At 45.7% G+C, this 57671-nt stretch carries 52 protein-coding genes, 1 other RNA gene and 1 pseudogene (1 of these 54 running past the window's edge); 35 read left to right on the plus strand and 19 right to left on the minus strand.

The window, feature by feature from the left end:
• Positions 1-313: 313 nt before the first annotated feature.
• Positions 314-577 carry a hypothetical protein gene (locus QUA54_RS20320; RefSeq protein ID WP_333416045.1) on the minus strand — a complete coding sequence of 88 codons (264 nt, stop codon included), beginning with the start codon at positions 575-577 and terminating at the stop codon, positions 314-316.
• Positions 578-941: 364 nt separating this feature from the next.
• On the opposite strand from QUA54_RS20320, the gene QUA54_RS20325 reads away from it, so the two are divergent.
• From QUA54_RS20325 to QUA54_RS20340, 4 genes are all read left to right on the plus strand, one after another.
• Positions 942-2894, plus strand: a complete 1953-nt coding sequence (locus QUA54_RS20325) for an FAD-dependent oxidoreductase (RefSeq protein WP_333416102.1) — start codon at positions 942-944, stop codon at positions 2892-2894.
• 300 nt (positions 2895-3194) lie between these two features.
• Positions 3195-3881 carry a class I SAM-dependent methyltransferase gene (locus QUA54_RS20330; protein ID WP_333416046.1) on the plus strand — a complete coding sequence of 229 codons (687 nt, stop codon included), beginning with the start codon at positions 3195-3197 and terminating at the stop codon, positions 3879-3881.
• Entirely contained in the window at positions 3881-4951 is a 1071-nt protein-coding gene (locus QUA54_RS20335) for an aromatic ring-hydroxylating dioxygenase subunit alpha (protein ID WP_333416047.1), read from the plus strand. The genes QUA54_RS20330 and QUA54_RS20335 overlap by 1 nt, the downstream gene beginning before the upstream one ends.
• 159 nt (positions 4952-5110) lie before the next feature.
• Positions 5111-6793, plus strand: a complete 1683-nt coding sequence (locus QUA54_RS20340) for a DUF262 domain-containing HNH endonuclease family protein (RefSeq protein ID WP_333416048.1) — start codon at positions 5111-5113, stop codon at positions 6791-6793.
• A 102-nt stretch (positions 6794-6895) separates the two neighbouring features.
• Here the strand turns inward: QUA54_RS20340 and QUA54_RS20345 are convergent, their stop codons facing one another.
• Positions 6896-7369, minus strand: a complete 474-nt coding sequence (locus tag QUA54_RS20345; RefSeq protein ID WP_333416049.1) for a hypothetical protein — start codon at positions 7367-7369, stop codon at positions 6896-6898.
• 150 nt (positions 7370-7519) lie between these two features.
• Between QUA54_RS20345 and QUA54_RS20350 the strand changes: the two are divergent.
• Both QUA54_RS20350 and QUA54_RS20355 read left to right on the plus strand, forming a co-directional pair.
• Positions 7520-7865: pseudogene (locus QUA54_RS20350) on the plus strand (type II toxin-antitoxin system RelE/ParE family toxin).
• Entirely contained in the window at positions 7837-8232 is a 396-nt protein-coding gene (locus QUA54_RS20355) for a transcriptional regulator (protein WP_333416050.1), read from the plus strand. Before QUA54_RS20350 ends, QUA54_RS20355 begins: the two are co-directional and overlap by 29 nt.
• Before the next feature lie 16 nt (positions 8233-8248).
• On the opposite strand, the gene coaBC is transcribed toward QUA54_RS20355, so the two are convergent.
• The 5 genes from coaBC to QUA54_RS20380 form a co-directional block, all read right to left on the minus strand.
• Positions 8249-9448 carry a bifunctional phosphopantothenoylcysteine decarboxylase/phosphopantothenate--cysteine ligase CoaBC gene (gene coaBC, locus QUA54_RS20360; protein WP_333416051.1) on the minus strand — a complete coding sequence of 400 codons (1200 nt, stop codon included), beginning with the start codon at positions 9446-9448 and terminating at the stop codon, positions 8249-8251.
• A 248-nt stretch (positions 9449-9696) separates the two neighbouring features.
• A complete protein-coding gene (isiD, locus tag QUA54_RS20365) occupies positions 9697-9909 on the minus strand; it encodes a protein IsiD (RefSeq protein ID WP_190743522.1) in 213 nt (70 codons plus the stop codon).
• Between the two features lie 45 nt (positions 9910-9954).
• Entirely contained in the window at positions 9955-10581 is a 627-nt protein-coding gene (locus tag QUA54_RS20370) for an alpha/beta hydrolase (protein ID WP_333416052.1), read from the minus strand.
• Between the two features lie 354 nt (positions 10582-10935).
• The gene (locus tag QUA54_RS20375) at positions 10936-12978 is read right to left on the minus strand and encodes a CHASE domain-containing protein (RefSeq protein ID WP_333416053.1); all 2043 of its coding nucleotides are present in this window, start codon (positions 12976-12978) and stop codon (positions 10936-10938) included.
• Positions 12979-13353: 375 nt separating this feature from the next.
• Positions 13354-15264 (minus strand): ATP-binding protein, encoded by a 1911-nt coding sequence (locus QUA54_RS20380; protein WP_333416054.1) that lies wholly within the window; start codon positions 15262-15264, stop codon positions 13354-13356.
• A 383-nt stretch (positions 15265-15647) separates the two neighbouring features.
• Here QUA54_RS20380 and QUA54_RS20385 point away from each other — a divergent pair, with 383 nt between their 5' ends.
• A complete protein-coding gene (locus QUA54_RS20385) occupies positions 15648-15845 on the plus strand; it encodes a hypothetical protein (RefSeq protein WP_333191021.1) in 198 nt (65 codons plus the stop codon).
• 359 nt (positions 15846-16204) lie between these two features.
• Positions 16205-17050 (plus strand): cyanophycinase, encoded by an 846-nt coding sequence (locus QUA54_RS20390; protein ID WP_333416055.1) that lies wholly within the window; start codon positions 16205-16207, stop codon positions 17048-17050.
• 167 nt (positions 17051-17217) lie between these two features.
• On the opposite strand, the gene QUA54_RS20395 is transcribed toward QUA54_RS20390, so the two are convergent.
• The gene (locus tag QUA54_RS20395) at positions 17218-17466 is read right to left on the minus strand and encodes a hypothetical protein (protein ID WP_333198006.1); all 249 of its coding nucleotides are present in this window, start codon (positions 17464-17466) and stop codon (positions 17218-17220) included.
• Positions 17467-18256: 790 nt separating this feature from the next.
• Between QUA54_RS20395 and QUA54_RS34510 the strand changes: the two genes are divergently transcribed.
• Genes QUA54_RS34510 through QUA54_RS20410 form a run of 3 tightly spaced genes read left to right on the plus strand, consistent with a single transcriptional unit; the run spans position 18257 to position 19844 of the window.
• Positions 18257-19297: an alpha-amylase family glycosyl hydrolase gene (locus QUA54_RS34510; protein ID WP_445301571.1), complete on the plus strand. Its 1041-nt coding sequence runs from the start codon at positions 18257-18259 to the stop codon at positions 19295-19297.
• The gene (locus QUA54_RS34515; RefSeq protein ID WP_445301572.1) at positions 19260-19655 is read left to right on the plus strand and encodes a hypothetical protein; all 396 of its coding nucleotides are present in this window, start codon (positions 19260-19262) and stop codon (positions 19653-19655) included. The genes QUA54_RS34510 and QUA54_RS34515 overlap by 38 nt, the downstream gene beginning before the upstream one ends.
• Positions 19656-19685: 30 nt before the next feature.
• Positions 19686-19844, plus strand: a complete 159-nt coding sequence (locus QUA54_RS20410; RefSeq protein ID WP_333416057.1) for a hypothetical protein — start codon at positions 19686-19688, stop codon at positions 19842-19844.
• Between the two features lie 62 nt (positions 19845-19906).
• On the opposite strand, the gene QUA54_RS20415 is transcribed toward QUA54_RS20410, so the two are convergent.
• Entirely contained in the window at positions 19907-20059 is a 153-nt protein-coding gene (locus tag QUA54_RS20415; RefSeq protein ID WP_333416058.1) for a hypothetical protein, read from the minus strand.
• 50 nt (positions 20060-20109) lie between these two features.
• On the opposite strand from QUA54_RS20415, the gene QUA54_RS20420 reads away from it, so the two are divergent.
• Both QUA54_RS20420 and QUA54_RS20425 read left to right on the plus strand, forming a co-directional pair.
• Positions 20110-20487, plus strand: a complete 378-nt coding sequence (locus QUA54_RS20420) for a BON domain-containing protein (protein WP_172190371.1) — start codon at positions 20110-20112, stop codon at positions 20485-20487.
• A 315-nt stretch (positions 20488-20802) separates the two neighbouring features.
• A complete protein-coding gene (locus QUA54_RS20425) occupies positions 20803-21243 on the plus strand; it encodes a DUF2294 domain-containing protein (protein ID WP_333416059.1) in 441 nt (146 codons plus the stop codon).
• On the opposite strand, the gene QUA54_RS20430 is transcribed toward QUA54_RS20425, so the two are convergent.
• Complete coding sequence (locus QUA54_RS20430; RefSeq protein ID WP_333416060.1) at positions 21212-21763, minus strand: response regulator; 552 nt, start codon at positions 21761-21763, stop codon at positions 21212-21214. The genes QUA54_RS20425 and QUA54_RS20430 overlap by 32 nt on opposite strands.
• Positions 21764-22274: 511 nt before the next feature.
• Here QUA54_RS20430 and QUA54_RS20435 point away from each other — a divergent pair.
• A complete protein-coding gene (locus QUA54_RS20435; protein WP_333416061.1) occupies positions 22275-23078 on the plus strand; it encodes a DUF2267 domain-containing protein in 804 nt (267 codons plus the stop codon).
• 404 nt (positions 23079-23482) lie between these two features.
• Entirely contained in the window at positions 23483-26131 is a 2649-nt protein-coding gene (locus QUA54_RS20440) for an EAL domain-containing protein (protein ID WP_333416062.1), read from the plus strand.
• Between the two features lie 331 nt (positions 26132-26462).
• Here QUA54_RS20440 and QUA54_RS20445 read toward each other — a convergent pair whose 3' ends face one another.
• On the minus strand, positions 26463-28115 hold the full coding sequence (locus QUA54_RS20445; RefSeq protein ID WP_333416063.1) for an alpha-amylase family glycosyl hydrolase: 1653 nt from the start codon (positions 28113-28115) through the stop codon (positions 26463-26465).
• Between the two features lie 485 nt (positions 28116-28600).
• Positions 28601-29320 carry a response regulator gene (locus tag QUA54_RS20450; RefSeq protein ID WP_172190274.1) on the minus strand — a complete coding sequence of 240 codons (720 nt, stop codon included), beginning with the start codon at positions 29318-29320 and terminating at the stop codon, positions 28601-28603.
• A 398-nt stretch (positions 29321-29718) separates the two neighbouring features.
• Between QUA54_RS20450 and QUA54_RS20455 the strand changes: the two genes are divergently transcribed.
• Together QUA54_RS20455 and QUA54_RS20460 are read left to right on the plus strand one after the other, a co-directional pair.
• Positions 29719-31587, plus strand: coding sequence for an ATP-binding protein (locus QUA54_RS20455; protein ID WP_333416064.1), 1869 nt, complete (start codon positions 29719-29721; stop codon positions 31585-31587).
• Positions 31588-31918: 331 nt separating this feature from the next.
• Positions 31919-32056 carry a hypothetical protein gene (locus QUA54_RS20460; protein ID WP_333416065.1) on the plus strand — a complete coding sequence of 46 codons (138 nt, stop codon included), beginning with the start codon at positions 31919-31921 and terminating at the stop codon, positions 32054-32056.
• On the opposite strand, the gene QUA54_RS20465 is transcribed toward QUA54_RS20460, so the two are convergent.
• A complete protein-coding gene (locus QUA54_RS20465) occupies positions 32053-32580 on the minus strand; it encodes an orange carotenoid protein N-terminal domain-containing protein (protein ID WP_333192870.1) in 528 nt (175 codons plus the stop codon). The genes QUA54_RS20460 and QUA54_RS20465 overlap by 4 nt on opposite strands.
• Positions 32581-32907: 327 nt before the next feature.
• On the opposite strand from QUA54_RS20465, the gene QUA54_RS20470 reads away from it, so the two are divergent.
• Positions 32908-33273: a hypothetical protein gene (locus QUA54_RS20470; RefSeq protein WP_333416066.1), complete on the plus strand. Its 366-nt coding sequence runs from the start codon at positions 32908-32910 to the stop codon at positions 33271-33273.
• Between the two features lie 231 nt (positions 33274-33504).
• Here the strand turns inward: QUA54_RS20470 and QUA54_RS20475 are convergent, their stop codons facing one another.
• Both QUA54_RS20475 and QUA54_RS20480 read right to left on the minus strand, forming a co-directional pair.
• The gene (locus QUA54_RS20475; protein WP_333416067.1) at positions 33505-34728 is read right to left on the minus strand and encodes a glycerate kinase; all 1224 of its coding nucleotides are present in this window, start codon (positions 34726-34728) and stop codon (positions 33505-33507) included.
• A gap of 97 nt (positions 34729-34825) precedes the next feature.
• Positions 34826-35158 carry a DUF565 domain-containing protein gene (locus tag QUA54_RS20480; protein ID WP_333192867.1) on the minus strand — a complete coding sequence of 111 codons (333 nt, stop codon included), beginning with the start codon at positions 35156-35158 and terminating at the stop codon, positions 34826-34828.
• Positions 35159-35519: 361 nt separating this feature from the next.
• Between QUA54_RS20480 and QUA54_RS20485 the strand changes: the two genes are divergently transcribed.
• The 14 genes from QUA54_RS20485 to nuoK all read left to right on the plus strand — a co-directional run bounded on the left by QUA54_RS20485 (position 35520) and on the right by nuoK (position 47655).
• Positions 35520-36098, plus strand: a complete 579-nt coding sequence (locus QUA54_RS20485) for a hypothetical protein (protein ID WP_333416068.1) — start codon at positions 35520-35522, stop codon at positions 36096-36098.
• Between the two features lie 271 nt (positions 36099-36369).
• Positions 36370-38379 carry a glycosyltransferase family 39 protein gene (locus tag QUA54_RS20490; RefSeq protein ID WP_333416069.1) on the plus strand — a complete coding sequence of 670 codons (2010 nt, stop codon included), beginning with the start codon at positions 36370-36372 and terminating at the stop codon, positions 38377-38379.
• A gap of 43 nt (positions 38380-38422) precedes the next feature.
• On the plus strand, positions 38423-38950 hold the full coding sequence (locus QUA54_RS20495) for a GNAT family N-acetyltransferase (protein ID WP_333416070.1): 528 nt from the start codon (positions 38423-38425) through the stop codon (positions 38948-38950).
• Between the two features lie 345 nt (positions 38951-39295).
• Positions 39296-39541, plus strand: coding sequence for a hypothetical protein (locus QUA54_RS20500; RefSeq protein ID WP_333416071.1), 246 nt, complete (start codon positions 39296-39298; stop codon positions 39539-39541).
• A 46-nt stretch (positions 39542-39587) separates the two neighbouring features.
• The gene (locus QUA54_RS20505; RefSeq protein WP_333416072.1) at positions 39588-40229 is read left to right on the plus strand and encodes a hypothetical protein; all 642 of its coding nucleotides are present in this window, start codon (positions 39588-39590) and stop codon (positions 40227-40229) included.
• Between the two features lie 181 nt (positions 40230-40410).
• Positions 40411-41367: a nucleotidyl transferase AbiEii/AbiGii toxin family protein gene (locus tag QUA54_RS20510; RefSeq protein ID WP_333416073.1), complete on the plus strand. Its 957-nt coding sequence runs from the start codon at positions 40411-40413 to the stop codon at positions 41365-41367.
• 117 nt (positions 41368-41484) lie between these two features.
• Positions 41485-41703, plus strand: coding sequence for a hypothetical protein (locus QUA54_RS20515; RefSeq protein WP_333416074.1), 219 nt, complete (start codon positions 41485-41487; stop codon positions 41701-41703).
• Complete coding sequence (locus QUA54_RS20520) at positions 41663-41956, plus strand: type II toxin-antitoxin system Phd/YefM family antitoxin (protein WP_333416075.1); 294 nt, start codon at positions 41663-41665, stop codon at positions 41954-41956. The genes QUA54_RS20515 and QUA54_RS20520 overlap by 41 nt, the downstream gene beginning before the upstream one ends.
• A gap of 60 nt (positions 41957-42016) precedes the next feature.
• Positions 42017-43804: a serine/threonine-protein kinase gene (locus tag QUA54_RS20525; RefSeq protein WP_333416076.1), complete on the plus strand. Its 1788-nt coding sequence runs from the start codon at positions 42017-42019 to the stop codon at positions 43802-43804.
• A gap of 168 nt (positions 43805-43972) precedes the next feature.
• Positions 43973-44364: a transfer-messenger RNA gene (ssrA, locus tag QUA54_RS20530) on the plus strand.
• Positions 44365-44733: 369 nt separating this feature from the next.
• Positions 44734-45852 (plus strand): NADH-quinone oxidoreductase subunit NuoH, encoded by a 1119-nt coding sequence (gene nuoH / locus QUA54_RS20535; protein WP_333416077.1) that lies wholly within the window; start codon positions 44734-44736, stop codon positions 45850-45852.
• Positions 45853-45953: 101 nt separating this feature from the next.
• A complete protein-coding gene (gene ndhI / locus QUA54_RS20540; RefSeq protein WP_333192843.1) occupies positions 45954-46529 on the plus strand; it encodes an NAD(P)H-quinone oxidoreductase subunit I in 576 nt (191 codons plus the stop codon).
• Positions 46530-46644: 115 nt separating this feature from the next.
• Positions 46645-47271: an NADH-quinone oxidoreductase subunit J gene (locus QUA54_RS20545; RefSeq protein ID WP_172190259.1), complete on the plus strand. Its 627-nt coding sequence runs from the start codon at positions 46645-46647 to the stop codon at positions 47269-47271.
• A 78-nt stretch (positions 47272-47349) separates the two neighbouring features.
• Complete coding sequence (gene nuoK, locus QUA54_RS20550) at positions 47350-47655, plus strand: NADH-quinone oxidoreductase subunit NuoK (RefSeq protein WP_216670614.1); 306 nt, start codon at positions 47350-47352, stop codon at positions 47653-47655.
• A 98-nt stretch (positions 47656-47753) separates the two neighbouring features.
• On the opposite strand, the gene folB is transcribed toward nuoK, so the two are convergent.
• The 4 genes from folB to QUA54_RS20570 form a co-directional block, all read right to left on the minus strand.
• Positions 47754-48110 carry a dihydroneopterin aldolase gene (gene folB / locus QUA54_RS20555; RefSeq protein ID WP_172190257.1) on the minus strand — a complete coding sequence of 119 codons (357 nt, stop codon included), beginning with the start codon at positions 48108-48110 and terminating at the stop codon, positions 47754-47756.
• 154 nt (positions 48111-48264) lie between these two features.
• Positions 48265-49629 carry a serine/threonine-protein kinase gene (locus tag QUA54_RS20560; protein WP_333416078.1) on the minus strand — a complete coding sequence of 455 codons (1365 nt, stop codon included), beginning with the start codon at positions 49627-49629 and terminating at the stop codon, positions 48265-48267.
• Positions 49630-50042: 413 nt separating this feature from the next.
• Positions 50043-51152, minus strand: coding sequence for a formylglycine-generating enzyme family protein (locus QUA54_RS20565; RefSeq protein WP_333416079.1), 1110 nt, complete (start codon positions 51150-51152; stop codon positions 50043-50045).
• A gap of 130 nt (positions 51153-51282) precedes the next feature.
• Positions 51283-52566: a glutamate-5-semialdehyde dehydrogenase gene (locus QUA54_RS20570; protein WP_333416080.1), complete on the minus strand. Its 1284-nt coding sequence runs from the start codon at positions 52564-52566 to the stop codon at positions 51283-51285.
• Between the two features lie 227 nt (positions 52567-52793).
• Here QUA54_RS20570 and QUA54_RS20575 point away from each other — a divergent pair, with 227 nt between their 5' ends.
• From QUA54_RS20575 to QUA54_RS20585, 3 genes are all read left to right on the plus strand, one after another.
• The gene (locus tag QUA54_RS20575; protein WP_333416081.1) at positions 52794-54518 is read left to right on the plus strand and encodes a zinc metalloprotease HtpX; all 1725 of its coding nucleotides are present in this window, start codon (positions 52794-52796) and stop codon (positions 54516-54518) included.
• A 279-nt stretch (positions 54519-54797) separates the two neighbouring features.
• The gene (locus tag QUA54_RS20580; protein WP_333416082.1) at positions 54798-55778 is read left to right on the plus strand and encodes an SMP-30/gluconolactonase/LRE family protein; all 981 of its coding nucleotides are present in this window, start codon (positions 54798-54800) and stop codon (positions 55776-55778) included.
• Between the two features lie 252 nt (positions 55779-56030).
• Positions 56031-57671, plus strand: partial view of a hypothetical protein gene (locus QUA54_RS20585; protein ID WP_333416083.1) — the 5' portion only. 105 nt of this gene lie beyond the right edge of the window; 1641 of the gene's 1746 nt are visible here — the first part of the coding sequence; its start codon is at positions 56031-56033; its stop codon lies beyond the right edge, outside the window.

Consider the following 57671-nt stretch of genomic DNA (forward strand, 5'->3'; position numbering starts at 1 on the left):
ATTTAACAGGCTTCTCAATTCACATATCATTTTCAGTCTTTTTTGTCAACTCCTAATACTGAACCGACGCCCTAGTGGCGTCTTTGACTTTTTGCGGCACATCCGCAGTTCTCAGGTTGAATCTAGTTTGGTCTTGGTCTTGAGTGAGGAATATCATGAATCGAGCGCCCATATATTGAGTGATTGCAGTAGATATATTCTCTGTATTTACTTATTTTTAAATAGTTAGTTTTTTCGCGCCAACTTATATCGTTTCTGGTTGCACTCCTTACGATCAAGAGGACACGGCAGTGCCGTGTCCCTACCCGGCGGATTAATTGTAGGGAAACGGCACTGCCGTGTCCTGGCTGTCGGTAATATTAATTCCGATGCTACCGGATTTGATATTACTTAAAGCTGGACTGATTAATTGTTTTGCCTCGGATATCTGCCCGGTTATTTCGTACAATTCGCCGAGACAGTTTTTGGCATAAGATTTTGCCCGCAAATCTCCTAATTTTTTAGCATCATTAACGGCGGTTGCCAAGAGTTGAGTAACATAAATTAATGCCGTTTCTTCGATATTTGCGCGTGGCACGGGCGGGAAGCCCGCGATCGTTCTGCGCTTAAAAACTCTAAACTTTATCGCACTTTTCCCGATCTATCCAATAAGTGTGGCATAGATCGCCCACACTCCTAACTTATAAATAAAAACACTTAATTATTTAGAGAATTTTACGCTATGCAGTCGATCGCTTTTTCCTTCTTTTTTCTTGCTTCTCTCCTAGGTAACTAAAGCCTTCTTCCTTCTGCTATAGATTGTGTGCGATCGAACCGTGTCAAGTGCGATCGCGATCGGACTGGGGAACGTGTCTTAGTATTTCTTCACATATCCCGATTTCGGTCTATGATATATGCCTTATGGCGTATTTGTGTTTAAAGCCCGTTACCGCGTACCGCTGATGAGTCAATCAACCAATCCACCGCTATCCCAACCAGTTTCTCGAAGAACCGCCCTCAAATTCCTCGGAGTCGGTGCCGCAGGCGGGCTGCTTGGCTACTCTCGATTTTCCAAGCCAGAGCCCACCGTTTTTGTGCAAGATTCTATTGACTTGCCGCGAATGCTGAATCAGCGCAAAACCGTTGCAGTTGTAGGGGCAGGCTTGGCCGGGCTCGCCTGTGCTTACGAACTGTCCCAGCGGGGTTTCGCCGTAACATTGCTCGACAAATCGCCCCAACTCGGCGGTAAAATTGCTAGTTGGCCGATACAAGTCGGGAACGAAACTTTTATGATGGAACACGGTTTCCACGGTTTTTTTCCGCAATACTACAACCTCAAAAGTGTGGTTGAAGAACTAGAAATTACCGATAACTTTGTATCTTTAGAGTCCTACGCCGTTGTGTTTCGAGACGGCAAATACAAACCCGAAGTTTTCCGTCCCAACCATTCAGCTTTTCCCTGGAATATAGTTGACTTGGGGATATCTTCTCCCAATCGGCTCAAGTGGGGAATCAATCTGACAAAACCCGCTCACTGGGAAGTATTTCGGGAAATCGGCGGTTTTCAAACTCAAAAAACTTTCGATCGCCTCGACAATATATCAGTTGCCGACTGGGTAAAAGGTGAATTCCCGCGCGGACTTTATGACTTGTATTTTCTGCCTTTTGCTAAGTCCAGCCTTAACGCTCCTGACGAATTGAGCGCGGGAGAATTAATGCAATTCTTCCACTTTTACTTTTTCGGAAATCCAGAGGGTTTGGCCTTCAACGGCACGCGGCAAGATATGGGCACGAGTTTGGTGCAGCCTATTGCCAGAGCGATTGAAAGCAAAGGTGGCAAAGTATTGACAGATGTCGCAGTCAGTGAAATTCGCTGGGACAACGGCAAGATTGATTCTCTGAGTTACCAGTCGGGAGATGTACAGAGTAAAATACCTTTTTGGGTGAAGCGAAACGCGCTGTTAACTGACAGCAACTCTACGGAATATTTCGGGGCTGGGGACAGCGTATTTGCCGCCGCACCGTCGGGAAAAGAGGCAATTTCTCTGAGCTGCACTCACCAAGGCTGCACAGTTCAGAAACAGAACGACGGTCAATTTCACTGTCCTTGTCACGGGGCAGTTTTTGATGCCGAAGGGCGAGTTGTCAGCGGGCCTGCTCAGCGGGATTTGCCTCGATTTAAGGTAGTCGATGAAAAAGCAGATGAGGTACAGTTGGCCGCAGCAGCTAACCAATCGCAGCCGCAGAATGGGGGAGAAACATTGAAGGCTGATTACTATGTTTTGGCGGCAGATGTTCCGGGGATGCAGCATTTATTTAGTTTGGCCAGCGGTGAGGTGAATTCCCAGGTGCAGAAGCGGATCGAGAGCTTGAACATAGCCGATCCGTTTGCGGTGTGCCGTTTTTGGTTCGATCGCGAATTTCCCTGGGAACACAGCAATTTCAGTTCGCTTTCCGGCTACAAACTGACTGACAGCATTACGCTTTACCACAAAATTCAGGATCAGTTTATCGAGTGGAATCAGAAAACTGGCGGTAGTGTTGTGGAACTGCACGCTTATTGTTACAAGGAGAAGGAATTCCCGAACCAGCAAGTTTTGCTGGCGACTTTTGAGCAAGAATTGTACGAAATTGTACCGGAATTAAAAGAGGCAAATATGCTGCACCGGGAATTGGTAAATCAAAAGAATTTCTCTGGATATCCGCCCGGTAGCTATGCAGAACGACCAGAAACTTGCTGCGCTGTTCCAAATCTTTTGTTTGCGGGAGATTGGGTAAAAATGCCGTTTCCTTGCGGTTTAATGGAAAGGGCAGTGAGCAGCGGTTTGTTGGCCGCTAATGCTATTTTATATCAGGAAGGTTTGCAGAGGCGATCGCTCTTGACGGTAAATCCCCAAGGCGTGTTAAAAATCTAAGGTTAGCAGGGGGGCGGGTTTTATAAATCGTCAATTATCGGCTGCTATTCTCGGTGAAACCCGCCCCCAGCCATACCATTTTAAATTTTAAATTAAAGAATTAAATAATTGGGAATGACTGATTATATAAGGGTTTGGAGCTTTACTACAGTTGCATTCTTTTTTTTTAGATGAGTTACGGTTTGTGGGTGCGGTTTCGCTGAGGAGAAAAGGCAGAGCTTGCGAACAAAAAAAATATCTCCGTTGAGCGGGGTGAATATGCGGTTAAAATATTATTGAATCAGTATAAAGCAATAATAGATGCTGAAGAGTAACTGCACAATTCGCAATAAACCTGTAATGTTTGATGCTTTTGCAACAGAATACGATTTCGCCGCCACCTTGCAAAATCAGAACGATTTCTTTACTAAAAACCTATCGACCACTAAAGGTGCAGCATTAGATATTGGATGCGGTTCGGGAATTCTTGCTTTTGAATTAGCCCAGTATTACGATCGTGTAGTCGCCGTAGATTTTTCAGCAAAAATGCTGGCGATCGCCCGTCAAAAACGCTCAGCCCCCAATATCGAATACATTCAAATGGATGCCAGTCAATTAACGTTAGATCGCAAATTTGATTTAATAGTTAGTGCCGCCACTTTTCACCACTTGCCCAACCTCCCCGCCGCCCTCTCAGTAATTAAAAAATTGTTAAATCGGCACGGAAAAATCGTCTTTTTAGATAATATATCGGAAGTCGAAAGACCTGCTACAATAGGCTACATAGTAGGTGCAGCGAGAGATTTTATTCCCGACTGTTCTACCTACGGATTTCGTACAGCTTCAAGATTATTAAGGTTTAGACTGTCGCCAAGCTGGTTGAAACATTTAGCTAGCGACAGGTATTTGTCAGAACGGCAATTTAAAAAGATTTACGGTCGTTGCTTTCCCGGCTGTTATTTTGTAAAATTGGGTTGTTTTATGGGCGTAATCTGGGAACATTTCTAATGCAAAACAACGCGATACAATCGGTATCTGGAAGGGAACAAAAAACTCACATCCGCGAGTTGGGCATTAATCTGGATCGGTGGTATGCAATCGCCCGCAGCACCGAGGTGCAAACTCAGCCGCTAGCTGCAAAAATCTGGAATCGGGCGATCGTACTTTTCCGCGACAGTGCAGGCAAAATCAACGCTTTAGAAGATAGATGTCCGCACCGACAAGTTAAACTCAGCCACGGTCAAGTTAAAGGCGATTTAATCGAATGCGCTTACCACGGATGGCGGTTAAATGCAAGGGGAGAATGCGCCGAAGTCGATTATTTAGCAGAAAATCAAAAGCTGCCTAACTGCAAAATTCGCTCCTATCCAGCCAAGGAACAAAACGGTTTTATATGGCTGTTTCCCGGCGACGAAACGCAAGCCGAAAAAATAGATTTATTGGATTTGCCCGAGTGGGAACATCTCAATTATATTGCCACAGTTTCAGTCATCGACTGTCAGGCACACTATTCATTTTTAATTGAAAATTTGATGGATATGTACCACGGACACTTGCACGATGATTGGCAAGCTTGGGCAAATCCGGTGTTAGATACTTTAGAAGAAAACGAGCATCAAGTAACTGCTCGCTATCAGGCACAAAGTTATTACAAAATAGATAAAATTTGGTCAATTTCTCAGTTATTTTTTAAATCTCTGCGCCGACTGCACCCGGAACCGCTGGAGGTGAGTTATGTTTACCCGCACTGGGTTTCAACTTTGGGGAGCGACTTTAAGATTTACTGCTTGGTTTGTCCGGTCAGCGAGACAGCAACTCGTGCTTATTTAATTCACTTTACCTCATTAAATGCGTTTTGGCGGCTGCACAAATTGCCGGTTTGGTTTCGCAGGTTTATCAAAGATAGTTTGTTCGGTGCGGCTCAAAAGTTATTAGATGGTTTGGTGCGGCAGGATGTGTTAATGATTGAGGAAGAACAGCAGGCTTTTTTGCAGAATTCAGAAAGAAAAAGTTATGAATTAAATCGGGCTTTAGCCAGCGTGCAAAAGTTGATGAGAAGTCAGGCGGAAAATGGGTAATTCAGCCGCAGATTGAAGCCTACAGCGGGACGAATGAAACCAGCCTGCACAGGCTAAGATGAGAGTTCGCCTTTCCAAGCTTGAGCATGGTATTCTAGCAACAGGGAAAATTGACTTTCGGGAAGCAATTACCAACCACACCTAACACAGGAACCAAGCATGAACCGTGTCAGCATCAAGGGTGAGGAACACCCCATTAGGAAAATCTTTAGCGATGACTTTATGTTTACCATTCCCCTCTACCAGCGTCCCTATGCTTGGACAAATGAGCAAGCTGGGGAACTGCTGGAAGACCTCCTAACATCATTGGGAGATGGTAACGACACGATTGATCAACTCAACCCGTACTTTCTAGGCAGCATTGTTTTGATCAAATCTGGGCCGCCAGATGCTGAAGTTGTAGATGGTCAGCAACGTCTAACAACTCTCACCATACTACTAGCTGCTCTCCGAGCATCATTGCCAACAGAACACGCCAATGACTTGACCACTTATCTATACCAAAGAGGCAGCTTAATTGCGGGTATAGATAATCGTTACCGTCTGACTTTGCGCGAGCGAGATGCAGAATTTTTCAAGGAATATATTCAAAATGAAGGTGGTATTAACAAGCTCCAAAAATTGAACAATGCTGAGCTGATGGATACTCAGAAGCTTATTAAAGAAAATGCACATTTATTCTTGCAACGTTTGCAGACTATCGCGGAATCCCACCGTATACGTCTTGCCCAGTTCCTGATTACCCAGTGCTTCTTGGTAGTGGTTTCTACGCCTGACTTTGACTCTGCATATCGGATATTTTCTGTGTTGAACAACAGGGGATTGGATCTCTCCCTAACTGATATCTTGAAAGCGGACATTATTGGAAAAATACCAGAAGGGCAAAAAGAAAAATATACTAAAAAGTGGGAAGATACCGAGGAGAATCTGGGACGCGAGTTATTCAAAGACTTGTTTTCTCATATTCGGATGATTAAGGAAAAGAAAAAACTTAGCAAGAGTATCCTTAAAGAGTTTCAGGAAAACATCAATCCTGCTGCTGGGTCTCAGCAATTCATTGATGAAATTTTAGATCCTTATGCTAAGGCTTTTTCCGAAATTCAAAACTTAACTTATGAAAGCGAGCGGCGTGCCGAGCAAATAAATCAACTATTTAAATGGTTAAACAAGATTGATAATTTCGACTGGATACCGCCTGCGATTCTCTACCTATCTCGCAACCGTAATAGCCCCGATAATTTGGTGCGTTTCTTTATAGATTTAGACCGCCTTGCCGCAGGTTTAATGATTGTCCGCGCCAATATCAATGAGCGCATTGAACGTTACAGTAGATTGCTTACTGCTATTGAGCAAGAGGAAGATTTATTCAATTCCTATTCACCGCTCCAGTTTACTCCGGAAGAGTCAAACAATATCCTTAGAGTCCTCGATAGTGACCTTTACCTAATTCAAAAAATTCGTCGTTATGTTTTGCTGCGCTTAGATGCTGCTCTGTCAGAAGGTGAAGCATCTTACAACTTCTCCAACATGACTGTCGAACACGTACTTCCCCAAAATCCAGGGGCTAATAGTGAGTGGATGAAGTGGTTTCCTAGTCAGGAAGAGCGCGATCAATATGTACATCGTCTTGGCAACTTAGTTTTGCTATCTTCTGCGAAAAACACTCTGGCACAAAATTATGATTTTGATGTGAAAAAACAAAAGTATTTCACTACTAAGACAGGTGTTTCACCCTTTGCACTTACTACCCAAGTGCTGCGGGAACAGGAATGGACGCCAGAAGTAATGGCTCGACGACAGAAAGAGCTGATTAATGTTCTCAAGAATCTTTGGCGCTTATAGGATAATTGAATTTGATATCAAATCGCTATTATCTGTCAATCAGCACAAAACCATTTGCGTCCATCTGCAGTCAAAAAAATCTAAATTCCGCCAGCACAAACTTTACTTTTTAGGTCGCTGCTGCTGGTAAACGCTGATAACTTTATCGGCATAAGTAGCAGTTGCGCCACTTTTACAAGCTGCGGAGTCCCCTGTCATCCACCAGCAAGCGGCGCGGCGTACTGCGGTTAATTCATTGTTGCTGCTAGCTTTGTATTCGTCGCGCAGCAAATCGCCCACGATACAGGTAACAATTGATTTGGCTTTTGTAGCGTCGGCCTCAAATTGTTGGGGTGTTAAATCTTGTTTGGTACAGAATTTTGCCCAGCGGGAAATATTGTTCGGTAAAACTTGCCACTGACTGTACATTCCGTCATTTGCTGCTTGTGGCGGGGCGGCTTGTCGCAGCGCTTCTACGAGGGCGGAAACTTGCGCGCCGGTGACTGATTGCGCTGCCACTGGAAGTGATTGCAATCCGAGGCTAATTATCAGGCTGCCGAATAGTAGATTGGTTTTTGCGATCGATTTAAAATTCATTCACAAGGCCCTGTTTGATTTAAACTTTGTTTCCTCAAACAAGGTTTACTATTTTGTCGCTCGAATGCCTCTGTCTTAAGTATGATTTGCCTACTTAATGCACTGTCGATCGCACTTACGATAGAAATTGTTAATCTGTACGATAAAATCATAGAAGTACAACCCAGGGAAGTTCGACGTTACGCTACAGCAGAGGGTAGAGTACCATTCGGCGAGTGGCTTGATTCGCTCTGCGATCGGAATGTTAGAGTTAGAATCAAATCTAGGCTTGACCGAAGTTGAGCAAGGTAATCTCGGAGATTTCAAGTCAGTGGGACAAGGAGTTTTTGAACTCAGAATTAATTATGGCCCGGGCTACCGCCTCTACTTCGGACAAGTCGGCTTGACAATTGTGGTAATCCTCATAGCTGGGGATAAAAGCACCCAAGGACAGAACATTCGACAAGCTATAGAATACTGGACAGATTATGAAAAACGTGAAAGCACCGACAAGTGATAGCTACCGCGAGTACCTAATTGAATCTCTCCACGAGCCGGAAGAAGCTGCTGGTTTTATCGGGGCTATCTTGGAAGAAAAAGACCCTGAACCCGCACTTTTGAGAAATGCCATCAGAAAGGTAATTGAGGCTAAAATCAGGATGAATGCTCTTTCGGAGTCAGCAAAAAAACATCACGAAAAACTCGACAAGATGCTGACTGAAAGCGGCGGTTCGGAAATTTACAGTTTGGTAGCACTGCTCGAAGCATTAGGATTTAAACTAGAAATTACTGTCGCAGATACTGAATTGCCCGCTGACTCGGAATCAACGGATTTTGGGGAATCAGAATTATCGCCCGAACCAGTAGTAATTAATCCCAGTTAATGAGTAAATCGCGCCCTTACCCTTCCCTCACAAAATCAAACAATCGGTGAGCCATTTCTAGCTTGCTGCAAGGTGCTATTTCTACTTGCTTGCCGGCGGCATTAATTAATATTGCTTGATTGGTATTGCTGCCGAAACCTGCACCTATTCGATCGATCGGGTTTGCGGCAATTACATCCAATTTCTTCGCCCGCAATTTCTCCAAAGCTGGCTTGACAATATCCCCAGTTTGTGCTGCAAACCCGATTAATTTTTGGTGCCCCTGTTTCAATTTTCCCAACTCTGCCACAATATCCGCTACCGGTGTCAAAGGCAAACAATTCGGGAGCGATCGCTTTGGCAATTTCTCACTACTGTACTCAGCCGGCTTCACATCCGCTACCGCCGCCGCCATCACCGTCAAATCCGCATCGTGAAAGCATTGCAGCATCGCCTGCCGCATTTCTTCTGCACTCGCAACTGCGATCGCCCGCACACCTGAGAGCGGCAATTCGCCAGTTATACTGTGTACCAGCGTCACTGTCGCGCCCCGGTGCTGTGCAGCTTGCGCCAAAGCTATGCCCATTTTGCCGCTGGAAGGATTGCCGATAAACCGCACCGGATCGAGGTGTTCCCGCGTTCCTCCCGCACCGATCAACACCCGAAGCCCCGCTAAATCTCGATCGCCCTTCGCATACAACAGCGATTCAATATGAGGCAAAATCTCACCAGGTTCTGCCATGCGGCCGACACCCGCGCGATCGCACGCCAGCATTCCCGCCCCCGGATTCGCAGCATGATAGCGCCGATAAGTCAACACTTCCCGCCAATTCCGCTGCACCGCAGGCTGTTCCCACATATCCGTATTCATCGCCGGTGCCAGCAAAATTGGGCAAGTAGAAGCTAAGACAGTATTAGTCAGCAAATTATCAGCAAAACCCCCCGCCAACTTAGCCAAAGTATTAGCTGTCAGGGGAGCAATAACAAAAACTTCGGCCCATTCTCCCAGTTGAATGTGCAGGGGGCGGCCGTGACTTGCTTGCCAAAAATCTTTGTCCGTAAAAGCAGGATGGCGGCAAAGAGTAGCAAAAGTCAAAGGCGTTACAAACTCCCCGGCCGCATCAGTAAGAATAGCTTTAACTTCAGATCCAGCTTTCGCTAAAGTTGAAACTACTTCGCAAACTTTGTAAGCCGCAATTCCGCCGCTAACGCCGATTAAAATTCGTCTGCCTTTCATGTCATACCATTTTATATTTTAGATTTTAGATTTTAAATTGGGAATGACTGATGAATATCAGGGTTGAGAGCTGGCATACATTCACATTCTTTTTTGAAACGGGTGTCATTTTTTCATAAAAAAGAATCAAGAAAGAAATTAAGATGAAAATAGACAAAAATCCATAACTCATCTGTTCAATTCACAACAAAATATGCTGCTAACTTCTTCCTCAATTCCGTCGAAAATTTTAAGCTAGATTTTTTAGGCTATGCTTCGTCGTAGGCTTCCATATCCAGAAGGTGGAGATAAGGTTCAACCAGCTCCGGCCGCTGAAAGGCAAGCGATCGCAACAAATGCCAATCATTCAATCCCTCAAAAGGATCTGCATAATCGTCCACTTCCAAACGGACAGCCAATTCTGCCACGTCCTGAGAAGTAAGTACAGCAATATCGCGCGATGCTTTGGTTAAAGTTTTCATTTTTTTCCCCTGCCCGAGACTTCCGCCATACTATATCCTAAGCCTTTAATCTGATTTCGACACAGTTTCTACAACAAAACTTCGCATTACATCTATAACTTCGGGCAGAATCTCGTGTCCCATGATAAATTCTCGATACTGCACCGCAGTTCCCCAAGCAGTCAAACTGTCGCGCGATCGCACAGCAGCACTAACGGGCACAATAGTATCTTGAGTACCGTGCACGATTAAAACAGGTGGCAAAGCACTCCCAGCAACTGGCGAAATCGACGGGTGTAAATAACCGCTCAGACAAATTAAACCGGCTACAGGCAAAGTCAATCCCACATCTAGAGTCATCGCTCCCCCTTGAGAAAAACCGCCTAAAATAGTGCGAGACAAAGGCACGCCCGTGCTGCTTTCCAAAGACAGCAAAAATTCCCTCAGCAATTGCCGGCTTTTTACCAATCCCTGAGCGTCTTTACCTTGAAGGTCATACCACGCTTTGCCGCCCATTGCCTGGGGATGGGGAAAGGGGGCGTCGGGAAACACAAACTGATAATCCGGTAAATTGAAAGCCGGTGCTAAGGAAGTCAAATCCCGAGCATTAGCACCCCATCCGTGCAAAGCGACAATCACAGCGACAGGTTTGCGATCGGTTTTTGGCGGAATGCTAATAAATTGTAAAGACATCGTAATTAGTAATTGGTAATCTGGCATTGCTACAATTATAAATTGTTGCGGTGAGTAAAACCCAAGATATTTGTTTTGGGCAAGATTTGACTCGAAATTAGCACGCAGTTGCCAAGAACTCTAACTGTTAACTGTTGACTGTTAGCTGTTAACTGTAGGGTGCGCAATCCGCACCTTTCCCAAGTATGGTGCGCACCTTTCCTAAAGAAATAAAAAAAAGAGAGAACGGCGACGCTCTTGCGTTCCCATTAGAAAGGGAGATGCCAGGGGGAGCGAGGCTATACTCAGCTATAAGCGAGATTTCTCCCGCTAATTTCAACTAACACCTACCGCAGATAAAACCTGAGAAACAGATTACTGGGACTGTTGCCGCACCGGCACCTCAATTGAGAATTCAGTTCCCTCTCCCGGAGCCGATACGCACCTGAGCGAACCTTGATGTTTGTCCACTATTTGATAGCCGAGCGACAATCCCAAGCCAGTACCTTTGCCTACAGGCTTGGTAGTGAAAAACGGCTCAAACAAACGTTTTTTGACATTATCGGTCATGCCCGTTCCATTGTCAGAGATTCGCACGCATACACAATTAGAATTTAAAAGTTCAGTGCGAATCCGAATTGTAGGTAAAAATGGCGAATTTGAGAAATTTTGCCCGAGCAGCTTTTTTTGATTTTGTGCGTCATATAAAACATCAATAGCATTTATCAAAATATTCATAAATACCTGATTTAATTGTCCCGCAAAACACTCCACTAATGGCAAATCTCCGTATTCTTTGATGACTTGAATACCCGGAAAATCAGCTTGGGGTTTCAGCCTACTCTCCAAAATCATCAAGGTGCTGTCAATGCCTTCGTGAATGTCAACAGACTTCATTTCAGATTCATCCAGGCGCGAAAAATTCCGCAGAGAAAGCACGATATGGCGGATGCGTTCAGCTCCCAAATTCATAGATTTTAGGATTTTAGGTAAGTCTTCAATAATAAACTCCAATTCGATCTCTTTTTGTTTGTCTTGCACTTCTGGCGTTGGGTTCGGATATTGCTGCTGGTATATTTCCACAAGTTCCAGCAAGTTTCGAGTATATTCGCCTGTATGGATCAGGTTCCCAGAGATGAAGTTGACAGGATTGTTAATTTCGTGGGCAACTCCAGCTACCAACTGCCCCAAGCTGGACATTTTTTCAGTTTGGATTAGTTTAAATTGAGTTTCCTGCTTTTTTAGTGCTGTTTCTAGTTCAGCGGTGCGCTCTTTTAGTTGAATTGTGCGATCGTACACTTGCTGTTCTACTTTGGCGGTACGTTCTAGAGACATCAACAGGTAAATCGTCAAGCTGCCAGTCATCAATAGCCCGATCGCACAAATAGCCAGCGAACCCTGATGCGTCCTCAGACCGTTGTACCCGTTCCCGGGCAAAACTAGCAGCATCCACTGGCGGTCTGCTACGTTCAATAAGCGAGTGCAAGCACTAGGATTTTGACAGATTTTCCCCCGAACCTTAGTTAACTCTGGCTTTTCTAGTTTTGGGTTATCTATCAACTGCTTAGCTTGTGAGTCGTAGCGCACCAGAAAGCGTTCTTTCCCTGTAGCCGAGTTGTCGTATAGGTAAAAATTAATGCTGTCTAAATTTAGGGATTCTAAAGAGAAATCGACCATATGGGTGATCTGAAACAGACCCGCAATAACTCCCATGAGATTTTCGCGGTTCTTGACCGAGTTATCTAGAGAAGTTGTGCGACGGGGTACTGGCAGAAATACTTGCAATCCCGGTTGATTGTTGCTGACTAATTTAATCTGCGCGGAAGCCGCTATTTTCCCCGTATTCACCGACTTCTCTAAAGCTGCTTTGCGCTCGGGGCTGGAGGCAAGATCAAAACCGATCACTTTGTTATCTTCTTCTAGTGCTTCTCTGTAAATAATTGGAAAGTATTCCGATCGCACTTTTGCTTCGATCGGCTTTTTGTCAGGAGTTCGCTCGTAAATTTGAAATGCCGGAAAACCTTCGGCTCGAATTGCGGCTTCGTAAGCTGCTTTTTGGGCAGCAGGCACGCGCACACTCCAGTTAACAGAATAGATGGCAGAATGTCGGGAAAGTGCAGGTTGAACGAATTGCTTAAAATCTTGTCTGCTAACTTCAGTAGATGCGTTGTAGAATGCTTGAAGTGAGTAAAGAAATTCTAAATTGTTATTGATGCTTTGCTGCAAAGTCACATTCAGGCGATCGGCTTGCTCGTGAAATTGAACTTGCATTCGTTGGTTTTCCGAATGCCACACAAGGGCGGCGGCTGCCAATGACAAGCTCGTACCTGTCCAAAGAGTCAGCGCTGCTGGAATGTAGCGACGGTACCACTGTAAACTTTCCGCCAGCGAATTAAACCAATTGCTGCCAACATTCATATTTCCACACCTTCTGCCACCGGAGTGCAATTAGTTTAAAGACTTGTGAAATTCCTTGATAACACAAGAGACCGCCCAGAAACTACATTCTCTAAAAATTTACGATCGCAGGAATAGGGCTTACCCTGCGAAACCCAATTTCTACGAAAATATTGGTGTGGTAACGAGAAATATGGCAAGAAACCGGGTTTCTTAGGAATAGTGCATCTACTGAGGAATTGCCACCAATTGTAACTAAGTGAAACGAAGCGAGTTCAAATCTGGGTGCTCCCCAATTTCCTTCCCCGGAAGCACCCGGGAACGACAAAAAGCCTTTATCTGGTGGGGCGGGTACTCAAAACCCGCCCCACAAAGCCAACTTAAATGTCGAACAGGTTACAAAACAGTCCCTATTTCCTTCAAATAAACCCGTGTAAACGGTTCTCCATCTCCCAGAGTATACTGTTCGATCAACCCCTGGCGGCGAATAGAAATACTATTTTCTTCCCTCACCACAACAGTATCGTCATCAGTGCTTTCTCTGCTCAACATCATCTCAGTTTCCCCCGGATTGTCCAGCACCACCATATTGCTCCCCTGATAAAACATTCCGTCCGCTTCCAAAATATTTCCGGGATATTCAGCAATTAACAAATCGAGCTTGGGATTCCGCAGCAAACTTTGCACGTTAAGATTGTAATTCTTATGCAAAACTTTTTCAGAACGGTTGACAAAAAGTCCACCGCGACAAACAGCACCGATCGTCCAATCGGGATGCTGCAACAAAATGTGGTCGATTGTTTCTTGCAGTTCTTGCACCGAAATTTTGTTGAAAGTAATAATCGGAACTCTGGCTGATTTTCCCGAGTCAAAGAAAGTTTCGATAATATGGGAAGGCACATCAACCCCTTCGCCTACAGCCGGGTTGAGGTGCATAAAAATTCCCGGCGCGGCATTGATTTCGAGAATCCCAAAATTGCCTGTTTTCCAAGATTTGGCGAGAGTTTCTGTTACCACATCCACCCCCAAACAAGTTAACCGAAAATGTAGGGCGATATCTTGAGCCAAAACAATGTTATCCGGGTGAATAGTCTGGGTAGCGTCGATGCTGACGCCGCCTGCGGAAAGATTGGCGACTTTGCGCAGAGATACAGTGCGATCGCCCTCTAGGACACTATCCAATGACAGCCCTTGTTCTGCCAGATACATTTCCATCGATTCGTCGGACTGAATTTTGCTCAGGGCCGAAGTTGGCGTATCCAAACGTTGGGATTTGCGGTTTTCACGGCGGATCAATTCGCGAATTGTTGAGTCGCCGTCCCCTGTTACCCAAGCGGGTCGGCGTTCAGTTGCCGAAACAAATTTGCCGTCAACGCACAGCAGCCTAAAATCCGATCCTTTGATGCTATTTTCCACAATTACTCGCACCGATTCTGTTTCGGGAATTGCCTTAACAGCTCTTTTAAAAGCGGCCTGCAATTCCTCAGCATCTCGGATATCTGCTGTGACGCCAATTCCTTTATGACCGACTACTGGTTTGACAGCAACTGGATAGCCAATGTCTTTAGCAACTGCCAGAGCTCCGCTTTCTGTGGAGACGATATCGCCTTTGGGAACAGGAAATCCTAATGTAGCGAGAAAAGCTTTACAATCGTCTTTGCGCGTGGTAAAATCTGAGTCTAAGTGGCTGTCAGAGTCAAAAGTAGTTGCAGAGCCGCGCACGAGTTTTTTCCCGTACCCGTATTGTATCAATCCTTCATCCCACAAATAAAATACGGGAATGCCTTTTTGCGATGCCGCTCGCATTAACGAATAAACTGTCGGGCCTCCGTAAACTGACTGCCGGAACATATTTTGCAGCGCGCCCATTTGTGCTTCCAAGGGAAAGTCTTGATTTTGATTGATGGCTTCAAACCAATCCCAAACAGCGTAAACTACGGCTCGGGCACTGCGGGCGTGAAGTGCTTCTATGCTGATTCTGTTAAACTGAGAAAACGGCTTGACGTTCCAGTGTTGGAAGTGCAAACCCATGTCGAGTTTTGCAACTTCTGAAGCGGTACGGCCGAACAGTTGGGCGTGGTTTGAGAAAGTTTCCTGCTGGAGTTGCGGGTAGCGATCGCTAATAATTTCATGGTAATGTGCGATCGGCAAAGGTTCGCTCGCGCCCGTCACCGCCAAATCGAAAACTAAAGCCGCTGTTCCTAAATAAGGGTTTGGCCCCATATAGTGTTTGAAGTTGAAAACATCAAAAACATCTGTTTTTCGAGCATTGACCCGCGCTGTTTCGGTGCTTTTTTCTTGCAGCATTTTCTAACCTCCTTTTCGTCAATTTTTCACATTAACTCTCTTGTCGGTGCATTAGATACTACCCGCAGGCATAGATATTGCAGTAGCAGTTGATACAAACACTCCGACCAATTCTGCCTTCAGCATCGCGGGAGTGGGGGAGAGGGGAAGTGGGGGAGTGGGGGAGATGGGGAGAGGGGAAGAGTGGGAAAATATTTCTTCTTCGTTCAACATCTAACTAAGCACTGATGACGAAGCACCTATAGCTAAGCACCTATAACTAATAACTCTACTTCCTTGCCCTCCAGAAAAAAAGCTCTAACTTTTGAGAGGTGCACTGCCCACTTATTGCCCACTTATAATTGTTTATGACTGTGAAGGAGAATTTAAGAGGCAGCAAATTTATGAAGCTCGCACAAACTGCTCTCAGGGATCAAGTTCACGAATTAGCTGAGGAAGCATTTCACCGGAAGCTAATTTCTGGCTACGGCGATGGTCAAAACAGCAACGAATATCAGATTGTCTGGAATGGCAAACCCAGACACCTACCTTTAGAACGGGCGCGTACGGTATTGAGCAATTTGATCGAGCGATCGCACTAACGGGCGATCGGACTAATTTAGGACTTACGCTCATAAACCCGGTTTCTACGAGAAATAAGAGGTTTATGAGGGAAACATCCAGTCAGAAACCGGGTTTATGACCAGCGCGCGCGTAAGTCCCGTAATTTAACTCATTTTTTGACCCCTCCTATATTTTGTTAGGGGGGTAGGTTTTTTTTCGCAAAAACATCTTTACAGCCCGCAGCCCAAGTAAACAAACCCCAGAACCCTTGAGTTTTGTGCGTCCAGCAATCAGCAAATTCAGATAATTTTGTGTATCTATCTATACCTTTTGGCAGTTTTCACAAGGAAAAATTTTGTGTTTTAGTGAAATTTAATAAATTAAAAGTGGAGATAATATGGCGAGCAACGAAAATCAGGGAAAGTTGCTAATTATTGGGGGCGCAGAAGACAAAGAGGGGGAGTGTAAAATTCTGCGGGAATTCTTGCGGTGCGCCGGAGGCACTAAAGCCCACATTGTGATCATGACGGCTGCAACCAGCTTGCCGGGAGAAGTAGGAGATAATTACATCCGAGTGTTTGAGCGACTCGGCGCTGAAGATGTGCGAGTTGTTGACACCCAGAGACCCGAAGATGCCAACAATCCAGATTATTTAGAAGCGATCGAACAAGCCACTGGCATATTCTTTACCGGCGGAGAGCAAGCGCGGATTATTAACTGCTTGAAAGACACCCAACTCGACGCAGCTATGCACAAACGCTACTCTGAAGGGATTATCATTGGCGGCACGAGTGCCGGCGCGGCGATGATGCCAGACATGATGATTATTGAAGGAGACTCCGAGACAAATCCCCGCGTTGAGGTGGTAGCAATGGGCCCGGGAATGGGTTTTCTTCCGGGAGTTGTCATCGACCAGCATTTCGCTCAGCGAGGTCGTCTGGGACGCTTAGTTACCGCACTCTTGCTGCAACCGGCCGTGTTGGGATTTGGTATTGACGAAAATACAGCTATTTTAGTCAGCGGTGACGAGTTGGAAGTCATTGGCGAAAGCGCTGTAACAATCATCGACGAGTCGGAAAAACTCCACGACAATATAGATGGACGGTTGAAGGATGAGGGTTTGGCGATTTGCGGCGCCAAGTTGCACATCCTCCCCCACGGATACCGGTTTAACTTGAAAACTCACGAGCCGGTGTTCGATAACGTAACAACTACAGCAGACAGGGAAACGGCGATCGCCTAATTTACTTCCAACGCCGCCATAGTAAATGTCAAAATTATGTAGGGAGCGCAGTGCGAACCTTACCGCTTGAAGGAAATATCAGGGTTTTTAAACCCCGATACTTCGTTGAGAACTCATACAAAGAAGAGGTAAACTCCTCTTCTTTTTTTATTGCGGTTTGTGGTTTTTTAAGCACTTTTCTGTTCGCCAAACATCGACTGCTGCCCTTCTTCAGTCGAAATTAAATTCCACCCTTGAGTTTTCAGCTTCTGAAATGTTGCCCATCCGTTAGAACCGCCCGGTTCCCGGTAGTCGGGTGCAGCGTACTGCGGAAAAGCTGTGTAAGGCCGCCACGCTTGACGGGCTTCCGTGCGCAAGTGCAATATCTTTTCTCCATTGCCTCCCAATCTGGGCAACCAGCACATTTGTTTTAGCATTTTTAACACTCCAGAGTTTTACAGTAAGGGTAATTCGTCAACATCCCAATTAAACTTTTAGAACCCTAGAGCCGCTGCTCGGAATATCTAACGGGTAACAGGGACGGATGAGATTTTCACCGATTACCAATTACTGAGGTAGCAGCAGTCGTTAAAGCTGATTTTGGTTCTGCAAAGTTTGCCAGTCAAGAACTATAAAACAAGTGTTGCCAAGGCATAAGCAAAAATAATCATTGCTCTTCTCGGCTCAAACTTGAGTTAAAGTCGATCGCGCGAAAACCCAGTTGAATAAAGGATTCATTTTTCTGGTTTCTCTTGCCTGATAATTACAAGCCGATCCTCGCTCTTTCCGCCTAAAATCACATCATTCTACAGTATTAGCTCTGTCAGCTAAAAAATGTTCCTTTAGTTACAAACTTTAAACTCTTATCACGATTTATCTAGTTATCAAAAGTTAAATTACTTTTCATAAACAGCACTTCACAATTTTTTGTTACTTTAACTACATTTTTGATTGATTTAAATCTGGCCTCCGGGTTCTCAGGCGCGCACCTTACTCAACCGGTAGGCTGCGCACGAGTAAATCCTCCGGGTGCGCCTCTGGACACCTGACAACATAAGAGTTACAGGTTTAACTCTTAAGAACGATGGCGACTGATTTGCAAAATGGTAACAATGAATACTAATCACAATTATAAGTTCTGCAAACAAGCTATTCATCGCCGCTGCAATTGAATTTAAACTCTTCGCTCCCAACAACAAAGCAGCTACACTGCTCGGCTCCTTTTGCTTGTGGAAAGAAATTGCTTTAGAAAAAGATGACAGAGGTTATTTGCGCACTAAAATTCAGTTAGAAGACGGTATTTATCAATACAAATTCCGAATTCAATCGCAAAGTCCCTGTTGTGAAGCCGACGAATGGGTAGAAGTCAACGATCCCTACGCTACTGAAATTGACCGCACTACTAATACAAGTACAATTCGCATCAAAGCAGGCGCGCGAATTATTGATAGCTATGTTTGGCAGCACGACGACAAAAAACTCCCCGAAAATGAAGAATTAGTTATTTACGAACTTCACGTTGCTGATTTTTCCGGCGCAGATGGTTCCGACAGTGGCGGTAAATTCCAGCAGGCGATCGAGAAATTAGATTATCTGTGCGATTTGGGGATAAATGCGATCGAACTAATGCCAGTTAATGAATATCCGGGCGATTATAGCTGGGGCTACAAAGTCCGCGATTTCTTTGCCGTAGAGTCCAGCTACGGTGCAACCGCAGATTTGAAGCAATTGATTGACGAATGCCACGGACGGAGCATTCGGGCGATTCTGGACGGCATTTACAACCACTGCGATGAAGAATGTCCCTTATTGCTCATCGATCGCAATTATTGGTACTACCGCGACAAACACTATCCCGAAGATCACGCTAACTACTGGGGCCCGGAGTTTAACTGCGATAACTTCGACTCAAAACTCGGCATTCGTCCCGCTTGGAAATTCATCGGCGATGTCGTTAATTTCTGGATTCAAGAATATCATATCGACGGCATTCGCCGGAGATGCAGTGCGGCAGTTGGACAATCGAGATTTCCTGCACTGGATAACTCGCGAAGCGAAAAAAACCGCCTGCGACAAGCCATTTTACAACATAGCAGAACACATTCCCGAACTTACCGAACTCGTGGCTGCGGACGGGCCGATGGACGGTTGCTGGCACGAAAGTTTTCGCATTTTTGCCATAGAAAATCTCGCGGGGGATCGTTTCGATCTCGAAAAGCTCAAGCAAGCTGTGGATGCCAAACAGCAAGGCTATCAAAAAACAACTAATGTTATCAATTATTTAGCCAGTCACGACCGATCCCACTTGCTGGCGGAAGCAAGCTTTCGGAATCTCGACCGAGAAGCTGCTTTTCAACGAGCTAAATTGGCAGCGGTTTTGTTAGTAACAGCAGTAGGAATACCGATGCTGTGGATGGGGGAAGAGTTTGGACAATCCACTCGGCAAACTCCCAACCATCCGAATAAACTGCAATGGTCTTTGTTGAAAAATCAACCAAATCATGAGTTGTTGGAATACTACAAACACGTGATTCGGCTGCGGCAAAAATTCCCGGCACTTTACACGGAAAATATTGAATTTTTTCACGAAAATGCCGAAGCCAAAGTCCTCGCTTACTGCCGCTAGAGCGATGAGGGAACGCGAGCAGCAGTAGTTGTGGGAAATTTTTCGGATACTTATCTATCTGGTTACTGCATTCCTAACTTTCCGGGTGCAGGAACTTGGCACGAGTGGATGTACAACAAAATTGTAGAAGTTGGGGAAGAAGGGTTTAAGTTTGATTTGCCGGAATGGTCAGCGCAGGTATTTGTTTGAGCGCCGGAGAATTTATGCCTCCAGGCAGATGATCGGGGAAGTTGTACAACAGTAAATTGTATTTACGACTGGCGCACCAAACTCAACAAACCGGGTTTTTCTACCGGGGCGGATGTCTGGAAGATAGTTTTTTGTAGAAAAACCCGGTTTCTGCGTTCCAGAGTGCGATCGTAATTCCTGGTATTGAGAATAACAATTGCACCGCGACGTGCCACCTGTCAATTAACACATCAATTAACACAAACTTTGTGGGAGGACAAACTCTATGGGTTGGCTAAAAAGATTGTTTGGTTTAGAAAAACTTGAAAATCAAGAAACTGTTGACGCTCCTGCTTACCAAGCACCTGTAGCTCAAGCTCAAGCTCAAGCTCAACCTGCTGCGAGCGCTCAGACAGTTCCGGCGGAACGCATGGGATTGAATGGAGAATACGATGAAAGCGGTTTAGCTAAACGGGTAGCTCAGGCTTTTGATGCAAATCCAGATGTTGCAGATATTGAGACTGTTTATGTGGCTCAACACGGCTCTACGGTGGTTCTCAAAGGTACTGTTCCCGATCAGGCAATTGTCACCAAGCTGGTGACAATTGCTAAAGGTGTCAAGGGTGCAACTGGGGTGGAAACTAATCAAGTTACTGTAGGCTAGCGCGACAGTTGTTGCTAACATATAACAGTTAACAGTTAACTTTTACCAGTTAACTGTTAACTGTTATATGCTTTTCTGCATCTTGCGCTGTATTTTTCGGGCGGGCGAGATACCCCACAATAATTTCATCAAAATTGACTGTAAAATTTAGATGCGCCTGGGCTTAGCAATCGTCCTGACGATTAGGACGTTCTTCATTGCTGAAACATAAAATATTATATTGCTTCTGACTTCTTCCCTCCCGTAAATTGCTCGTTGCCGAACTTCCTTCTTTAATAAGTGTGTTTTTGAGTTATCTTTTTTTAATTAAAAAATATGACCGGGGAAACCTTAGAACCTACTCGCGGGAAATTAGAACGGAGTCTTTCGCAGAGGATTCAAGCTTTGTACCGTTCTCAACTCGGACAACAAACGAGTCAACCGCTATGCCATCTTTTGGATGACAAATTGATAATTGTGCTCGAAAATGGGGTTACTAAACCCGAAAAACTGCTGGCTGAGAACGGTCAGCAAGATTTGGCCGGGCAGGTGCGAACGCAATTAGAATCAGTCCTAGAAGGGCAACTGAAAGACTTAATAAAAGAGGTTTTGGGTGTGGGAGTAACTGATTTGCTCAGCGATGCGACCTTGGAGACGGGCCGCACCGGAACGATCGCAATTTTGGAGTCTGCACCTAAAGTTCGCGATTCTAGTTCCCAGTCTAAAACTCAACCTAAAACTCAACCTAAAACTCAACCAGAAACATCTGAGAGTTGATGTGCTGGCGGATAATTATTTCTAAATCCTTGATGTTAAAAGGTTTAGAAATGTATTCAACGCAGCCGGCTTTGAGAATCCGATCGCGGTCTTCTGCTTTTGCTAGTGCTGTGACAGCCACAACCGGAATATGTCTGAGATCCGGGTTTTGTTGGATGCGCTTTACTACTTCTAAACCGTCTATATCCGGCAGGCAAATGTCGAGTACGATTAGGTCGGGAGGTCGATCGACTGCTGCTGAAATAGCTGCGTAGCCGTCCGCGGCTCCCATGCACTCGCAGCCGAATAAATCGAGTATTTGTGTCAGCAGCTCTAAGTTGTCGTGATTGTCGTCTACAGCCAACACTAAAGGACGCTTGTCAACTGCCGATGGGTCGCTCAATACTAAAGGACGCTTGTCAACCGCCGATGGATCGCTATCTAAAAACGAGGATTCCAAATTATTTGTCCAAGTAGGATAGTTCATAAATGCCGATCGAAAAACGATCGAAAAAGGAGCAAAAACTTTTCCCCGAGGCATTCTTCAAGTGGCGCTCGGGCACTTGAAATAGATTGGCTCGTATTTGTAGCTCTCAGATGGCTAGTTACCGATTTAACCAGATTGTACAATAATCTCGTTACAAGCTGGGGCAAAGATAGCCAAAATCGATCGATCGCATAGCATCTGCTTAATTGTACCTATCCCAGCCCCATTTACCAACTTAGGCGCTATAGGTACGTCAGCCTTGGTAACAACACGCAATAAATACGGAAAATATTACCAATAAAGCATCTTAGCTTAATAGCATTGAATAGCGGCGGCCGCTTTTCAGGATACTCATAACATTAAACCTGGGTTCCCCTACATGGATCTACCTAGAGGAAGATTCTAACGGACACTTAATTTTCACAACTTCCACCTGCTGAGAGATACTTGTTACTCTACTTTATACTTCAATGTTTTTAAGTAGTAATCATCACACTTTAAGCCAGTAAAAAAAATTCAGTTTTTACTTAAGCTTTTTTACCGGATATTAACCTAGGAGGTTTAAATGACAATTCCAATCAGAGAGGACCTGACTTACATTTTGCTCAAAAAGATTGGCAGCGGCAACGGCAAGGGAGAGTCGGAAATTAGGAACGCAGCCGAAGAATATGTCGGTCACGAGGTGGCGGAAGCGGAATTGCTCGGTCATTTGGACTATCTCAACCAAAGGGAATTTATCAAAGCGGAGTTTAGTGGAGAGCCTTACGGAGGGCCTGAGTTATTGCCGCCTTTAGTCGCATTTCAAGAAGCTGATTTAACAGAAAAAGGCCGCAAACTGTTACAGAAAATGGAGACAAATCCTCCGAAGTCGCTCCACCAGGAAGGAGCGGCAGTCCCTATCGCTTCAAAGGATATGCCGTTTTTGGAAAAAGTGTTGGTAAAAGGTCACTTGGAGGATATTTTTGATGCCCGCGACATTACCGAAGTAGTGTACCGGGTCATGCGCGACGTGATGACAAAAGACGCCATCGAGCACGTGGAATCTGAATTGCACAAAGAAGTTTTGCCTACGGATGACAAAACCCTGCAACAAGAAATAGCAGACCTCTGGAAAGATACCAATCCGCTGGTGGGATTGCTGAGCCGGATACGTCAGCCTTTGACCGGCCCGCCTGCACCTGCGGGGATCGATGGCAATTTGTTTGCACGGAGGGTGGAACTAGAAGGCGCACTTCCTTCAGGAGTAAAACCGGAAACTGCGATCGCGGCTGTATTTTCCGCAACGAAGGATGAGCTGTCCGAGGAGCGAATTCAGGAAATAGCGGGCTTTTTGCCAGACAGAATTCGGGACATTTGGCAGTCGGCTTAACGCAATATTTCACAGTATAAATACTTACACGCTGGGTTGACGAACCAGTATTCTGCGCTTTTGAGCCAGAATGCTGTTACGTCAACCCGGTTTCTCTATATCTGTTGCCTTGTAATTCTGAAAGTATTTTGCAGTCAGGACTTCAGTCCCGATACCAACTCGATCGAGCTTTCGTCTTCACTACTTGTCCGATCGCTGATTCTTTCTCCTCTAACTGCTCTGAGAAACGCGGTTTCTCAGCGAAATTTGTCGGGAAACCAGATAATATCCCCACAAACCAAGTTGCTGGCTCCCGGGTTGGCTAAATCGAATAGATGTCGCGAAAGTGTTGTATTCTATAATACAGGGCGAGTGAAGACTGTGGCTCGCAAAGATGCTGTCAACAGCCCAGGAGCTCAAAACAGATGCCCCGCACAAAAGTTAGACAAATGTTGCAATCGGCTTTAGAACAAGAGATTTTACTGAATCGAATTACCAATCGCATCCGCAATTCTTTAGAACTGCAAGAGATTTTGATGACAACCACCCGAGAAATCCGCAGCTTTTTAGCGAGCGATCGGGTAAAAATTTATCGCTTTGAGTCCGACGGTAGCGGTGAGGTCATTGCTGAGTCCATCAACGGCGACAGCTTGTCATCTCTGCTGGGTTTGCGCTTTCCACCAGGCGACATTCCCAATAGTGCCCGGGAAATGTTTCTCAAAGCGCGGCAGCGAGTGATTGTAGATGTGGAATTGAAGCATCAAATAATTAATCGTTTAGATTCTCTTGAAACCGGCAAAACTTTAGCAGTTGAAGATATTAGCTATCGTCCTGTAGACCCCTGTCACGCTGAATATCTGAAGGCTATGGGGGCACGTTCTTCTCTGACGGTGCCGATTTTGCATCAAAATCAGCTTTGGGGGCTGTTGGTTTCTCACCACAGCCAACCGAAACGGTTTAGCGATCGAGAATTGAAAATGGTGCAGTTGCTTGTGGATCAACTTTCAATTGCGATCGCCCAATCCTTTCTGCTCAGTCAAGCTCGACAGCAAGCGCGCGACGAAGCCGTTGTCAACCAAATTACCAGTTTGCTGCACTCTCCTCTAGAACTAACCGAAATTCGGCAAACAGTTCTCGAACAAACTGTCAGCCATTTGGATGGTTCGGGAGGGCGACTGTACATTGCAGCCGAGTTTGGCGATCGGCCGGCTTTACTTTATACCTGCGGTCAGCAGCCCCGGGACATCGACCTTGAACTCAGCCCGTTTTGGCAGCAGATCATGGGGTTTCCCAACCAAGACGATCGAGCAAAAATTCCTGATACCAGCCAATTAGGTTATTTTCAAAATATATATTCCCAGCATTACAGTTCAATTGACAAAAATATTTCTAGTTTAATCGTACCCCACTTGTACGCGATTTCCGATATTTCTAAAGAACCTCAAATCAAATCTTTATCTGCTAATTTTATCGAAGCTTCCATTCGATCGTTTTTGGCAGTACCGCTGCAATACGGCCAACAGTGCATCGGCTGTCTCACCATTTTTCGCAGCGCTATAGAAACCGAAATTATGTGGGCGGGCCGTTGCAGTTCCGACGCCCGGAGCGATCGTCCCCGACAGTCCTTTGCAGCTTGGAAAGAAATCAAAACCGGCGAAACTCAACCGTGGAGCAGCGAGGAACAGAAGCTAGCAAAAGCTTTAGGAACTCACCTGTACATGGCTGCAATGCAGAGGCGCGTCGAGGCGATGATCCGACATCAAGCTTCTCACGACTCATTAACCGGTTTACCTAATAGATTGCTGTTTAATGAAAGGCTGTCTTTAGCTTTAGCTAGCGCTCACCAAAACGCCGAAATGCTGGGGGTGATCTTTCTAGATTTGGATAGATTTAAAAATGTTAACGATACTCTCGGACACCCAGTGGGCGATTTGTTGCTGCAAAGTGTATCTCGGCGTTTGAGTAACTGTTTGCGCGCGGGAGATTCTATTGCCCGTTGGGGCGGGGATGAATTTACCGTGCTGCTGTACAATCTCAACAGCCGTGAGGAAGCAACTAAGATTTGCCAGCTAATTATCCAGAGTTTAAGCAGTCCTTTTGATTTTGAGGGTCTAGAACTTTATACTAAGGCTAGCTTGGGAATTGCTTTGGCTCCTTACGACGGAGAAGATGCAGAAACGTTGCTGAAAAATGCTGATGCTGCGATGTACAAAGCTAAACAGAAAGGTCGGAATAATTATCAGTTTTACACGCGGGCGATCGGCAGTAAAGTCTCCGAGGATCTTAACTTAGAAAATCATCTTTACAAAGCTCTGAAAAAATCCGAGTTTGTGCTCCACTATCAACCGCAAATAAACTTAAATACTCGCCAAATAGTCGGCATGGAAGCTCTGATTCGCTGGCAGCATCCCGAACGCGGCTTGATTTCTCCCGATCGATTTATTCCCTTAGCTGAGGAAACAGGATTAATCTGCCAAATTGACGAATGGGTGATGCGGACTGCTTGCTTGCAAAATCGAGCGTGGCAGTTACTGGGATTGCCACCGATGCGGATAGCTGTGAATTTATCAGGCCGGCAGTTTCTGCAATCTAACACGGTAAAAACTATTGCTGAAATTTTATCAGAAACCAAGTTAAATCATCAGTATTTAGAAATAGAAATTACCGAAAGCGTTGCCATGACAGATGTGAATGTAACGGTGTCGGTATTGCAGCAGTTGCAGGAAATGGGAATTCAAATTTCTCTGGACGATTTTGGCACCGGTTATTCTTCGCTGTGGTCTCTGAAAAACTTTCCGCTCAATAATTTAAAAATAGACAAATCCTTCGTGGCTGATTTGGTGAACGGCAGCAGCGGTGCTACTATTGTGAAACTGGCGATCGCCTTGGGACAGGGCCTGAATTTACAGGTGATTGCTGAGGGAGTAGAAACAGCAGAACAGTTGGCTTTTTTGCAGTCGCATCAGTGCAATATGGGTCAGGGTTACTTCTTTAGCAAACCAATACCGGCGGAGGCCATAACCCAATTGTGCCGAGAAAATCAACCTGCTGGGACAATAAGTAGTTTAAATTAACAATCAGGAAGCGGAAGGAAGAAGGAAGAAGGAAGAAGGAAGAAGGAAGAAGGAAGAAGGAAGAAGGAAGAAGGAAGAAGGAAGAAGGAAGAAGCAGTAATAGCAATGGTTTCAGCGATTAAAAATGTCCTGACCGTCTTGGCGGTTGCTATAGATAAAAAGCTGTCAAATAACCCTTATAAGTTTGTAGTGATCGCATCCTTTCTGGGAGTTTGAGGGTAATAATAAAAAACTCAAGTCCTTACTACAAACAGTTTTTTGAAGGTTGGTAGTTAGGACTTTAGTCATCATATTTTTGAAAGGCAAATCAGTGCTTTCGACGCCTGAAAGCTTACTGCCAAACAAACACTTTTGCTTCGTATTCCGGCAAGTCGATCATAAGATTGTTATCGCCCGATTCAATATCATAATTCCCCGTCCATTCGTGCCAAGTTCCGTTTTCCGGGAAGTGGGGAACGCTGTAACCAGCTAGATAATTTTCCGACCAATTCACCACTACTACAACTCTCGAACCTTCATCGTTCCAGCGAGCGTAAGCAAAAACTTTCGAGTCGGGGTCTTCGTGGAAAAACTCGATGTTTTCTGTGTAAAGTGCTTGGTTATTTTTGCGCAGGTGAATCAAGCCTTTGTAGTATTCCCACAAACCTTTATTCATGTCATTTCCTAGCAGCGTCCAGTCAATTTTAGATTGCTCGATTGTTTTGGCTTTGTATTCGCCAAATTCTTCGCCCATCCAAATCAGCGGCACGCCAACTGCTGTCATTAACACCACGGTTCCCAACTTCGCCCGCTTGAATGCTGCTTCATCCAAAATCCCGCGATCGCCCAATTCGGCAAAAACGCGATCGTGGTCGTGATTGCTCAGATAATTCACTACATTCGTAGCACCCAAGTAACCTTGCCGCTTGCAGTCGATTACCTCTTTGAGGCGTTCTAAATCAAAATTGTCGCCGCAGAGTTGTGGAATTATGGAGTGATAGAAACTGTCGTGCCAGCAGCCGTCCATCGGCCCGTCTAGATTCGTGATGCTGGGCTCGTCGGGAATGTATTCGGCAACGGTGTAAAACGGTTTGGGGCCGGCGGCATTTTTGGCTTCTTGAACGACCCAGTGCATGAAATCGTAGTTGGCAATTTGTCGCGCGGCGTCGAAACGAATGCCGTCGAGATGATATTCTTGAATCCAGAAGCGGACTGTATCGCCAGCAAATCTGCGTGCCGGGAAAGTTCCTAAGTTTTCGTCGTAGAATTCGTAGTTAAATTCCGGGCCCCAATTGTTGTCTGGATCGCGGGGTTCGTGGTGGTACCAATAATCGTGATCGATTTGAGTGAGGGGGCTCGACGCTTCCGAGTGGTTGTAAATCCCGTCCATGATGACGCGAATCCCGCGCCCGTGACACTCGTCTATCAGGTTTTTGAGCTCTTCTGTGGTTCCGTAGCTGGACTCGGCAGCGAAGAAGTAGCGGGGGTTGTAGCCCCAACTGTAGTCGCCCGGGTATTCTTTGAGGGGCATGAGTTCGATCGCGTTGATGCCGAGTTCGACTAGGTAATCGAGTTTTTCGACGACGTGCTTGTACTGGCCGCGGGCCAGGGGATCGGCTTCACCGCCGGAAAAGTCGGCAACGTGCATTTCGTAAATCACTAATTCCCGATCGGCCGGCAGCGGTTTGTCGTCGTGTTTCCAGACGTAGGTATCGACAATGCGATCGCCGTCTTTGATCCGAACCAGGCCGTTTTGAGTGGGATCGTCGATGTCAGTCGCGTAGGGATCGACCACATCTACCCACTGATCGGCTTCTAGAAACCAGCTTTTGGACTGAACGCGGAATTTGTATTGATAAACGCCATCCTCCAACTCAACTCGCGTGCGAAAATAACCTTCTTCGTCCTTTTCCATCGGGATCTCTTCCCAATTAGAAAAAGAGCCAATCAAGGTAGCTCCTTTGTTGTAAGGAGCAAATAACTTGAATTCAATTGGAGCGGCCATAATACCTCTTTCTAAAATATTTCAGTAGCAGTTGATACTTTTAATTTTTCAAATTTAAGCGAACTCTGCATCGCTCTGCGGATATAATTTCTTTAAGGCTTAACTATTCCTAAAAGTATGGTAATCTTGCCTCTGCCGCTGCATTTTATGAAGTGAAATTGCGCAATATCGGCAGTGCGATCGGAATGTATCTAACTTGTTATTACTCGATAATAACTAATACTAAACTGACAATTATTTTGCATCTATCTTAAGGTATATTTACTTAATACAAATATTATTTAAAATATCTGCACTGGGATAGATGCAATTTGAAATGATAGCGTTTTTTAACAGGAAGCAATTCGCCGATCGGTACTCCGGGCGCATTTTACTTTTTCGGTAACAATTAGTCAGCCTGTGCTGCGTGCGCCTCCTACATTTTCGCCAGTAAGGTGCGCACTGCGCACCCTACTTTTAACTTGATTTTGCCTGATGATAAGGCTTCATCCAACCAAGCCAGAACGCAGGGCGAGAACGGCTGCTTGAGTGCGGTCATCAGCGCACAGCTTGTTCAGAATATTGCGGACGTGAGTCTTCACTGTACCGACAGTAATGTAAAGTTTTTCGGCGATTGCAGCATTGCTGTAACCCTGCACGATCAGTTCCAAAACCTCTAATTCCCGCTCGGTTAAAGGGTAAGTCTCAATAATGTGACTGAACTCGGGTTCGGCAGCCTTAATTGTGACTCTTTTGCCCTCAGCCTTCGGTTCTTCCGGCGCTGACTCCTTAGTGCGAGCTTGTTTCAGGACGATGCGGGCGATCGCCGGATCGATCCAAGAGTTACCTTCGTGAGTGACTTTTACTACATCCAACAACTGATCGAAGCTGATATCTTTCATGCAGTAAGAGTCAGCTCCGGCGGCAAAAGCTGCCAGAACTTCTTCTTCATTGTCCTGAAAAGTCAGAATCAAAATTTTGGTATCCGGATCGGACTCGGCTACCGATTTTTTAAACTTTTGTGTCAATTCAATACCGTCAAAATCCGGCAAGCCAATGTCTACAATTGCCACGTCAGGTTTTGAAGACTGAAGCAGTTTCAATCCCTCAGTAGCGTTAGCGGCATCCCCGACAACTTCTATCGTGTCACGCTGTTGTAAAGCTGTGCGGATGCCGACTCTTGTCAGGTCGTGGTCTTCTATCAAAGCAACGCGAATTTTACTCATCTTTTTTCCAATAGTCCGCTAAACTTTAAAAATATCGTCAATTGACTCAGCCTAACTGAGCAAATTTGAGAAGGTGTCCGGATTTAGGGTTTGACAGGCCGCACATCATTTTTAAGCATACTCATCCAGCCGCCAAGAAAGCAAGTTAAGTTTCAAGTTATTTTGCGGCGATCGCCTGCACGAGTCCGATCGGGACAGGTAAGCTCTCAATGTTTTTATAGTTTAACTGAATAATGCCATTGTCCGCCCCTTGATAGAGGTAAAGATACCACTACCCAGATAGATTTAAAGTATAAAAAATTTTGATGCACTTTGGTCGTCAAAATCAATAAAGCTAGCAGCATGAGTCTTTAGCCGTTGTTAGGGCTCAAGTTCAATGCTTATTGATAAAACCTCTTATGAGTCACTCTCACGGCAATAACTTTTTTCGCTCGGAGTTTTCCGGCGCGGAAATATTACAGGAAGTATCTGATATAATCTCTCCTTTACAGCAAGTTGGCGACAGCGAAACTCAGGACCATCGCCTGTTACAGGCAATTCCTGACATTGTTTGGAAAGCAAATGCCAACGGCTGGGCGACTTATTTAGGTCAGCGCTGGGAGGAGTACACGGGGGTACCAGCAGCAGTAGCTTTGGGTTTTGGCTATTTGGCGCGCGTTCACCCTGAAGACCGCGCTCGTCTGTTGGCGCAAGCGCGCACTTCTGAGTTCCCGCCGGAAAGTTACGAAATTCTATTTCGCCTGCAAACGCGAGAGGGCACTTACCGCTGGAACCTGGCCAGAGGAGCGCCCGCTAACCCAGACAATCAGGAATTTGTGGAGTGGGTGGGAACCTACAGAGATATGGAAGCGATCGAACAAACTCAAGCCGAGCCGCAAGCAGAACCAGAATTTTGGCGCCATCAAGCGCGCTCGGAAGCTAACTTCAGAGCAGAAAATTTGTACCAAGCCCAGACGCTAATGGACGCTGGGCAGGATTTGCGGGCGATCGAGAGATTTACAAGTCTGTTGAGCCAGCGCGCGGGTAACTTGTGCCAGTTGTTGCAAGCGATCGCGGACGCAACTTTAGAGGCGATCGCCGGAGCTGAATTTTGCCTAGTTGCCCTCCCGGAGAACGATTCCAACGGCCTGAAACTCAGGGCTGTCGGGGGCGTGGAAAACTTTGCACGTGCGGGCAAAATTCCGCACGTGCAAAACAAGCTGCTGTGGAAAGCATTTGCCACGGGAGAGTCTCTACTGTGGCGATCGGAGTGCGACGGCTGGCTGCCGGCGGCGGCCTGTGCAGCGGCGATCGAGTCGGGGGAAACGGGGCGTTTGGGCGTGTTGGCGATAGGCAACGGGAAAGACAGCACGGCGATTGACAGGGAAACTCAGCAACTGCTGGCGGTTATGGGAAAACAAGCTGCTATGGCAATTAACAGCGCGCGGGCGATCGAAAAATTAAAAAAGCAGGAACAGCTTTTAGAGTTGCAAAACGAGCTGCTAATTCGCCAGCAGGAAGAACTGGAACATCAGGGTAGGCTCATTCAACAGCAAAAATTGCAACTGCTAGAAGCAGCCAAGTTAAAATCGCAATTTTTGGGCACCGTGTCCCACGAATTGCTAACTCCCATGAATGGGATTATCGGCTTTTCCCAATTGCTGCTGCGCCAGCACAAACAATTGCTGACCCCCAAGCAAACAGAGATGGTGGGGCGCATTTTAGATAACGGCCAAAACCTGCTAGTGCTGATTAAAGATATCCTCGACCTCTCCAAAATCGAGAGCGGCAGCACAGAATTAGAAACTGAAGAATTTGATTTAGCGCATTTAGTAATGAATGTCGCCCTGGAATTTGGAAATCAAGCCACGGACAAAAATGTGGCAATGTTTGTCAGCGTGTGCTTGCAGAATCAGCTTATAGTTAATGACAAGTGGCGCCTGCGACAAGTTTTGGTCAATCTCATTTCTAACGCGGTTAAATTCACGCATCGGGGCAGTATTTGGATTGAGGCGCGGGAATTAAATGGCGATCGGCTAAGTATCACCGTTCGGGATACAGGAATCGGCATCGGTGAAACCGAACTGCCCGAAATTTTCGACAAATTCCATCAAGCCGACCAAAGCACAACCCGCCAATATCCAGGCACCGGTTTAGGACTAGCCATTAGTGCCTCTTTAGTCAAAATGATGAACGGCACAATTACTGTCGAAAGCCAACCCAAAAAAGGTTCGACATTTCGGATAGAATTTCCGCGAACTACTAACCCTAAAAAACTCCAGTCCTGACTGCAAACATTTTTTATACTAATTCTCAAAAATAGGGCTATATATAGATTCTTCTACGGGAGCCGCTGTAGGGAAACGGCAAGCCTTAAGCCGAGCGCGGGGTTCTGCGATTTTCAATAATTGGTATAAGATTGATGATTGTAGCAAGAGTTTTTTAAACTGGTACTATATTTACAGCAGATTGGTGACATCAAGAGTGATGTATTTGCTGCGAGCGATCGCCAAGCAATCGCGATAGCGGGCAATGACATACTACAGCCGTGCCAATAAAAAAAGCAAGTATTAAAACCGGATTTAGTATACATACCTGCGGACATAATGAGGTTTATTTATGCCCGCTAATTATAGAAAATCTGGTTTTAATCCCTCCTTTATTCTTCAGTCTGCGGAGGACGATCGGCGAAGCTCAGTCGAGCCGCAGGCTGCGTTTGACTCTATGCAGCGGTTTGAACCGCCAAGTTCGATCTAAAGACTAGAAGTTTTCCCTACTTCTGCCTGAGTATCAATTGGTTTAACATCGGTGTAGCCCATATTATTAGCTACGTCGCGCAGCACCGAAATTTGCTGTTCAAACTCAAGACCTTCAATTTGACCCAACACGCCATTGACAGCCTCAGTTGCCTCATATCCTTCGGGGATATCTACAATTTTTTCCCCCATACCAATAGCCCAAGCATACCAAACCACCAACTGATTGTTAGCAGTTAAAGCTCCGTAAGCGTGAGAATACGGCGTGTTGTCGCGGTTGACAATACCTCTCATTATATTCAGTTGTTCGTCATGAGAAAGCTTGTAAAAATCATCAAGCAGCACGGGAGCTAATTCAGGTTCAGCGGCGGCGGGAGCGGCTGGTGTAATTGAATCTCCCATTTTTTCATAAACAAAGTAGAGCAGCGCCAGTTTTTCATCTGTACCCAACCCGTTGATGGTCTGAAGGATGTTTTGAGTGTCGTTGGAAAGAGAGTGAGGATTGGTCGCGGCGGGTGAGTTCATAAATCAAATTCCTTAAAAGTGCTTCCAGAATATATAAATATCAAGATTTGTAAGTGCAAGTCACCATCCCCGAGAGGTAATACGATTTGAGATTTGAGATTTGAGATTTGAGATTAAACAATGTGGAATAGCTTAGTATGTATGGGTTTGGAGCTTGCATAAACTCGCATTTCTTTCGGAAACTGATGTAATGTTGAGCCGCTATCCTATAATAAATCATCCTTAAGATACAAGCCAACGATACATCTGCGGGTAGATGAAAAAGCATTGGATTTAAGTAAAGATAGATAAAGTGAATTGTTAAATAAAACTACCAAGGAGTCGGCTATGTCTGAAATCAATACAGAACCAAATAACACAGAAAGCTTTGACGCTGCTCAGATCGCTGAAAGCGCGGAAGCTGGAGAACAAAAGTTGCCGACCGTTAATGTATCAGCAGACTACGAAGCTTCAAAAGAATTTAGCGTTAGTGAAATCGATCGCACGGGTGCCGGCGCCGAAGCTGCCGCCGCTGCAACTGCACCTAAATTTGCTGTTCCCGCTCCTAAAGAGGTCGCAAAGCCGGCTGATTCCAGCAGCAATCCCGCTGATTTTCGTTCGATGGCTCAGGAAGTTAATCCCGAAGGTGTACCGGGCGATGTTACCGACGATTTGATCGAGAAAGCGATCGATCTTGGTACTCCCGGCAGTTAATTTAGAAATTCTCCATCCTCAATCCAAAACCTCTGTATTGTAGAGTGCTGGTGGCGCGCCTTAACCCTATAATTCGCGCGTCAAACCACTTTTTCATAAGTCTTGAATTCTCAATTGAATGCACGATAAGCTGCAATACAGTAGGGACACAACAATGTTGTGTCCTTTAAAGCTGCAATAGGGTAGGGACAAAACATTGTTGTGTGCTTAAAGCGTTAATTTTAAGTCTCCCTAATCGCTTACTTTTAAATCGATCGCCCGACTAATTTTGCCGACAGTGCGATCGCTCAAAACTTCAATTACTAAATCCACCCGATCGCCCTCCTCAACCATCGACTTAATAAATAACTCGGGATGCAGCGCTTTCCAGAAATATTCGACAAACCGATGAATTTCGGCCTCTGACATTCCCGACTTCCCCGCCGCCATCATTTCCTGTTCCGCCTGATTGCGCCACACTTGAGAAATGCGATAATCTTGGGGATACAAAACCATCAAACGATCTAATCGGTTCCACAGCGGCAAATAGTCGTGCAGCTTCGCATTCATATCGCGCGCAAACTGACAGTCGCCCTCTGTGGAAATCGGAAACGGTGCACTCGCCAAAAACTCGTTCAATTTGGCATCAACCACCGGATTTATGCCGACAAACCAACCTTCAAAAAGCACAATATCCGCACCGGAAATAATTTCCGGTTGACTTCTATCTCCTGCACCTCCGCAGGCAGATTTGTCAAACCTGGGAATTTCTATATTTTTAATTATATCCGGTTTTAGGGCATAAGATTTGGGACTGTCAACTGCTGCTAATTCGCGAGTTTGAGAACGGCGCAACTTGTCTAAAACTGCGATTCCCAAGTCAATATCGTGAGTGCCGGGGGGGCCGCGCCAAATTAAACGCGGGTCGGCTTTTTGGAGTTTTTGGCGATCGGCATAAGTCTTGTAAAGATCGTCTAAAGAAAGGCTGACAGTAGAATATCCCAATTTTCCCAGAATTAGCTTCAAAACTTGGCATAAAGTAGTTTTTCCCGTTCCTTGCCCTCCTAAAATTCCTTGAATTAAAGGACGGTTTAAACTTTGTTTGTCAGTCGATAATTGCATTGCCAGCGGCAGCCAAAGATTCCACAAAGTTTCGAGAAAAACAGTTGATTTCAGCGGCAAAGTATGCAGTTCGTCCAGAAGAGAAAAGAATAAATCGGTTTTGCAGCGGACAACATCGGCTGCATTGTCGGGAGTAATGCCAAAAGCGCGCGATCGCACATCATCCGCAAGTTCCCAACTTACCAGGATCTCGAAGTCGCGAGCGATCCTCTTCGCGGGCTTTCCTTCGGATCGCAACGCTTTCGCTAACGGGCGATCCTCTTCGTTGGCGTAGCCCCCGTAGGGGCGGGCTTCGCTAACGCCCGCTTGCCACCGGTGTAAAATGTCAACAGGGGTTACAGTCGATCGATTCATCAGCTCAAAACTCTCGCTAGCGGGGGCTGGTTTTGTACAAATACTATCCGCAACTGACAAATATTTAATCCTAAACCCGCGCCGATTCAAAAAGTTTTTAAGAGCCTAGTTTGAAAGCCTCCACAAATAAATTGTAAGTCAGGCCAATTTTCAGAGCATGGAGCATCTCCACCCAAAAAGAACGGGCTACAGGCCGCGGGCCGCCGTAAACCAGCCAGTTCGCCAACTCCGTCAACAACACCAACAGCCCGGCCGCGATAATATCCCAATCAGCAGATTGTCCGGCGATCGTCGAAATAGCTGTTCCCAAAAAAGTGCCGAACAGCAGACTGATTAGCAGGAGGGAAATCCGCCGCCAAGGATTGCTCAGCCAGCCTCGAAATCGCTCGCCCAGAACATCAATCAATCTGTTAATTCGGGTATTCTGCATAAAAGTTATACAATTTGAGATTCGAGATTCGAGATTTTCGATTGGGAATGACTAATGACTATTGAGGTTTGGATCGCGGGTCTATAGTAGTATTTTGTTTTAAAACTGGTATTAAAAGTTATACCGATGAGTCAAAAAATGCCGTTCCCGACAAAATCCAAATCGTTACCGGGGTCAGTATGTCCCAATCTAAAATCTAAGATTTAACATCTAAAATGGTATTGAGCGATCGCCGAATTATAGCCGAGAACGGTCAATTACTTAAGTGTAACTGTATCTTGTTGTACAGCAGCCCCTGGTTCTACATTAAAAATAGTTATGACTAATTGGGCGTGCAGTCTATCCTTTAAGCCTAAAATTTATGAAACTTAAAATTTACCAGATCGTAATTGCAGTGTCGATCCTCCTATTTACAGGAATGTTTCTAGGACGTTTTGAAATCACGATCTCCAACGGTTCAAATCTGCCGAGCGATTTGCCCTCCCCAGCCACCGCACTCCCCCCAACACCCCCCGTTTCCCGAGTCGCGACAGCTTCGGCAGAGACAGCCAAAAAGCCCAAACCCGACTCCATACCAACCCCCCCAGAGTCAGAGGAGGAATTGCTTTCCTCAATCCCTGCAAATACTAAAGCCACCGGCAGTCTGCGCGTCAGCAACCGCAGCGAACACCCTGTGCGAGTGGCCCTGCTGTCGAAAATGCAAGCCGAGAAATCCTACGGCAAACCGGCGCACTGGGATTTTGCGCCCGGGGAAGGCGGCGGCAAGGGACTGATGCTATCGCTGCCGGAGGGCAAGCTACAAATCAAACAGGGAGACATTTTGGTTGTTTTTGCTCAGGATGGTTCTCGCCGCTACTGGGGGCCTTACGTCGCCGGGGAGACAGCCTCGCCCGCTTGGAACAGCACAGCCGGAGAATGGCAATTAATTTTGCAGCCTTGAACCCTTAGCTGCAGGTGCCGAGATTTTGGTCTAGAAAGCCGGTCGATCCGGTCTTGTTGAGAATAATGCCGCTATGGGAGGTTAAACTCACATAGCGGCATCATTATAAAGAACAGGCAAGATGCCTGTGAAGCGAAGAGTGAATTTTTTTGTGGGGTGGGCAGGAGAGCCCGCCCATAAAAGCCTTGTTGAGAATGGTGCAACATCTCTGTTTAACCGGATTCGATGGAATTGGGAGTTTCAAGAATGCGAATCTTTCGGTAGACTCTCTATGCGAGTTAAAATTTTAAATCTAAAATCGCAGGAAGTTTGGGTGAAGGAAGTTATTAAAAATTTGTCAGAGTATTTAAGGCATCGCCCGTTAGCGAAGCCCGCCCCTACGGGGGCTACGCCAACGAAGAGGATCGCACCAAAGCTGCTGTCGCTGTTGTGGCTGTGCGCGATCGCCTCGGTGGCTTTTTTGTGGAATCTCGGCAACATCGGCTTAGTTGACGAAACCGAACCGCTGTTTGCCGAAGCCGCCCGTCAAATGACGCTGACAGGGGATTGGATCACTCCTTATTTCAACGGCGAAACCAGGTTTGACAAGCCGCCGTTGATTTACTGGCTGATGGCGGTGGCTTACCGCACTCTGGGCGTTAACGAATGGGCCGTGCGTCTTCCCTCGGCTTTGTGCGCGATCGGTCTGACTTGCCTCGGATTTTATACCCTATCGAAATCGAAGGAAGAAGGAAGTTCGGCAACGGATTCTGTAACGGATGTAACGGATGTCAGGAAGCAGGAAGAAGTCCGATGGAAGCCGGAAGAAGAAACAGAGAATAACAACTCAAAACTCAAAACTCGCCGTCTTCCGCTCTTTTTTTCTACTCCTTGGATTGGTGCGGCCCTAATAGCTTTAAATCCCCAAACTATTGCCTGGGGACGGACTGGCGTTTCAGATATGCTCTTAGTCGGCTGTATGTGTTCGGCACTGCTGGCATTTTTTCTCGGTTACACTCTAGAAGAACAGAGAGAACAAGCAGAATTTTCTACTGTTTCCGCTTCCCGATTTCCCAATAAGTGGTATCTGGCTTTTTACGTACTAATTGCCTTAGCAATTCTGGCTAAGGGGCCTGTGGGAATTGTCGTGCCAGCGCTGATTGTTGGCAGCTTCGGGCTTTATTTGGGAAATTTTCGGCAACTTTGGCGCGAAATGCGTCCGGTGTCGGGAATCTTAATTATTCTGGCGATCGCGTTGCCTTGGTACATTTTGGTTATTTTAGCCAACGGTCAAACTTATATTGACAGCTTTTTTGGCTATCACAATTTCCAGCGTTTTACTGGAGTAGTTAACAAGCACTCGGCGCCTTGGTATTTTTACTTTTTTGTAGTGCTAGTTGGTTTTGCACCTTGGTCGATTTATTTGCCGGTGGCGATCGCCCGCACCCGTTTTTGGCAGCGCAGTTACTGGCGCCGTCAACCGCGATCGGCTCAGTTGAGTTTATTTGCCCTATTTTGGTTCGGCTGCATATTTGGCTTTTTTACGATCGCCGTGACCAAATTGCCTAGTTATGTATTGCCTTTAATCCCCGCCGCTGCGATTTTGGTAACCCTGCTGTGGAGCGATATTATTGCAGGCAACGAACCAAAAAACAGGCGGGGAAATTTAGAAATAAAACCGAATTCTTTACCGCGAGGGCTGTTAGTTACATACATTTTTAATGTCATATTTTTATTAATTGTAGCCGGAGCAACTTTCTACAGCTACAACTGGCTGGGAGACGACCCGGCTATGCCGAATTTTCCCCAAGCAATTCAGCAGTCGGGATTGCTGATTGTCGGCGGTACGATTTGGATAACTACAGCGGTGGCGATCGCACTTTTACTCTGGAAGCGACAACAGCGCTGGATTTTGGTTGCTAACCTTATCGGCTTAGTAGCATTTATCATCTTTGGTCTTACTCCAGCCTACAAAGTGGTCGATATCAACCGCCAGTTACCTCTGAGACAGTTAGCACAGGTTGCAGTTCAACAAAAACTGCCAGGGGAAGAGTTTATTATGGTTGGTTTCTGGAAACCAAGTCTGGTTTTTTATACCCAAGGGCAGGTGACTTACTACCGAGCTGTCACAAAGGCGATCGACTACATTAAGGAATCTAAAAACCCAACTTCTCCCTCTATTTTGTTGTTGGGATATCCAGAGAAATTTGTCCAATTAGGATTGCAGCCAAATCAATATCAATTGTTGGACATTCGGGGCGCTTACCAACTCGCTAGGGTTCCGAGAACAGCATTTCGATAGTGTCTATAGTGTTATTTCATAATGGGTTAAACAAGGTAGAAAAATGATTAAAACTAACAATCTTCTACTACTTCCCGTCGAAAGGATTCACGTAGAAGCTTTATTGCGCAATAAAAGCGAGCTTGCAGCAATTTTAAATGTCGTAGTGCCTAATAGCTGGCCTCATTTCCCGGAAGCATTTTCCCTCCCTGCTGACGAATCTTGCGAATCCAATCCGCCTCCAACTGACTGGCGCAACTACTTCTTTATTCATCCAAAAAATGAATTGCTGGTCGGCAACGGAGGTTTCACAGGCTCACCTGATGAGTCGGGGACTATAGAGATAGGTTATGAAATTGCTTCCGAATATTGGAATCGCGGATTCGCAACTGAGGTGGCACAGGGAATGATCGATTATGCTTTCGCTCACGAGGAGGTTAAAGCAGTCATCGCTCACACTTTAGCTGAAAAAAATGCCTCGAATAGCGTCTTGCAAAAAGTGGGAATGAAGTTCATTGCAGAGGTGGACGATCCTGAAGAAGGCAAGATATGGCGATGGCAAATAAGCAGGGATGAATATCATCCGACTTGAACTGTAACGCCGTTTGGCTGTTTAAGTCACTGGTTTTGGCGGTAATTTGAAGGTTCTCGGTTGGAGCATTAAATCTGGCACATTGAATAAAAGCTATAATCTAGTCACTACCTAAAACCCGAAGCTGGGAGCCTACAATGGTTTCAATTCTCTACAAACCCTCCTCGTTAATCCATGAGATTTGCATTGAAAAAGTCGCTCGGTGGAAGTTGTTCAAATTTAGTGAATTGCTGCAACAGCGCATGGAAAAATTGTTAGAGAAGAAGAAGGCAGATCAACTAATGGCAGAAGAGGCAATAGTTAGCGCAGGTTGCGGTTCAACAAAAACTGCCAGGGGAAGAGTTGATGATGGTTGGTTTCTGGAAACCCAGTCTAGTTTTTTATACCGAAGGGCAGGTGACTTACTACCGAGCAGTCAGAAAGGCTATCGACTACATTAAGGAATCTAAAAACCCAACTTCTCCCTCTGTTTTGTTGCTGGGATATCCAGAGAAATTTGTGCAATTAGGATTGCAGCCAAATCAATATCAATTGTTGGACAGTCGGGGCGCTTACCAACTCGCCAGGGTTCCGAGAAATGCGTTTCGATAGTGCATTGTACTGCGGCTGTGGTGAGCCGACCTATTAGGAAGAATTCATGGAATTCACGGGAAAATTTGAAACTCACATTACCGTTTGCCTCAAGGACTTGGACAGAGTAGAGGCCCTTGAACAATGGGGCATTAATCATGGTCTAAAACTTCTCCATATAGTTCTAGACCGTGGGGTTACTGTATCTCAACTAATGTTGACGCGGCATGGGCGAGGTAGCCTGACAAACGAGTTAAAGACGGCATTTGATTCAAGCCAATCTCTAAATGCTGAAGGCTTCACGGTGACACGCATCAAAATTGAGGTGCCACAGTGGAACCACAGTGTTCCGCAGTCTAATGCCGAAGCACTAAACCATCCAGGCGATCGCTACTTTGAGCATCATATCAAACTGTTGCTTGAACCTTCTGCTGATATCCTGCCTCTGATTGACCTGGCCGAAAGACATTCTGCTCATCTCTCTCGTAATCTCTTCCAGACTCGGAGTGACCAATATCACGAGCGATTTGTCACTCAGCGTTGTATCTCTGTTGGTCGTGTTGAAGCTCAACAACAACTTCAAACTCTCTTAAAAGCGATCGCTACTTTGAAATATGTAGTGATCGATGTCGCAGCAGAATTTGTTGTCTATGATAGTAATCTTGACCTTGACGCAGGTTGGATTCAAGGGAAAGAATCACCAATTTGACAGGGATAATTATCAAGCATAATATAAAATCCGAGGATAGCACGAATAAGAGGGAAAAAATCACCAATTCCACATGGATAATTATCAACCAGAATATAAAATTCGAGGATAGGATGTATAATAGGGAAAAATTCACCAATTTCACATGAATAACTATCAACTATAATATAAAGGAGGATTAATGAAATACGATCCGAAGACATACATAATTGTTTCAGAACAAGGTCAGGAAATTGAACGCCCAACAGTTTTCGAGCCGGCACTAATTCCCCAGAAGCATCTTCGGGGAGCATTTCGTCTGGGAGATCCAATATTTGAAGCTCCAGAAATTAGAACTCAATGGCTGAATATTCGTCGGCAAGTGATGGATTATCTGCTGCAAATTATTAGTTGTTCAATCTGGAAAGATCACCTTGTCTTACGAGGTAGTTTATTACTGAAAGCATGGTTAGGAGATGTGGCGAGAGAACCCGGTGATATAGACTGGGTTTTTAGACCTCACGATATTAGCGTCAATTCCCCTTTATCTAGAGAATTGTTCAATGGATTAATTCAGATAGTTTCAGATCGTCCTCATGTAGGTAATGCGATTATTGACGTTGACAAAATCTCCATAACTGAGATTTGGACTTATGAACGTGCATCAGGTAGGCGCATTATTTTTCCTTGGAAAGCAGACGGTTTTCCTTCAGGAGATTTGCATATGGATGTGGTTTTTAATGAAGAACTATTGTGCGATCCAATTGAGGTCTATATCCCTTCGTCAATTGGTGAAAATAGGTTAGTGTGGGCAGCTTCTAAAGAACTGTCCTTGGCATGGAAATTGCTGTGGTTAGAAACCGATACTTATCCACAAGGCAAAGATTTGTATGATGCAACACTCTTAGCGGAGCAAACTTCATTGTCCTTTGAGATTTTTTATCAAGTTCTTCAGTCAAGTGAAGATTGGAAGAATCAGGCTACAAAACCAGGATTTTCCTGGAAAGCGGGATTTCCTTGGACAGAATCACCGGGTTCAGCATATCTAGATTGGGACAACTTCAAGCTAGAGTATCCTGGGGTTGAAGGGGAGGCAAAGGATTGGCAAGCTCGGCTTTCACTGGCCTTAGCACCGACATTTGCCAACCTTGATGATTGAACCTTCGTAGTTATTAATGATGATAATTAGCCTGCCATTTGTTCGACCTACCCTCAACTTGCCTGAAACAATGGATAATGGATAGGATGCCATTTTAATTGTAAAAGTGTGGTAGCCATGACAGAGTTACTCGAACGTGCGATCGCCAAGTTGAAAACATTGTCTGCCAGCGAGCAAGATGTCCTCGCTTCAATGATTCTGGAAGAACTTGAAGACGATAGGCGCTGGGATCGAGCATTCTCCCGTTCCCCAGATGCTCTTGCTAAACTCGCAGCGACCGCAATGGCTGAGTATCATGCAGGCAAAACCCAAGAACTCGATCCAGAAACATTGTGAATTCACGCACTACAACCGAGTTCCGTTTAATGAAGCTCAACATCAGTTGCAGCAGTCGATCGCTCCCATGAGTCAGCCACATGAACAGATCGCGATCACAGGACAGACTAGCAATACAGTATTATTATCTGAATCTGACTGGGCATCTGTGCAGGAGACACTGTATCTTCTATCAGTCCCAGGGATGCGGGAATCGATTCGGGAAGGAATGGCAAGGTCGATCGAGGATTGCGATCGCCATTTAGACTGGTAACTTGGCAGACCATACGTGCCATAATCAGCGATATTATCTGGTACGCGATCGCCTGGACATATGGATGCGCTAATCGGCAAAACTTTACAGGGTGGAAAGTACACCCTCGAACAAGAACTGGGACGCGGCGGCTTTGGGATTACTTTCAGGGCAAATCACCGCTATTTAGGACAGCCTGTAGTCATTAAAACTCTCAACGAATCTCTGCGCCAGCAACCCAATTTTGCTGAGTTCGATCGCAAGTTTCAAGACGAAGCTAGGCGGTTGGCTTCCTGCGTTCATCCGAATATTGTCCGCGTCAGCGATTTCTTTGTCGAAGACGGGCAGCCTTACATGGTGATGGACTACATAGCCGGTCAGAATTTGGGCGATGTCGTGTTCCCAAATCGGCCGCTGCCAGAAGAACTCGCTATTCTCTACATAACTCAAATTGGCGCTGCTTTAAAAGTTGTTCATCAAAAGGGTTTGCTGCACCGAGATGTCAAGCCGCAAAACATTCTGCTACGCCAAAATACCCAAGAAGTTGTCCTGATCGATTTTGGCATTGCCCGCGAGTTTACTGCCGGTGCAACCCAAAGTCACACTAATATGGTGTCCGACGGCTACGCACCCCCAGAACAGTATTTCGCCCAAGGAAAATATACGCCCGCAACAGATGTTTACGGTCTGGCGGCGACGCTTTACACTTTACTGACAGCACAGGTGCCAGTGGCTGCAATTTTGCGTACCAGCCAGCCGATGCCTTCACCCCGCGACTTGCAGCCTCAGCTAAGTCCGGCTGTCAGCCAAGCAGTGATGCGGGGGATGACGGTAGAAGCTCAAAATCGCCCTGCTACCGTGGATGAGTGGCTGTCGCTGCTGCACGGGCAGCCTCTTGGTGCAGCGTCGCCGAGCACCGGGCCGACGGTGGCGGTGATTCCGGGACACGGGCCTCAGTCGCCTGCGGCTTCGAGAACTGCGCCTGCTGTGGTGTCTTCTGGGGAAAGCAACCGCAAGGTTTGGTGGATTTTGGGGTTGGTGGCGATCGCACTTATTGTTGCAGGTTTTATCGGTTTTGCTAGGGTTTTCCTCAACCGGCCGTCTTCAGAACCCGCACCGGTGGCCCAGGACGATCGCACTTCGACCCCCGCAGATCCAGACGCGCGCTCAAACCCCACACCAATTCCCGCGCCGACACCAACGCCAGCCCCGACTCCCAGAGAAACTCCGCCGCCCGCGGCTGAAACTCCAGCGCCCGCTGCTGAAACTCCAGCGCCTGCTGCTGAAACTCCAGCGCCCGCTGCTGAAACTCCAGCGCCAACTCCAGCGCCCGCGCCAACTCCAGCGCCAACTCCCGAGGCTGCCGAACCCACACCAACGGAAAAACTTGTTGACAAAGAGTTGCCGCCAGATCGATCGCCCGCACCCAGCCCGGAACAACCGGGAACCAATTATCAGAAGACTCCCACAATCCCTGGATTTGCGGTTGGTACGCCGGAAAGTCAGATTTTATCCCAATTGGGAGAACCGACTGACTCTCAAGCCCGGGGTTATTGGCCGAATACTCGCACCGCACTTTACGAAGTGCTGCCGAACCGAATTACTCTCGGCTACATTTACGATCGCGATTCAGGCCAGCTTGTGCAAACAGAGGGTTCTTTTGCCCCGTCGGTGGACGATTTGGTAGTGCGAACCGCGTTAAACGGCATGGTGGGCGGCGCCAACCGGGAGATTTGGCAGGGCTTGCGCGACGTGCAGCAGCGCCGGAGTAATCGGTTTACGTTTAGGAAGGGTTCGCTCGAAGGGACGATCGAACGCAACAATCGCGATCGGATTTACATCGGCGTCTGGGACGACAATTTGCATTAATTAGGAATTACGCACGGGTGGTCAGAAACCGGGTTTTTGCTCCAAGACTTCGTTAAAGCAGACAAAAACCGCAAAAAACCCGGTTTCTTTAATCCCCAATCGAAAATCCAAAATCTAAAATCTAGTTGACGCAACACGAAATATTGTCTATGATTAAAGAACACACGAGGGGCTGTAATGGTTTCGACAGGGTGGCGAAAGCTGCTCCGTGATGCAGGTCGAGAGTGAGTCTCCTCTCGCAAATACCGGCTCAAACAAAAAAGTAAATGCGAACAACATCGTTCCTTTCGCTCGCAAAGCCGTCGCTGTAGCCTAAAAAACTTCTTGAGCACGGTTTAGAGTGTATGCCACCTAACTCCGTTAACGGTAGCATAACAACCCCCAACGGATGCCCTAGCTAAACGTTTCTAGTCGGCTAGCTAGGAAAGCAATCACTAGAAAATCCCCCCATTTGGGATAAAGATGGTTCCCGCCCTGAGGATTAGAAGGGATAAACCTGTGAACGATCGGAAGGTAAATACCCGCTTTGGACGGCAGTTCGATTCTGCCCAGTTCCATACAAGAAGTGACGTAAAATCAATGGTTTAAGCCATTTGAAAGTTACTTTAAAGCATTAAAAGGGCAGAGAGTTAACTCTCTGCCCTTTTGTTTGGCGTTCCATGTTCATTAAATCTAAAATCTAAAATCTAAAATCTAAAATCGACTGAGCTTGTTGCCAGACTGAACATACATAAATTGCAAACCCATTAGCTAACCTGGGCTCTGACATAAAAATAATTTCACCCTGCCTGTGCGTTCTTAGAGCCAGTCGGGCGATATACTATTAGGCGGTAAAGCATTAAAAATCTTTACAAAGACCCCGATTTCTAAGCCTACTCCTACGAAGGACGGGTGAAAAATTATATGCTGAGCGCTCAAAAGCTGGAAACATGAACCCAGGAATTGACTTACAAGGAAGTTTTGTAGATGCCCTGATCAATTTGGGCTTACCGGCGGACATCGCCCATCTGCTTTGGCTACCGCTGCCAATGGCGCTGATGATTGTCGGTGCTGTATTCGGGGTACTGACTAGCGTCTGGCTGGAACGGAAAATTTCTGCGGCGGCTCAACAGCGGATCGGCCCGGAATTTATCGGCCCTCTGGGAGTCCTAGCACCCGTTGCTGACGGGCTGAAGTTGGTGTTCAAAGAAGACATTGTACCGGCAAAAGCTGACGCGCTGCTGTTTACGCTAGGGCCGGTCATTGTGGTGATTCCAGTTTTTCTGTCTTACTTAATCGTGCCCTTCGGAGAGCATATGCTGATCGCCGATATGGGGACAGCAATATTTCTGTGGATTGCCCTGTCTAGCATTCAGCCGATCGGCTTGCTGATGTCCGGCTATGCTTCTAACAACAAATACGCCCTCCTCGGCGGACTCAGAGCAGCAGCTCAATCCCTCAGCTACGAAATTCCCCTAGCTTTGGCAGTATTGGCAGTTGTGATGATGTCCAACAGCCTCAGTACGATCGACATCGTACACCAGCAAGCCGGCTACGGCATTGTCGGCTGGAATATCTGGCGGCAACCCGCAGGTTTCCTGATTTTCTGGATAGCAGCACTAGCAGAATGCGAACGGTTGCCCTTTGACCTCCCGGAAGCAGAAGAAGAATTGGTAGCAGGATATCAGACTGAGTACACGGGCATGAAATTTGCTTTGTACTACATCGCTTCCTACGTTAACCTCGTCCTTTCTTGCCTGCTAGTAGCCGTTCTGTACCTCGGAGGCTGGGAGTGCCCGATTCCTGTCGGAGTCATCACTAATGCCTTGGGATTGAGCGAGACGACTCCTTGGTTGCAGGTAATTACCGGCACGCTGGGCATTACGATGACCATGCTCAAAGCCTACTTTTTCCTGTTTCTGGCAGTTCTGCTCCGCTGGACTCTACCGCGAGTTCGGATCGACCAATTGCTAGATTTGGGATGGAAGTTTTTGCTGCCGGTTGCTTTAGTTAATTTGCTATTGACCGCAGCTTTGAAGCTTGCCTTTCCCTTTGCTTTTGGCGGTTAATTCATAATAGGTAAATGGCAACAGGGAAAAAAATAGCTGTTAACCAATTACCTATTATAAATTAGCAATTACCAAAAGCTCAAGTACAGAGAGAGAACACCATGCTAAAATTCCTCAATCAAGTAGGCGAATACGCCAAAGAAACTTTTCAAGCTGCTAAGTATATCGGTCAAGGGCTATCTGTAACTTTTGACCACATGAGACGCCGACCGATTACGGTTCAGTATCCTTACGAAAAATTAATTCCTTCCGAACGTTTTCGGGGCAGAATTCACTTTGAATTTGACAAGTGCATCTCGTGCGAAGTCTGCGTTCGGGTGTGTCCGATCAATTTGCCTGTGGTGGATTGGGAATTTAACAAAGAAACTAAGAAGAAACAACTCAAGCACTACAGTATCGATTTCGGAGTGTGTATCTTCTGTGGCAACTGCGTAGAATATTGTCCGACTAATTGTTTGTCGATGACAGAAGAGTACGAGTTAGCCACTTACGAACGTCATGAATTGAATTTTGACAACGTGGCCCTCGGACGTTTGCCCTACAAGGTTACAGATGACCCGATGGTGACACCGCTGCGGGAATTCGCTTATTTGCCGAAAGGTGCGATCGACCCTCATGGAGTTTCCAGCAGCGATCGGCGCGCAGGTCTCCCTCCAGAGGAAATTAGCGAAAAATAGCTAATTAGTCGTTAGTCAGCAGTCATCATTCATCAGTGAAATAACGATTATGAATGACTGCTAACTAATCAGTAAAAACGAACAATAGAAAACTAATGATTGAGGATTAAAAATTGTGAATCTAGCCGAAGGGGTTCAAATTGTTTCGTTTGGCATACTGTCTGTAATGATGATTGCAGGAGCATTAGGAGTAGTGCTGTTCTCCAACATCGTTTACTCAGCTTTTTTGCTGTGCGGCGTATTTACCAGCATTGCGGGCTTGTACCTGTTGCTGAATGCCGACTTTGTAGCAGCGGCGCAGGTATTGATTTACGTGGGTGCTGTTAACGTCTTGATTTTGTTTGCGATTATGTTGGTGAACAAGCGCGAAGATTTCCGCACAATTCCCAACGCTTGGGTGCGTCAAGTAGCAACAGCAGTAGTTTGCGTAGGGTTGTTTGCGCTTTTGGGTACGATGGTGGTGTCTACTCCTTGGGCTATTGTCGCGACGACAGGAGCACCGGCCGAAAGTTCGGTCGTGACGATCGCCAAACATTTCTTCACCGACTTTTTGCTGCCTTTCGAGTTAGCATCAGTGTTTTTGTTAATGGCAATGGTAGGAGCAATTGTGCTAGCACGCCGCGATTTCTTGCCAGATGAATTGTCGTCGAACAAGCTATCTGAAACACCCGCTTTTAGTTTGCAAGAAAGACCTCGCGAATTAGTTTCTGCCGGAGATGTTTCTTCGCCCGAATCTAAGTAACATTAGGGTGCGCGCTGCGCACCTATCTGTCTGTTTGGTAGTAATGTTGATTGAGAGAAAATCGCAAAATTTATGCAACTGCAACTCCAGTATTTTCTGTTATTAGCCGCCGCACTTTTCTGCATTGGTGTTTATGGTTTGATTACGAGCCGAAATGCAGTACGTGTGTTGATGTCGATCGAGTTGATGCTGAATGCTGTCAATCTCAATTTGATGGGTTTCTCCAATTATCTTGACCCCGTACAAATTAAAGGTCAAGTATTTACGGTGTTTGTAGTTACCGTAGCCGCTGCTGAGGCTGCCGTAGGTTTGGCAATTGTTTTGACGATTTATCGCAACCGCAATACAGTAGACATGGAAGAATTTAATTTGCTGAAGTGGTAATTAGTCAATAGCGATCGGTCATCAGTCATCAGTTATTAGTGACAAACTAATGCAGATTAAAGACTGATGACTAAGGACTAATGACTAATGACTAAGGACTAATGACTTCTAGTAATTTCTAGAGTAATTCTGCCACCGAAATCAGGAATCGGGGCAGCAGGTTTCGAGAGTTGTAGTTTAACTTTCTCAACTAACGGTAGCTGTAAAAGCGCTTGGGCAATAGTATCTGCTAGGCGTTCGATTAATAAAAACTTCGAGTCTTTGACTAGCTTTTGAATCAGAGTAATTGCGCTGCGGTAATCAAGAGTATGTTGAATATCATCACTTTTTCCAGCTTGCGATAAATCCAGCCAGAGAGTAACATCCACTTCAAACCACTGCCCCAAAACTTGCTCTTCCGGCAGATAGCCCGTATATCCGTAGCAGCGAATTCCTGTAAGTTGAATAGAATCCATTTTGTAATAAACTAAAGTGCGTTGCCTCTACCAATTTGTATTAAACCAGATAAAGTTATCTTTCTCTTCCGTCTCTTTTTTTGCCCTCTTTTCCTCTTCCCTCTAGGCCAAGAGCTCCCTCTGCGTTTAAATCACTCTTATTCTATCTTAAATTTCACAACTGTCCTCCTTGCTCCAACTTGTCGAGTAAATCCTCAGCAACTTCATACCATTTCCGCCTAATTTCTGCATCTTCTGGCTTTTCTGTCAAGCTGCGCCCTTGTAATTCAGGATATTTATTGTAATATAATTCATCAACTTTTTGATAGAAAATATCTCGATCGATGTTGAGATTTTTGCGTCGCTTGCCAATTTCTTCTTGCCTAGCTATTTCTGCATTTAATGATGTATCGGGAAGCTGCGGCAGTTCGGGAAACTTCGGCAACTCAGGCAACTTTGGCAATGTAAAACCAGATTTGACTACACTAAAAGCTAACATTCCCGGCAACAAAACCACGCTTAAACTCGCGACTGCTTTCCAAGGAATTAATTTAAAAATGTGGTTATTTTTAACAACTTGAGGGTTTTGGTTAACAGGAGTATGATTGTTTGTAGCAGTTTGAGTGGTGTTTTTGAAAGGGCGACCGACAAAGTTCATTGTCGCTATTTGGGAAATTATACTGCTAATTTGAGATAGTTTTGGATCTTTGAGTGCTTCGCGGACTGCTTTTGCAGATTGGTAGCGATCGCCCGGTTGTTCTGCTAACATCTGATCCAATACCGTGGCTAAATTTGGGCTGACTGTGACGTGCGATCGCCAATCCCAAGTTTTATTATTGATATCGTACAATTTTTGAGGCTTTTTGCCAGTTAGCAAGACTAAAGCCGTGACGGCTAAAGCGTACAAATCGCTAGCAGCAGAAACTTTACCCAGCCGCATTTGTTCGGCTGGCGAATAACCCTGTTTGCCGATCGCCGTATCCGATTGTCCGTTCAACTGAAGTACGGCATTGGCTGCGATTTGCTTGACGGAACCGAAATCAATTAAAAATGGTAGTTGGTCAGCATCATGCTGAATAATATTATCCGGGGAAATATCGCGGTGAATTAAATTTTTTGAGTGGATGTATTCTAAAACTGGTAAAAGCTGAAATAGCAGTTGAGTAACTTCAGCTTCGGTAAAATTTTTACCTTGCTGCTGGCGCGATATCAATATTTCTTCGTAGTTTTGACCCTTGATATAATCTTGCACTAAAAATAAAGATGGATTTCCGCCCAAATCCGTTCGCAGCAGTTCTCGAAACCGGGGAATTTGCGGGTGTTGGAGGTTGTAAAGCATACTCGATTCGCGATCGAACAATTCGGCCGCTTTCGGGCTGTGAACCACCGGAGAAAACTCTTTGAGTACGCAATGTTCGTTGTAGCGGTTGATGTCTTCGGCGAGATAAGTACGCCCGAAGCCGCCCCGGCCTAATTCGCGGAGGATGCGGTAGCGTTTTTCGAGAGTGGAACCTGGGGCGAGGAGGGAGGAGTTAGACATAAACCGCGGCAAAGTGTTCGAGTTGGGGAGTCGCCGAGCACAGTATAGCTTATTGTAGCTAAGTTTGTTTGAATGCGAGGGAAGGAAGGGCGATCGCTTTTTTTTGGGAGGGATGAAGGAGAAGGGATACTTTGCTTAAAATTCAGTATCTACAGGCTATTGGGTGAGTTTTACCAGCCATCTATGTCGGAAACAAACAATAATATAACAGCGCACTCTTAAAATCATCCCAACTGCGATCGCCCTGATTCACCTGCTTTTTCTGCTAACTTATGCTCTTTGAAAGCTTCTAACAGCTTGCTCTTTTAAAATTTAGGTACAATTCGATTTCTATCGCCCTTTGGCCCTCAGGGAAAAGGCAAAAGTGCAGAGGGTAAAAGGGTAAAGAATAGTCTTCGCCGGGAAAACTAGGACTACGGAGAAACCGACGCTACCGCTACGCGAAAACCCCAGGGCCTCCAACTGTGATCCGCCGATAGCCACTCACGAACGGCACTGCGGCAACGGACTGCATAGATTTCCCAGGAACCCCCACGCAGCACCCGGCGATCCTCTCTGCCAGTTTCCCACGAACTTCCGTCAGTTGGTGCGCCGCTATAGTTTTCGTGCCACCTATCGCTGCACCATTCCCAAACATTGCCGTGCATATCGTACATCCCAAAGGCATTCGGGGGAAAACTCCCGACAGCAGTTGTTTTTCTGCAGTTAAGTCCTTGGGGGGCGTTTGCGTAGGGGGAGTATCCGCCATAGTTGACTAATTTCGGGGTAATGGTTTCCCCAAAATAAAATGGGGTTGTTGTACCCCCACGACAGGCGTATTCCCATTCTGCTTCACTCAGGAGGCGATATTTTTTCCCGGTTTGTTGCGAGAGTTGGCGACAGAATCCGACGGCCATATTCCACGATACACATTCAACAGGACGTTTTACACCTTTGAAAAAGGATCGGTTGCATCCCATCACTGCTTGCCACTGTGCTTGGGTGATGGGATATTTACCTGCAAAAAAAGCGGGTACAGTTACTTGATGCTGCGGACTTTCATTATCTCTTCTATCTTCCTCTGTGGCTGGGGTACCCATCATAAATGTGCCGCCGGGAATATAAACCATTTCCAGTACACTTCCATTCCCTAAATCTTCGGGGAACAAGTGAGCATAATCACGGCGGCGACTGTTTTCTTTTCCTTCAGCATCAACTGTGATGACATCAAAGTGAAAAGTAGGCAAATATTTTTGGAACTGCTGTTTTAGATTTGGTTCATCTCTATCCTTCAGCAGCGAATAGGCTGCAAATTTTACCGCGATTGATTCATCTTGCAGTGCCGCAATTATTAAATCTAAACCTGCGTCTCCATATCTGCTGAGTGCTTCAGACAGTGCAGCAACTTTCACCTCAACAATGGGAGAAGCTAACCGAATTTTAATACCGGGAATCCCCCCTAAGACAGCCGCACCTAATGGCACTTGAGATTCACCGCCAAGGACAGCATCGTATTCTCTGGGTTGATTTTGATTTTCTGTCATAATCGGGGCTTACGTAAGTGTCACACATCTATCCAGTTTAAGGGTGGGTCAAACTCAGTTCTAGGGTGATTATTCAGAGCCTCGAATTCTGACGCACCCTACTAATTATGCCAGTTGCGTAAATCTTGTATTACAAATCTCGATGTGTAAATTCCTTAGCATCTTTCCCTACATAACTCGCGGCAACATGACCATCTCCAACAACTCGATACTTATAGGTAATCAACCCCTCTAAACCAACAGGCCCGCGAGGCGGCATTTGCTGCGTGCTAATCCCCACTTCTGCACCGAAGCCGTAGCGGAAACCGTCGGCAAATCGAGTCGAACAATTGTGATAAACTCCGGCCGCATCGACTCCATTTAAAAATGTTTCGGCGGTTTCGCTATCTTCGGTAACAATCACATCTGTGTGTCTGGAACCGTATGTATTGATATGGTTAATTGCCTCTTCCACAGAATCTACTATTTTGATTGACAAAATCAAATCGCTGTATTCTGTAGACCAATCTGTTTCTGTCGCTTCGGCAATATTTTCGAGGATGGCGCGAGTTTTTTCGTCTCCCCGCAATTCGACTTTTTTCTGCTGCAAAGCTGCGGCGACAGCGGGCAAGAAAACGGGGGCGATCGCACGGTGAACTAACAAAGTTTCAATGGCATTGCAGGCGGCTGGATACTGGGTTTTTGCATCTACAGAAATCTTTACTGCTTTCTGAATATCCGCAGCTTTGTCTGCGTACAAATGACAAATTCCGTCGGCGTGTCCCAACACGGGAATTCGGGTATTTTCCTGCACGAACCGCACGAAGGAATTAGAACCTCTGGGAATAATCAAATCTACATATTCATCCATTTTCAGCAGTTCGATTGTTTCTTCCCGCGTGGTTAGCAACTGCACGACTTCGGGATTAACCGCTGTTTCTGCTAATGCTTGATGTATCACTTTTGTCAATATTTCGCAGGAACGGACTGCCTCTTTGCCGCCTTTGAGAATGACGCCGTTTCCCGATTTGATTGCCAAGGATACTATCTGAATTAAAGCTTCTGGGCGCGCTTCAAAAATAATGCCTAAAACGCCCAAAGGACAGGTGACGCGCTTCAGAATTAATCCTGCATCCAATTCGCGGTGAATTTGCACGGAACCTACGGGATCTGGGAGTTTCGCAACGTCGCGCACGCCCGCGATCGCACTTTTCAACTTGCTCTCATCCAACTTGAGGCGATCGTACAGCGGTTTGGCAATTCCATCCGCCTCAGCCGCCTTGCAGTCAGCAGCATTCGCCGCCACAATATCCGGCGCAGAAGCTTCTAAAGCTTTAGCTATAGCATCAATCGCTTGATTTTTGGCATCAGCGGACAAAACTGCCAATTTTCTAGCAGATACGCGCGTTTTTTGGGCAATTTCAATAATAGACATGGCAGTAAGTTTTAAATAATTTTGAGTTTTGGGCTTTGGGTTTTGACTTTTGAATTGAATCCCCAAAAAATAAATTTTGGGGCGGTTTTTAATTTTAACAATTCTCAAGGAAATTCTATATTTTTGTTGAGACCCCTTACAGCGATTTGTAATTACAGGTTAAAACAGTGAAGTATAGATAAAATCTCACGGTCATTTCAATTTGTCAATAACCTTAGGAGATTATTATGTCATCTCACGCCCCTTTACGCAAGGCAGGGCGAGCAGCCAAAGCCGGGGTTAAACTGATACAGAAAACTGGCGGAAATCTCGTTTTAGCTTCCGGCGTCACCATCGGCCTGCTGTTTGGTATGGTGTTAGCGCTATCTTTAGCCTCTGTTTTGATTCTCAACAGTCCCGATCCAGTCACCGGATTGGCGATCGCACTTCCGATTACCCTGATTTTTAACATCGCTGCTTTTTTCCTATCGCCTTACTTGATGGACTTAACCCAAAATTGGCTCTACAATACTCGCTGGGTTTCCCTAGCAGAAATTGAAAGCCTAAGTCCCGAAACAGCTAAAGTTATTCAGAAGGTTTGCAAGCAGAAAAAACTCCAGCAGCCGCGTTTAGGAATTATCGACGACCAAAACCCTACTGCTTTTACTTACGGTTCATTTCCAAACAGCGCTCGCTTAGTCGTCAGTCAAGGTCTTTTCACCTATTTAGACGACGATGAAATTGCCACTGTTTACGCCCACGAACTCGGTCACATCGTCCACTGGGACTTTGCAGTAATGACTTTAGCTTCAACTTTGGTGCAGATTACTTATTTAATTTACACTACAGCTCAAAGAATGGGTCGAAGTGGTGGCGACAAAGCTAAAGATGCGGCCGGTACGGTAGCTGCTGTTGCTTATTTGTTTTACATCGCCGGCACTTATTTATTGCTGTATTTGTCGCGGACGCGAGAATATTTTGCAGATTATTTTGCGGCCCAAACTACCGGCAACCCCAACGCTTTATCCCGCGCTTTGGTAAAAATTGCTTACGGTATTTTGGAAGAAGGACAAAGAGCAACTGAACCCAGCCGTTTGTTAGAAGGAACTCGCGCTTTAGGCATTTACGATGCCAAAGCTGCCACATCTACTGGTACCGCTTACCGGATTGCTTCGGAACCCGAAAAAATTGGGCGAGTGTTTTTGTGGGATATTTTTAATCCGTGGGGTTGGTGGATGGAGTTGAACTCTACTCACCCGCTGACTGGTAAACGAGTTCGCGCTTTGAGCACTTATGCCGAACAATTAGGCTTGGATATTGAGTTTGATATGGGCCGAATTGTCGGCGAAGGCAACGATTTGAGCAAGCGGAGATTGTACGGCAATTTTGTGTTCGATTTGCTGCTGTACAGTGCAGAAACTCTGGGCTTAGCGGTGGGTTTTGCGATCGGCATTTCGCTGTCGGCTGCAAATCCGATGATGATGGTTGCTTGTCCTTTAATCGCTTTGGGCGCGGGAATTTTGCTCAAAACTCTGGTGATGTTCCCGAATTACCAACAAGCAGAACACTTGGATGTTTTAACCTTAATGTCTGACCCTTATGCAAGTCCTTTGCGGGGTCAACCTGCGAAACTGCAAGGCGAATTAATTGGTCGCGGCGATGCGGGTTATACCTTCGGTTCAGATTTGAAATTGCAAGACAGAACGGGAATGATTTATCTGCGATATGCTTCTCGTTTTGGACCAATTGGTAATTTTCTGTTTGGGATGAAACGGGTTGAAAGTTTGATTGGTATGGATGTTAGGACTTTGGGCTGGTTCCGCCGGGGTGTTGCACCTTGGATGGATTTAATTCAGCTTGAAAGCGATAGCGGTACTGCGGTTAAGAGTTATCACCGCTTCTGGTCTGTTGTGATGGGTATGGGTGCGATCGTTCTTGGTATTGCGGCGCTATTTGTTTCATTTCCAGCTTAACACTTGACAGGTAAAACCTTTTACGTTAAATATAATTAAGCTCGAAAATTCGAGCTTCTTTTTTTGATTACATATTTTTGGTTACATACGGTACTATTGAATTTAATACCCCTGTAAATTATCTTGTTTTTATCAAAATAGTGAGTTGACAAACCGCTTTCGACGTGTTAGCGAAGGGGCGCAATAGCGCTCTTGTCGCACAGAAAGAAGGAAGGAAGAAGTAAAGAAGGAAATAGGTGATCTTATGGTGAGAAGGAAGTAATTCATTGATGATCCCATATGAAAATCAAAATTGCTACAATTAGTTTGTTGTTGATAGTATTAACTTTAGCAGTCAGCAACCCTAGCCAAAAAGTTAGGGGTAACTTAACAAAAATGATCGCCCAAACGGAAAACCCGGACAAAAAAAATACCATGCAAAGTATTCTCGATGACAGCGCAAAATTAGAAAAACTAGCTGGCGACTTCCAATTTATAGAAGGCCCGATTTGGCATCCAGACGGCTTTTTGCTGTTCAGCGATATTCCCGCCAATATTATCTATAAATTCGCATCAAATCAGCAAGTTGAGGTATTTCGCCGCCCTTCGGGAAAAGCCAATGGGAATACTTTAGACAAAGAAAACCGCTTACTTACTGCCGAACACGAAAATCGCCGCGTATCTCGCACAGAAAAGGACGGCAAAGTTATCACCTTGGCGGATAGATACGAGGGCAAGCGGCTAAACAGTCCGAACGATTTGGTTGTTAAATCCGACGGCAGCATTTATTTTACCGATCCGCGCTACGGTGTTAGTAAAGAGCAGGAAGAATTAGGTTTTTACGGTGTTTACAGGCTGGCATCAGACGGGAAATTAACTCTGCTGGTTAAGGATTTGGTGCTGCCCAATGGCATCGCCTTTTCGCCAGACGAGCAAAAACTTTATGTCAACAATTCGGAAGCTGGATACATTGCCGTTTTCGATGTCAAGCCGGACGGAACTGTTACCAACCAGCAGCTTTTTGCGGAGTTAAAAGATGCCAGTCAAGGCGGAGTTCCCGACGGTCTAAAAGTTGATTTAGAGGGGAATGTTTACAGCACCGGACCGGGGGGAGTGTGGATTTTATCGCCCGATGGCAGGGTTTTGGGGAAGATTTCTGTGCCTGAGACGGCGACTAATTTGGCTTGGGGAGAAAACGATCGCAAAACGCTTTACATTACGGCAAATACAAGTCTGTATCGGATTCGCCTTAAAATTGCGGGTGTGCGGCCTGGAAAATAATCTAAAATCGGGCGAAGTTGAAAGTAAAGTGGCCTTTGCAGGCGAATCTCATATAAAGTATTTGTTTGTAGTAGTTCTTAAGCGCTGCTGCGAACTTTTATTTAAGACATTTTTTGACCAATATTTTTTTGATGGTACCCGCCACGTGATTGATCCGTGGAATCAATCCAAAATCTCAAATCTAAAATCCTCAAGCCCCCGAATTGATCCGTGGGGTCAATCCAAAATCTCAAATCTCAAATCTCAAATCGAATGACTGCGATGTTCATAGCCCGCTTGCATAAATTTCTGACTGCGACTGTGGATGAAAAATCCCGATCGCACACAATATTTTGGTTGACTCTGAGCTTGACATTTGCCGCAGTTTATGCAATTTTAGGACTCAAGCAAGTCTTCAGTGCCGAGTATATGGTGCAAGACGATGCGAGGCAGCACGTTTTCTGGATGATGCGGTTTGTCGATCCTGAATTATTCCCCAACGATTTCATTGCTAATTACTTTCAATCAGTCGCTCCCGCAGGATACAGCACGCTCTACAAATTAGCCGCAACAGTTGGCATTCACCCGCTATTTTTTCACAAAATATTGCCGCTATTTCTCGGCTTAATCTCCAGTTATTACTGTTTTGGCCTGTGCCTAGAAATGCTGCCAGTGCCGATGACTGGATTTATGGCATCTTTGCTGCTAAATCAGCATATGTGGATGACAGACGATTTGGCTTCCACAACGCCAAGAGCTTTTATCTATCCGATATTCCTTGCTTTTTTATATTATTTGTCGCGCAGTTCGTTGCTGCCTTGTTTAGGGGCGATCGCGCTAATCGGACTATTCTATCCTCCTTACGCCTTGGTTGCTGCCGGAATTTTAGTTTTGCGCCTGCTAGCCTGGAAAAACGGCGGTTTGCGCTTGTCGGGCGATCGTACTAATTACCTATTTTGCACTACAGGTTTGGGAGTAATCTTTTTAGTAATGCTGCCCTATGCCTTAGATAACTCTGAATTTGGCCCAACTTATACCGCAGCAGAAGCGAAGCAAATGGGCGAATTTGCACCTGACGGCAGAAATGCTTTTTTTCGTCCAAATCCGGTAGATTATTGGCTGACAGGGCGGGGCAGCGGGATGTTTCCCAAGTCGCTGTTTACGCCTGTAACTCACTGTGTCGGGCTGTTATTTCCGCTGCTGCTGTTTTTGCGATCGGCTTTTCCCTTAGCAAATCAGATTCAAAGCAAAATCTGGCTTTTGCTTCAGCTATTTTTAGCATCCTCGGCGATGTTTTTTGCTGCTCACGCTACCATTTTTAAATTGTATCAACCAGGTCGCTATACTGCCTACAGCTTGCGATTTATTGTTGCGTTGATAAGTGCGATAGTCCTAACTTTAATTATCGATGGAGTCGGTTCTTGGGCATCAAAAACCGCAACAACCTTTCATTTAAAAAATTTAGTTGCACTAATTACGACAGCGACAATCGCTATCGCCGTTGTCCTTTATCCGTGCTTAGTCAAAAAATTCCCCACAGTCGGCTATGCCGAAGGTAAAATGCCGGGTTTGTACAAATTTTTTCAGCAACAGCCTAAAGATATATTGATTGCTTCCATCGCGGCAGAGACTGATACTTTGCCAACATTTAGTCAGCGTTCGGTTTGGGTGGCAAAGGAATATGCAGTGCCTTATCAGAAAGGCTACTACAGCAGATTTCGGCAGCGAGTTAGCGATTTAATTCGCGCTCAATACACGCCCGATCGAGCTGTATTGCAAAATTTTATCAATCAATATGGAGTTGATTTTTGGATGCTCGATCGAAATGCGTTGACTCTTCAGTATGTAGAGGAGTACGGCTGGATAGATGATTTTGATGCGACACCGCAGGCGATGCTTTCTCTCAAACAAGGG

It is taken from the genome of Microcoleus sp. MOSTC5 (assembly GCF_036701825.1).
GTDB lineage: Bacteria > Cyanobacteriota > Cyanobacteriia > Cyanobacteriales > Microcoleaceae > Microcoleus > Microcoleus asticus.

Coding starts and splice junctions, on each gene's coding strand:
- ndhI (WP_333192843.1), top strand. CDS start 45,954: ATGCTAAAATTCCTCAATCAAGTAGGCGAATACGCCAAAGAAACTTTT.
- QUA54_RS20505 (WP_333416072.1), top strand. CDS start 39,588: ATGGAATTCACGGGAAAATTTGAAACTCACATTACCGTTTGCCTCAAG.
- nuoH (WP_333416077.1), top strand. CDS start 44,734: ATGAACCCAGGAATTGACTTACAAGGAAGTTTTGTAGATGCCCTGATC.
- coaBC (WP_333416051.1), bottom strand. CDS start 9,448: ATGAAAGGCAGACGAATTTTAATCGGCGTTAGCGGCGGAATTGCGGCT.
- QUA54_RS20485 (WP_333416068.1), top strand. CDS start 35,520: ATGAAACTTAAAATTTACCAGATCGTAATTGCAGTGTCGATCCTCCTA.
- QUA54_RS20475 (WP_333416067.1), bottom strand. CDS start 34,728: ATGAATCGATCGACTGTAACCCCTGTTGACATTTTACACCGGTGGCAA.
- QUA54_RS20455 (WP_333416064.1), top strand. CDS start 29,719: ATGAGTCACTCTCACGGCAATAACTTTTTTCGCTCGGAGTTTTCCGGC.
- QUA54_RS20515 (WP_333416074.1), top strand. CDS start 41,485: ATGACAGAGTTACTCGAACGTGCGATCGCCAAGTTGAAAACATTGTCT.
- QUA54_RS20495 (WP_333416070.1), top strand. CDS start 38,423: ATGATTAAAACTAACAATCTTCTACTACTTCCCGTCGAAAGGATTCAC.
- QUA54_RS20340 (WP_333416048.1), top strand. CDS start 5,111: ATGAACCGTGTCAGCATCAAGGGTGAGGAACACCCCATTAGGAAAATC.
- QUA54_RS20345 (WP_333416049.1), bottom strand. CDS start 7,369: ATGAATTTTAAATCGATCGCAAAAACCAATCTACTATTCGGCAGCCTG.
- isiD (WP_190743522.1), bottom strand. CDS start 9,909: ATGAAAACTTTAACCAAAGCATCGCGCGATATTGCTGTACTTACTTCT.
- QUA54_RS20385 (WP_333191021.1), top strand. CDS start 15,648: ATGAAGCTCGCACAAACTGCTCTCAGGGATCAAGTTCACGAATTAGCT.
- QUA54_RS20520 (WP_333416075.1), top strand. CDS start 41,663: ATGCAGGCAAAACCCAAGAACTCGATCCAGAAACATTGTGAATTCACG.
- QUA54_RS20490 (WP_333416069.1), top strand. CDS start 36,370: ATGCGAGTTAAAATTTTAAATCTAAAATCGCAGGAAGTTTGGGTGAAG.
- QUA54_RS20440 (WP_333416062.1), top strand. CDS start 23,483: ATGCCCCGCACAAAAGTTAGACAAATGTTGCAATCGGCTTTAGAACAA.
- folB (WP_172190257.1), bottom strand. CDS start 48,110: ATGGATTCTATTCAACTTACAGGAATTCGCTGCTACGGATATACGGGC.
- QUA54_RS20570 (WP_333416080.1), bottom strand. CDS start 52,566: ATGTCTATTATTGAAATTGCCCAAAAAACGCGCGTATCTGCTAGAAAA.
- QUA54_RS20460 (WP_333416065.1), top strand. CDS start 31,919: ATGCCCGCTAATTATAGAAAATCTGGTTTTAATCCCTCCTTTATTCTT.
- QUA54_RS20525 (WP_333416076.1), top strand. CDS start 42,017: ATGGATGCGCTAATCGGCAAAACTTTACAGGGTGGAAAGTACACCCTC.
- QUA54_RS20445 (WP_333416063.1), bottom strand. CDS start 28,115: ATGGCCGCTCCAATTGAATTCAAGTTATTTGCTCCTTACAACAAAGGA.
- QUA54_RS20395 (WP_333198006.1), bottom strand. CDS start 17,466: ATGCTAAAACAAATGTGCTGGTTGCCCAGATTGGGAGGCAATGGAGAA.
- QUA54_RS20390 (WP_333416055.1), top strand. CDS start 16,205: ATGGCGAGCAACGAAAATCAGGGAAAGTTGCTAATTATTGGGGGCGCA.
- QUA54_RS20430 (WP_333416060.1), bottom strand. CDS start 21,763: ATGCCTCGGGGAAAAGTTTTTGCTCCTTTTTCGATCGTTTTTCGATCG.
- QUA54_RS20375 (WP_333416053.1), bottom strand. CDS start 12,978: ATGAATGTTGGCAGCAATTGGTTTAATTCGCTGGCGGAAAGTTTACAG.
- QUA54_RS20560 (WP_333416078.1), bottom strand. CDS start 49,629: ATGTCTAACTCCTCCCTCCTCGCCCCAGGTTCCACTCTCGAAAAACGC.
- QUA54_RS20465 (WP_333192870.1), bottom strand. CDS start 32,580: ATGAACTCACCCGCCGCGACCAATCCTCACTCTCTTTCCAACGACACT.
- QUA54_RS20450 (WP_172190274.1), bottom strand. CDS start 29,320: ATGAGTAAAATTCGCGTTGCTTTGATAGAAGACCACGACCTGACAAGA.
- QUA54_RS20380 (WP_333416054.1), bottom strand. CDS start 15,264: ATGCTGCAAGAAAAAAGCACCGAAACAGCGCGGGTCAATGCTCGAAAA.
- QUA54_RS20420 (WP_172190371.1), top strand. CDS start 20,110: ATGGGTTGGCTAAAAAGATTGTTTGGTTTAGAAAAACTTGAAAATCAA.
- QUA54_RS20575 (WP_333416081.1), top strand. CDS start 52,794: ATGTCATCTCACGCCCCTTTACGCAAGGCAGGGCGAGCAGCCAAAGCC.
- QUA54_RS20325 (WP_333416102.1), top strand. CDS start 942: ATGAGTCAATCAACCAATCCACCGCTATCCCAACCAGTTTCTCGAAGA.
- QUA54_RS20425 (WP_333416059.1), top strand. CDS start 20,803: ATGACCGGGGAAACCTTAGAACCTACTCGCGGGAAATTAGAACGGAGT.
- QUA54_RS20565 (WP_333416079.1), bottom strand. CDS start 51,152: ATGACAGAAAATCAAAATCAACCCAGAGAATACGATGCTGTCCTTGGC.
- QUA54_RS20335 (WP_333416047.1), top strand. CDS start 3,881: ATGCAAAACAACGCGATACAATCGGTATCTGGAAGGGAACAAAAAACT.
- QUA54_RS20370 (WP_333416052.1), bottom strand. CDS start 10,581: ATGTCTTTACAATTTATTAGCATTCCGCCAAAAACCGATCGCAAACCT.
- QUA54_RS20580 (WP_333416082.1), top strand. CDS start 54,798: ATGAAAATCAAAATTGCTACAATTAGTTTGTTGTTGATAGTATTAACT.
- QUA54_RS20435 (WP_333416061.1), top strand. CDS start 22,275: ATGACAATTCCAATCAGAGAGGACCTGACTTACATTTTGCTCAAAAAG.
- QUA54_RS20470 (WP_333416066.1), top strand. CDS start 32,908: ATGTCTGAAATCAATACAGAACCAAATAACACAGAAAGCTTTGACGCT.
- QUA54_RS20355 (WP_333416050.1), top strand. CDS start 7,837: ATGAAAAACGTGAAAGCACCGACAAGTGATAGCTACCGCGAGTACCTA.
- QUA54_RS20330 (WP_333416046.1), top strand. CDS start 3,195: ATGCTGAAGAGTAACTGCACAATTCGCAATAAACCTGTAATGTTTGAT.
- QUA54_RS20480 (WP_333192867.1), bottom strand. CDS start 35,158: ATGCAGAATACCCGAATTAACAGATTGATTGATGTTCTGGGCGAGCGA.
- QUA54_RS20510 (WP_333416073.1), top strand. CDS start 40,411: ATGAAATACGATCCGAAGACATACATAATTGTTTCAGAACAAGGTCAG.
- QUA54_RS20500 (WP_333416071.1), top strand. CDS start 39,296: ATGATGGTTGGTTTCTGGAAACCCAGTCTAGTTTTTTATACCGAAGGG.